The sequence below is a fragment of the Streptomyces sp. NPDC031225 genome (assembly GCF_055570355.1).
In genome coordinates, this window is sequence record NZ_JBVIHJ010000007.1 from 149,188 (window position 1) to 204,884 (window position 55,697).

47 protein-coding genes and 6 pseudogenes (1 of these 53 running past the window's edge) are annotated in these 55,697 nt (G+C 71.0%); 24 read left to right on the forward strand and 29 right to left on the reverse strand.

The window, feature by feature from the left end; genetic code table 11:
* Both ACZ48Z_RS14280 and ACZ48Z_RS14285 read right to left on the reverse strand, forming a co-directional pair.
* A pseudogene (locus ACZ48Z_RS14280) lies at positions 1-595 on the reverse strand (hypothetical protein); the annotation flags it as partial.
* A 169-nt stretch (positions 596-764) separates the two neighbouring features.
* A complete protein-coding gene (locus tag ACZ48Z_RS14285; protein WP_468736126.1) occupies positions 765-2,150 on the reverse strand; it encodes a transcriptional regulator in 1,386 nt (461 codons plus the stop codon).
* Positions 2,151-2,630: 480 nt separating this feature from the next.
* Between ACZ48Z_RS14285 and ACZ48Z_RS14290 the strand changes: the two genes are divergently transcribed.
* From ACZ48Z_RS14290 to ACZ48Z_RS14305, 4 genes are all read left to right on the forward strand, one after another.
* Positions 2,631-3,293 (forward strand): bifunctional DNA primase/polymerase, encoded by a 663-nt coding sequence (locus ACZ48Z_RS14290; protein ID WP_468736127.1) that lies wholly within the window; start codon positions 2,631-2,633, stop codon positions 3,291-3,293.
* Positions 3,294-3,356: 63 nt separating this feature from the next.
* The gene (locus ACZ48Z_RS14295) at positions 3,357-4,127 is read left to right on the forward strand and encodes an ABC transporter ATP-binding protein (protein WP_468736128.1); all 771 of its coding nucleotides are present in this window, start codon (positions 3,357-3,359) and stop codon (positions 4,125-4,127) included.
* The gene (locus ACZ48Z_RS14300) at positions 4,124-5,713 is read left to right on the forward strand and encodes a transporter (protein ID WP_468736129.1); all 1,590 of its coding nucleotides are present in this window, start codon (positions 4,124-4,126) and stop codon (positions 5,711-5,713) included. The genes ACZ48Z_RS14295 and ACZ48Z_RS14300 overlap by 4 nt, the downstream gene beginning before the upstream one ends.
* Before the next feature lie 191 nt (positions 5,714-5,904).
* Positions 5,905-6,309, forward strand: coding sequence for a DUF4440 domain-containing protein (locus ACZ48Z_RS14305; RefSeq protein WP_468736130.1), 405 nt, complete (start codon positions 5,905-5,907; stop codon positions 6,307-6,309).
* Positions 6,310-6,411: 102 nt separating this feature from the next.
* Here the strand turns inward: ACZ48Z_RS14305 and ACZ48Z_RS14310 are convergent, their stop codons facing one another.
* Together ACZ48Z_RS14310 and ACZ48Z_RS14315 are read right to left on the reverse strand one after the other, a co-directional pair.
* Positions 6,412-7,389, reverse strand: a complete 978-nt coding sequence (locus ACZ48Z_RS14310) for an alpha/beta fold hydrolase (protein WP_468736131.1) — start codon at positions 7,387-7,389, stop codon at positions 6,412-6,414.
* Between the two features lie 514 nt (positions 7,390-7,903).
* The gene (locus tag ACZ48Z_RS14315) at positions 7,904-8,596 is read right to left on the reverse strand and encodes a metal-dependent transcriptional regulator (RefSeq protein WP_468736132.1); all 693 of its coding nucleotides are present in this window, start codon (positions 8,594-8,596) and stop codon (positions 7,904-7,906) included.
* Positions 8,597-8,800: 204 nt separating this feature from the next.
* Between ACZ48Z_RS14315 and ACZ48Z_RS14320 the strand changes: the two genes are divergently transcribed.
* The 3 genes from ACZ48Z_RS14320 to ACZ48Z_RS14330 all read left to right on the forward strand — a co-directional run bounded on the left by ACZ48Z_RS14320 (position 8,801) and on the right by ACZ48Z_RS14330 (position 12,049).
* A complete protein-coding gene (locus ACZ48Z_RS14320; protein ID WP_468736133.1) occupies positions 8,801-9,577 on the forward strand; it encodes an SIS domain-containing protein in 777 nt (258 codons plus the stop codon).
* 505 nt (positions 9,578-10,082) lie between these two features.
* Positions 10,083-10,502, forward strand: coding sequence for a GNAT family N-acetyltransferase (locus tag ACZ48Z_RS14325; protein WP_468736338.1), 420 nt, complete (start codon positions 10,083-10,085; stop codon positions 10,500-10,502).
* A gap of 146 nt (positions 10,503-10,648) precedes the next feature.
* The gene (locus tag ACZ48Z_RS14330; protein WP_468736134.1) at positions 10,649-12,049 is read left to right on the forward strand and encodes a PAS domain-containing protein; all 1,401 of its coding nucleotides are present in this window, start codon (positions 10,649-10,651) and stop codon (positions 12,047-12,049) included.
* 20 nt (positions 12,050-12,069) lie between these two features.
* Here the strand turns inward: ACZ48Z_RS14330 and pdxH are convergent, their stop codons facing one another.
* Complete coding sequence (gene pdxH, locus ACZ48Z_RS14335; protein ID WP_468736339.1) at positions 12,070-12,699, reverse strand: pyridoxamine 5'-phosphate oxidase; 630 nt, start codon at positions 12,697-12,699, stop codon at positions 12,070-12,072.
* A 169-nt stretch (positions 12,700-12,868) separates the two neighbouring features.
* On the opposite strand from pdxH, the gene ACZ48Z_RS14340 reads away from it, so the two are divergent.
* Positions 12,869-13,981, forward strand: coding sequence for a citrate synthase 2 (locus ACZ48Z_RS14340; protein WP_468736135.1), 1,113 nt, complete (start codon positions 12,869-12,871; stop codon positions 13,979-13,981).
* A gap of 104 nt (positions 13,982-14,085) precedes the next feature.
* Here the strand turns inward: ACZ48Z_RS14340 and ACZ48Z_RS14345 are convergent, their stop codons facing one another.
* The 9 genes and pseudogenes from ACZ48Z_RS14345 to ACZ48Z_RS14385 all read right to left on the reverse strand — a co-directional run.
* A complete protein-coding gene (locus ACZ48Z_RS14345) occupies positions 14,086-14,700 on the reverse strand; it encodes a TetR/AcrR family transcriptional regulator (RefSeq protein WP_468736136.1) in 615 nt (204 codons plus the stop codon).
* A complete protein-coding gene (locus ACZ48Z_RS14350; RefSeq protein WP_468736137.1) occupies positions 14,688-15,422 on the reverse strand; it encodes an enoyl-CoA hydratase family protein in 735 nt (244 codons plus the stop codon). Before ACZ48Z_RS14350 ends, ACZ48Z_RS14345 begins: the two co-directional genes overlap by 13 nt.
* Positions 15,419-15,616: pseudogene (locus ACZ48Z_RS14355) on the reverse strand (AMP-binding enzyme); the annotation flags it as partial. The pseudogene ACZ48Z_RS14355 and the gene ACZ48Z_RS14350, both read right to left, overlap by 4 nt.
* Positions 15,616-15,819 (reverse strand): annotated as a pseudogene (locus tag ACZ48Z_RS14360) (AMP-binding protein); the annotation flags it as partial. The pseudogenes ACZ48Z_RS14355 and ACZ48Z_RS14360, both read right to left, overlap by 1 nt.
* Positions 15,820-15,852: 33 nt before the next feature.
* Positions 15,853-16,983, reverse strand: a complete 1,131-nt coding sequence (locus ACZ48Z_RS14365) for an acyl-CoA dehydrogenase family protein (protein WP_468736138.1) — start codon at positions 16,981-16,983, stop codon at positions 15,853-15,855.
* 68 nt (positions 16,984-17,051) lie between these two features.
* Positions 17,052-18,893 carry an acetyl/propionyl/methylcrotonyl-CoA carboxylase subunit alpha gene (locus ACZ48Z_RS14370; RefSeq protein WP_468736139.1) on the reverse strand — a complete coding sequence of 614 codons (1,842 nt, stop codon included), beginning with the start codon at positions 18,891-18,893 and terminating at the stop codon, positions 17,052-17,054.
* Positions 18,894-18,904: 11 nt separating this feature from the next.
* Entirely contained in the window at positions 18,905-20,551 is a 1,647-nt protein-coding gene (locus ACZ48Z_RS14375; RefSeq protein ID WP_468736140.1) for an acyl-CoA carboxylase subunit beta, read from the reverse strand.
* Positions 20,506-22,206, reverse strand: a complete 1,701-nt coding sequence (locus tag ACZ48Z_RS14380) for an acyclic terpene utilization AtuA family protein (protein WP_468736141.1) — start codon at positions 22,204-22,206, stop codon at positions 20,506-20,508. Before ACZ48Z_RS14380 ends, ACZ48Z_RS14375 begins: the two co-directional genes overlap by 46 nt.
* A 383-nt stretch (positions 22,207-22,589) precedes the next feature.
* A pseudogene (locus ACZ48Z_RS14385) lies at positions 22,590-23,375 on the reverse strand (TIGR03084 family metal-binding protein); the annotation flags it as partial.
* 256 nt (positions 23,376-23,631) lie between these two features.
* Here ACZ48Z_RS14385 and ACZ48Z_RS14390 point away from each other — a divergent pair.
* The 3 genes from ACZ48Z_RS14390 to ACZ48Z_RS14400 all read left to right on the forward strand — a co-directional run bounded on the left by ACZ48Z_RS14390 (position 23,632) and on the right by ACZ48Z_RS14400 (position 25,654).
* Complete coding sequence (locus tag ACZ48Z_RS14390; RefSeq protein ID WP_468736142.1) at positions 23,632-24,129, forward strand: GtrA domain-containing protein; 498 nt, start codon at positions 23,632-23,634, stop codon at positions 24,127-24,129.
* A 158-nt stretch (positions 24,130-24,287) separates the two neighbouring features.
* Positions 24,288-24,518: a hypothetical protein gene (locus ACZ48Z_RS14395; RefSeq protein WP_468736143.1), complete on the forward strand. Its 231-nt coding sequence runs from the start codon at positions 24,288-24,290 to the stop codon at positions 24,516-24,518.
* Positions 24,519-24,910: 392 nt separating this feature from the next.
* Positions 24,911-25,654 (forward strand): class I SAM-dependent DNA methyltransferase, encoded by a 744-nt coding sequence (locus ACZ48Z_RS14400; protein ID WP_468736144.1) that lies wholly within the window; start codon positions 24,911-24,913, stop codon positions 25,652-25,654.
* A 5-nt stretch (positions 25,655-25,659) separates the two neighbouring features.
* On the opposite strand, the gene ACZ48Z_RS14405 is transcribed toward ACZ48Z_RS14400, so the two are convergent.
* Positions 25,660-26,598 (reverse strand): EamA family transporter, encoded by a 939-nt coding sequence (locus tag ACZ48Z_RS14405; protein ID WP_468736145.1) that lies wholly within the window; start codon positions 26,596-26,598, stop codon positions 25,660-25,662.
* A gap of 505 nt (positions 26,599-27,103) precedes the next feature.
* Here ACZ48Z_RS14405 and ACZ48Z_RS14410 point away from each other — a divergent pair.
* Complete coding sequence (locus ACZ48Z_RS14410) at positions 27,104-28,822, forward strand: serine/threonine protein kinase (RefSeq protein WP_468736146.1); 1,719 nt, start codon at positions 27,104-27,106, stop codon at positions 28,820-28,822.
* A 21-nt stretch (positions 28,823-28,843) separates the two neighbouring features.
* On the opposite strand, the gene ACZ48Z_RS14415 is transcribed toward ACZ48Z_RS14410, so the two are convergent.
* The 3 genes and pseudogenes from ACZ48Z_RS14415 to ACZ48Z_RS14425 all read right to left on the reverse strand — a co-directional run bounded on the left by ACZ48Z_RS14415 (position 28,844) and on the right by ACZ48Z_RS14425 (position 33,227).
* Complete coding sequence (locus ACZ48Z_RS14415; RefSeq protein ID WP_468736147.1) at positions 28,844-29,308, reverse strand: GNAT family N-acetyltransferase; 465 nt, start codon at positions 29,306-29,308, stop codon at positions 28,844-28,846.
* A 47-nt stretch (positions 29,309-29,355) separates the two neighbouring features.
* A pseudogene (locus tag ACZ48Z_RS14420) lies at positions 29,356-30,151 on the reverse strand (metallophosphoesterase family protein).
* A gap of 130 nt (positions 30,152-30,281) precedes the next feature.
* Positions 30,282-33,227: an FAD-binding and (Fe-S)-binding domain-containing protein gene (locus ACZ48Z_RS14425; RefSeq protein WP_468736148.1), complete on the reverse strand. Its 2,946-nt coding sequence runs from the start codon at positions 33,225-33,227 to the stop codon at positions 30,282-30,284.
* Positions 33,228-33,315: 88 nt separating this feature from the next.
* Between ACZ48Z_RS14425 and serC the strand changes: the two genes are divergently transcribed.
* The gene (serC, locus tag ACZ48Z_RS14430) at positions 33,316-34,434 is read left to right on the forward strand and encodes a phosphoserine transaminase (protein ID WP_468736149.1); all 1,119 of its coding nucleotides are present in this window, start codon (positions 33,316-33,318) and stop codon (positions 34,432-34,434) included.
* 75 nt (positions 34,435-34,509) lie between these two features.
* On the opposite strand, the gene ACZ48Z_RS14435 is transcribed toward serC, so the two are convergent.
* The 3 genes from ACZ48Z_RS14435 to ACZ48Z_RS14445 form a co-directional block, all read right to left on the reverse strand.
* Positions 34,510-36,123, reverse strand: a complete 1,614-nt coding sequence (locus tag ACZ48Z_RS14435) for an alpha/beta hydrolase (RefSeq protein ID WP_468736150.1) — start codon at positions 36,121-36,123, stop codon at positions 34,510-34,512.
* Positions 36,124-36,290: 167 nt separating this feature from the next.
* On the reverse strand, positions 36,291-37,811 hold the full coding sequence (locus ACZ48Z_RS14440) for a cellulase family glycosylhydrolase (protein WP_468736151.1): 1,521 nt from the start codon (positions 37,809-37,811) through the stop codon (positions 36,291-36,293).
* A gap of 163 nt (positions 37,812-37,974) precedes the next feature.
* Positions 37,975-38,973, reverse strand: a complete 999-nt coding sequence (locus ACZ48Z_RS14445) for a WD40 repeat domain-containing protein (RefSeq protein WP_468736152.1) — start codon at positions 38,971-38,973, stop codon at positions 37,975-37,977.
* Positions 38,974-39,174: 201 nt separating this feature from the next.
* On the opposite strand from ACZ48Z_RS14445, the gene ACZ48Z_RS14450 reads away from it, so the two are divergent.
* The 5 genes and pseudogenes from ACZ48Z_RS14450 to ACZ48Z_RS14470 form a co-directional block, all read left to right on the forward strand.
* On the forward strand, positions 39,175-39,852 hold the full coding sequence (locus tag ACZ48Z_RS14450; protein ID WP_468736153.1) for an SGNH/GDSL hydrolase family protein: 678 nt from the start codon (positions 39,175-39,177) through the stop codon (positions 39,850-39,852).
* 83 nt (positions 39,853-39,935) lie between these two features.
* Positions 39,936-40,853, forward strand: coding sequence for an NADP-dependent oxidoreductase (locus tag ACZ48Z_RS14455; protein WP_468736154.1), 918 nt, complete (start codon positions 39,936-39,938; stop codon positions 40,851-40,853).
* A 48-nt stretch (positions 40,854-40,901) separates the two neighbouring features.
* The gene (locus ACZ48Z_RS14460; protein WP_468736155.1) at positions 40,902-41,537 is read left to right on the forward strand and encodes a maltokinase N-terminal cap-like domain-containing protein; all 636 of its coding nucleotides are present in this window, start codon (positions 40,902-40,904) and stop codon (positions 41,535-41,537) included.
* Positions 41,538-41,611: 74 nt separating this feature from the next.
* Complete coding sequence (locus ACZ48Z_RS14465) at positions 41,612-41,995, forward strand: DoxX family protein (protein WP_468736156.1); 384 nt, start codon at positions 41,612-41,614, stop codon at positions 41,993-41,995.
* Positions 41,959-42,105 (forward strand): annotated as a pseudogene (locus tag ACZ48Z_RS14470) (sigma factor); the annotation flags it as partial. The gene ACZ48Z_RS14465 and the pseudogene ACZ48Z_RS14470, both read left to right, overlap by 37 nt.
* 45 nt (positions 42,106-42,150) lie before the next feature.
* Here the strand turns inward: ACZ48Z_RS14470 and ACZ48Z_RS14475 are convergent.
* Positions 42,151-43,746 carry an amidase gene (locus ACZ48Z_RS14475; RefSeq protein ID WP_468736157.1) on the reverse strand — a complete coding sequence of 532 codons (1,596 nt, stop codon included), beginning with the start codon at positions 43,744-43,746 and terminating at the stop codon, positions 42,151-42,153.
* An 82-nt stretch (positions 43,747-43,828) separates the two neighbouring features.
* Positions 43,829-44,755 carry a nuclear transport factor 2 family protein gene (locus ACZ48Z_RS14480; RefSeq protein ID WP_468736158.1) on the reverse strand — a complete coding sequence of 309 codons (927 nt, stop codon included), beginning with the start codon at positions 44,753-44,755 and terminating at the stop codon, positions 43,829-43,831.
* Positions 44,756-44,876: 121 nt separating this feature from the next.
* Between ACZ48Z_RS14480 and ACZ48Z_RS14485 the strand changes: the two genes are divergently transcribed.
* Complete coding sequence (locus ACZ48Z_RS14485) at positions 44,877-45,869, forward strand: aldo/keto reductase (protein WP_468736159.1); 993 nt, start codon at positions 44,877-44,879, stop codon at positions 45,867-45,869.
* A gap of 210 nt (positions 45,870-46,079) precedes the next feature.
* Here ACZ48Z_RS14485 and thpR read toward each other — a convergent pair whose 3' ends face one another.
* Positions 46,080-46,652 carry an RNA 2',3'-cyclic phosphodiesterase gene (gene thpR, locus ACZ48Z_RS14490; protein WP_468736160.1) on the reverse strand — a complete coding sequence of 191 codons (573 nt, stop codon included), beginning with the start codon at positions 46,650-46,652 and terminating at the stop codon, positions 46,080-46,082.
* Positions 46,653-46,678: 26 nt separating this feature from the next.
* On the opposite strand from thpR, the gene ACZ48Z_RS14495 reads away from it, so the two are divergent.
* Entirely contained in the window at positions 46,679-47,209 is a 531-nt protein-coding gene (locus ACZ48Z_RS14495) for a GNAT family N-acetyltransferase (RefSeq protein ID WP_468736161.1), read from the forward strand.
* A gap of 3 nt (positions 47,210-47,212) precedes the next feature.
* On the opposite strand, the gene ACZ48Z_RS14500 is transcribed toward ACZ48Z_RS14495, so the two are convergent.
* Positions 47,213-48,487: an MFS transporter gene (locus ACZ48Z_RS14500; protein ID WP_468736162.1), complete on the reverse strand. Its 1,275-nt coding sequence runs from the start codon at positions 48,485-48,487 to the stop codon at positions 47,213-47,215.
* A gap of 96 nt (positions 48,488-48,583) precedes the next feature.
* Positions 48,584-49,021, reverse strand: a complete 438-nt coding sequence (locus tag ACZ48Z_RS14505) for a MarR family winged helix-turn-helix transcriptional regulator (RefSeq protein ID WP_328748299.1) — start codon at positions 49,019-49,021, stop codon at positions 48,584-48,586.
* A gap of 145 nt (positions 49,022-49,166) precedes the next feature.
* On the opposite strand from ACZ48Z_RS14505, the gene ACZ48Z_RS14510 reads away from it, so the two are divergent.
* Complete coding sequence (locus ACZ48Z_RS14510; RefSeq protein ID WP_468736340.1) at positions 49,167-49,355, forward strand: ribbon-helix-helix protein, CopG family; 189 nt, start codon at positions 49,167-49,169, stop codon at positions 49,353-49,355.
* 7 nt (positions 49,356-49,362) lie between these two features.
* Here the strand turns inward: ACZ48Z_RS14510 and ACZ48Z_RS14515 are convergent, their stop codons facing one another.
* Positions 49,363-50,757, reverse strand: coding sequence for an NCS2 family permease (locus ACZ48Z_RS14515; RefSeq protein ID WP_468736163.1), 1,395 nt, complete (start codon positions 50,755-50,757; stop codon positions 49,363-49,365).
* A 112-nt stretch (positions 50,758-50,869) separates the two neighbouring features.
* Between ACZ48Z_RS14515 and ACZ48Z_RS14520 the strand changes: the two genes are divergently transcribed.
* Both ACZ48Z_RS14520 and ACZ48Z_RS14525 read left to right on the forward strand, forming a co-directional pair.
* Complete coding sequence (locus tag ACZ48Z_RS14520) at positions 50,870-51,151, forward strand: DUF2530 domain-containing protein (RefSeq protein ID WP_468736164.1); 282 nt, start codon at positions 50,870-50,872, stop codon at positions 51,149-51,151.
* 113 nt (positions 51,152-51,264) lie between these two features.
* Positions 51,265-53,658, forward strand: a complete 2,394-nt coding sequence (locus ACZ48Z_RS14525; protein ID WP_468736165.1) for a cation-translocating P-type ATPase — start codon at positions 51,265-51,267, stop codon at positions 53,656-53,658.
* A 94-nt stretch (positions 53,659-53,752) separates the two neighbouring features.
* Here ACZ48Z_RS14525 and ACZ48Z_RS14530 read toward each other — a convergent pair whose 3' ends face one another.
* Together ACZ48Z_RS14530 and ACZ48Z_RS14535 are read right to left on the reverse strand one after the other, a co-directional pair.
* Positions 53,753-54,553, reverse strand: coding sequence for a hypothetical protein (locus ACZ48Z_RS14530; protein WP_468736166.1), 801 nt, complete (start codon positions 54,551-54,553; stop codon positions 53,753-53,755).
* Positions 54,554-54,719: 166 nt separating this feature from the next.
* Positions 54,720-55,577, reverse strand: a complete 858-nt coding sequence (locus ACZ48Z_RS14535; RefSeq protein WP_468736167.1) for a DUF5707 domain-containing protein — start codon at positions 55,575-55,577, stop codon at positions 54,720-54,722.
* A gap of 91 nt (positions 55,578-55,668) precedes the next feature.
* Between ACZ48Z_RS14535 and ACZ48Z_RS14540 the strand changes: the two genes are divergently transcribed.
* Positions 55,669-55,697: the 5' end (the start) of a DUF7683 domain-containing protein gene (locus ACZ48Z_RS14540; RefSeq protein ID WP_468736168.1), read on the forward strand. The gene runs 208 nt beyond the window's last position; 29 of the gene's 237 nt are visible here — the first part of the coding sequence; its start codon is at positions 55,669-55,671; its stop codon lies beyond the right edge, outside the window.

A 55,697-nucleotide genomic window follows, 5' to 3' on the forward strand; every position in this document is an offset into this window, starting at 1 on the left:
TGTTGTACGCCGGACCCGTGGGCTGCTGCGGAACACCGCCACCCGGAGCCCCGTAGGCCGCCACCTGGCCCTCCTGCGCGGGCAGCGGCTGGGACTGCGGGGCCGGGGCCGACGGGAGCGGCTGACCCACCGGCGGCAGGTAGTACGACGTCGGCTCATCGGTGTTGTACGCCGGACCCGTGGGCTGCTGCGGAACACCGCCACCCGGAGCCCCGTAGGCCGCCACCTGGCCCTCCTGCGCGGGCAGCGGCTGGGACTGGGGCTGCTGCGGAGTGCCCCAGGTCTGGGTGGCCGGCTGCGACCAGTCCTGGGCGGGGGTCTGCTCGGGGCCCCACGCGGTGCCCCACGCCTGTCCGCCGGGCGGCTGGCCGTACCCCTGGTCACCGGAGGGCCGGCCGTACGCCCCGTCGGGCGGGCCACCCTGCGCAGGGTCCTCGTAGCCGCCCCGCGGGGGATCGCCGTAACCGCCCTGCGGGGGATCGCCGTACCCACCCGTCCGTCCCGGCAGCAGGGGTTCCCCGCCGTCGGAGGGCAGCACGATGCCTTCGCGCGCTTCGCGCGCCGAGGGCTGCTCGCCCTGTCCACTCTGCGTCACCGGGACTCCTACTTATGGGGGAACTTCGGAATCGTCGGCTCACGCTACCGGGTCCTCCGAGCCCGGTGCACGTAGCACAGGTCGTGACCTGCGCCCCTGTGACCGCAGTAACAGTTCTCTGGTGATCATGTGACGGTTCCGGGCCCGGATCCGCTGTGTAAGACCCCCTCTACGCCGCCGCCTGGAGGTCCAGCCGGGCCCCGAACTCCCGTACCACCGCCTCGTCCCGGAACGGCTCAAGGCGTTGCTGGAAGTCGTCGAGGTACTCCGCGCCCCGGTTGGAGCGGACGCTCTCCAGCAACTCCACCGCCTTCAGGCCGGTGTTGCAGGCCTGTTCGATCTCGCGCTGCTGCACCTGCGCAGTGGCGAGCAGGACGTACCCGATGGCCCGGCGGCGGGCCTTGTTCTCGGGGAGTCCGTCCAGGGACTCCTGCGCGCACCGCGCCGCGGCGTCGGCCTGGCCGAGGTCGCGGTGGCAGTGGGCCAACTCGTCGGCCAGATACGCCTCGTCGAAGTGCGCGATCCACGCCGGGTCGTCGCCGGTGGACGGGTCCGCCGCCTCCAGCGCGTGCACGGCCCGCCCGGACGCCGCCTGGGTGGCCCGCGCGTCGCCCATGAGCGCGTGCCCGCGGGCCTCCGCCGCGTGGAACATGGCCTCCGCGCGCGGTGTCACGCGACCCCGCGCCCCTTCCTGCGCCGCACGCGCCAACTGGGCGATCTCGCGCGGGTTCCCGAGCTGCGCGGCGAGGTGGCTCATGGACGCGGCGAGCACATAGCCGCCGTATCCGCGGTCGCCGGCCGCCTGCGCGAGCCGCAGCGCCTGGATGTAGTACCGCTGGGCCAGGCCCGGTTGACCGGTGTCGATCGCCATGTACCCGGCGAGTTCCGTCAGCCGCGCGACGGCGGCGAACAGGTCCCGCCCGACCGCCTCCCGGTACGACCCGGCGAGCAGTCCGGAGACCACACTGTTGAGGTAGTGCACGACGACCGGGCGCACATGCCCGCTGCCGTACTGGTGATCGAGGTCTACGAGGGCCTGGGTCATCGCCCGTACGGCCGCCACGTCGGACTGCCCCACCCGGGGGCCCGCCGCGCGCGCGACCTGCGAGTCGGGCGAGGAGATCAGCCAGTCGCGGCTCGGCTCGACCAGCGCGGACGCGGCGACGGAGGAACCGGACAGGAAGTCCCGGCGGCCCACGTCACTGCGCCACAGCTCACACACCTGCTCGATGGCGCCCAGTACCGTCGGCGAGAACTGGAGCCCGACACCGGAGGCGAGGTTCTTGCCGTTGGCCATGCCGATCTCGTCGATCGTGACCGTACGGCCGAGCTTGCGCCCGAGGGCCTCCGCGATGATCGCGGGCGCCCTGCCCCGCGGCTGCTGTCCGCGCAGCCAACGGGCCACGGACGTCTTGTCGTAGCGCAGGTCGAGGCCGTGTTCGGCACCGCACATGTTGACGCGGCGGGCGAGCCCGGCGTTCGAGCACCCCGCCTCCTGGATGAGCGCCTGCAGCCGTTCGTTCGGCTGCCGCGCGACGAGAGGCCTTGCGGCCATGGCGTACCCCCTGTGGCTGCGGTGCCTGCCCACGCACCGAGTTGACGTGTCTTCCACTTTCCGGACCAGGTCGGTGTGAACGAAAAGTTCCGGCCGTGAAGATCAATGCCCCGTGGAGACAGCTAAAATGCGAGGCATGCGAGGATTGCCGGGGTAAAGGCAGAAGCCTGCCCCTCTCGTGGCTACCCAGCTCACGCCCCGGTTCCTCTCGCGCGCCCCCACACGTGCATCCATGCGCCCCAGATGCCGAACCCATGCTCCTCCCCCGCGCGCGCAGGTCGTGGCGTCGGACCCGCTTCGTCCGCCCTGAGGGCGGGCCTCGCGGCGTCCGGCGCATGCGACCGCAAGGCGGCGAAAGGTCCTCGTGGCACAGCTGCTCGGACCTTTCGGCAACACGGTGAGCATGCGTGGCGGGCGCCGCGAGTCAGAAGTCGGTCCGGCGCCGGAGCCTGGCCGTAACCCGAGGTGGGCGCGGGAGTTGTGTTGAGCGTGGAAGAGACGATCGCGGGCCCCGAGGCCGCTCAGATTCCGAAGCAGCGCGGGGAATCGCTGCTGGAGACAGCCGTACGCTACGCCGAGGAGCGCCACTGGGACGTCTTCCCCGGTACCTGGCTGGAACCCGTCGACGGAGTGCAGCGCTGCTCCTGCGGGGACGGCGCGTGCGCCGCACCCGGGGCGCATCCCGCGCGGGAGGACTGGGCGACGCAGGCCACCGGCAGTGCGACGGTCGCGCGCCGGATGTGGTCCAAGCAGCCGGCCGCTTCCATCCTGTTGCCGACGGGACGGACCTTCGACGCGATCTCCGTCCGGGACACTGCCGGTTTTCTCGCGCTGGCTCGCATGGAGCGCATGGAGTCGACGCTCGGTCCCGTGACGCTGACGCCCGATCGTCGGATGCACTTCTTCGTGTTGCCGGGCGCGTCGGCCAAGGTGCCGGATCTCGTGCGCAAGCTGGGGTGGGCTCCCACGTCGCTCGACCTCGTGGTGCTGGGCGAGGGGTCGTTCGTCGCGGCACCTCCGACCCGGTACGGGTCTTCCGGGGCCGTGCAGTGGGCCTGCCGTCCGACGCCCGCCAACCGTTGGCTGCCGGACGCCGAGGAGTTGATCTCGCCGCTTGCCTACGCGTGCGGCAGAGACCGCTGACACGGGCCCGCGCGGCGGAGCCGCCTCATCGATCACGGCCGCGCACGCCTAAGGTTGACCTTCATGACGTCGGCCGTAAGTGTGCGTGGGCTCTGGAAGCGGTTCGGGCAGCAGATCGCCGTTGCCGGGATTGATCTCGAACTGCCTGCCGGGAAGTTCATCGGTCTCGTCGGGCCCAACGGGGCCGGGAAGACCACCACTCTCTCCATGGTGACCGGGCTGCTGCGGCCCGATGAGGGCTCCGTCTCCGTCGTCGGGCACGACGTGTGGCGGGATCCCGTAGAGGTGAAGGCACGGATCGGGGTCCTGCCCGAGGGGCTGCGGCTGTTCGAGCGGTTGTCGGGGCGTGAACTGCTCGCGTACAGCGGGCGGTTGCGGGGGCTGCCCGGTGCCGAGGTGGACAAGCGGGCGGGCCAGCTGCTCGACGTACTGGATCTCGCGGGATCCCAGCACAAGCTGGTCGTCGACTACTCGACCGGGATGCGGAAGAAGATCGGGCTGGCGGCCGCGCTGCTGCACAATCCCGAAGTGCTGTTCCTCGACGAGCCGTTCGAGGGCGTCGACCCGGTCTCCGCGCAGACCATCCGGGGGGTCCTGGAGCGGTACACCGCATCCGGCGCCACCGTCGTCTTCTCCTCGCATGTGATGGAGCTCGTGGAGTCGCTGTGCGACTGGGTGGCCGTGATGGCCGCCGGCCGCATCCGCGCCCACGGGCCGCTCGACGAGGTGCGCGGCACCGCGCCCTCGCTGCAACGCGCCTTCCTCGAACTCGTGGGCGCCCACGGGCAGAACACCGGTGCCGACCTCGACTGGCTGGGCGGCGGGGCGCGATGACCGAGGACATCACCCCGGTCGTCGTACGGCTGAAGCTGTCCCTGCTCAGGAACGGGCTGCGGCAGTCCGGCGGGCGGCGGGCCGCCTACATCGCCTCGGCGGTCGCCGTGCTCCTCTTCTCCGTCCTCCAGCTGCTCGGGCTCATCGCCCTGCGCGGCGACGAGCACGCCGTGTCCGTCGTCGTCCCGCTGGTCGCCGTGCTGGCGGGCGGCTGGGCCGTGATGCCGCTGTTCTTCCCCGGCGGCGACGAGACCCTCGACCCCACCCGCCTGGTGATGCTGCCGCTGCGGCCCCGACCCCTCGTACGGGCCCTCCTCGCGGCCTCACTCGTCGGCATCGGGCCGGTGTTCACGCTCTGCCTGCTCGTCGGCTCCGTCGTCTCGGTCGCGCACGGCGGTGCGGCCTACGTCGTCGGCGTCCTCGGGACCGGGCTCGCACTGCTGGTCTGCGTGGCCCTGGCGCGCACGGTCGCCGTGGCCAACGTCCGGCTGCTGACCAGCCGCAAGGGCCGTGATCTCGCGGTGCTGAGCGGGCTGATCATCGCCGTCGGCGCCCAGGTCGTGAACTTCGGGGCGCAGCGCCTGGGTTCGGGCGGTCTGGGGCAGCTGGACGGGCCGACGGCGGTGCTGAAGTGGATCCCGCCCGCGTCGGCGATCGGCGCCGTCGACTCGGTGAGCGAGGGGTCGTACGGCATCGCCGTCCTGCAACTCGCCCTGTCCGCCGCCGCTCTGGCGGGCCTGCTCGCCCTGTGGGCCCGTCATCTGACCCGGCTGATGACCTCGCCCGACGGCTCCACGCTCCCCTCCGCTGCGGGGGCGGCCCGGCAGCGGAGTTCGACCGGGCTCGCCCGTCTGCTGCCCGCCGGGCGCACCGGCACCGTCATGGAACGCAGCCTGCGCTATGTGTGGCGCGACCCCAAGACGAAGGCCGCGTGGGTGACGTCGCTGGCCATCGGGCTGATCGTGCCGGTGTTCAACGCGGTGCAGGGCACCGGCTCGATCTACTTCGCCTGCTTCGCCGCGGGCATGCTCGGTGTGCAGATGTACAACCAGTTCGGGCAGGACACGTCCGCGTTCTGGATGGTCGCCATGACGATCTCCTCGACCCGGGACGCCTACGTCGAACTCCGCGCGCGTGCCCTGGCGCTGCTGCTGATCACCCTGCCGTACGCCACCCTCGTCACCGTCCTGACGACCGCGCTGATCGGCGACTGGCCGAAGCTGCCCGAGGTGCTCGGCCTGTCCTTCGCGCTGCTCGGGGCGATGCTGGCGACCGGGGCGTGGTCGTCGGCGCGCTTCCCGTACTCCATTCCGCAGGAGGGCTACAAGAACGTGGCCCCCGGGCAGTCCGGTCTCGCCGCTGCCGCCGTCGTCGGCGGCATGGTCTCGGCCGCCCTGCTGAGCGCGCCGGTGATCGCCCTGACCATCTGGGCGAACGTCAGCGCGGACGGCGACGAGTGGAGCTGGCTGCTGCTGCCGGTCGGCGCGGTCTACGGCGCGGTGATCACCTACGGCGGACTGCGGCTCGCGGCGCCGCGGACGGCCCGGCTGCTGCCGGAGATCCTGATGGCGGTCAGCAAGGGCTGACGCGGGCGCCTGACGTAGGGGCCTGCGGGCGCCGGCGTGCGCACGTCGGTGTGCGCGGACGTCACCCGACCGGGCCCCGGTGAAGTTGATCGACACTGTTGGCGAAATCGGTTCAGTGCCGTGATGGTGGCCGACATGCCGGCAGTAGGCGACGATCAGGCGCGAGGCGTTCGCCCTTTGGAGGAGTACCCGTGTCCGACGTCAAGGCCGAGCTCGACAAGCTGATGCGTGCTTTCCTCGGCGCCTTCACCAACACCGGTGGCAGCCGGCCGAACGTCGAAGCTGTCCGAGAGGTGTTCATTCCACAAGGAATGATCATCAAAAACGTCGGGGGCGTGCCTGTGATCTACGACCTCGACGGGTTCGTCGAGCCCCGGGAGAAAATCCTCACCGACGGGACGCTGACGGAGTTCTCCGAGTGGGAAGTCGCCGATCGGACCGAAGTCTTCGGGTCGATCGCGCACCGGTTCAGCGAATACCGCAAGTCCGGTTTCCTCAACGGCGAGTGGTTCGAGGGCTCCGGTTGCAAGACCACCCAGTTCGTCCTGACACCTGCCGGCTGGAGGATGAGCTCGATGGCCTGGGACGACGCGTAGGGGCCCAACGCCCGCGGTCCGTTCCGAGGCACCGGCCAGACCCACGTTCAGTCCCAGGATTCGCCGACAGTGTCGAGTTGATCCGCCGGGGGTCGTCCGTTGTCAGGGTTCCCGGCCGGTGTCCTTGGTGTCGGTGGCGGCGTCCGGGGTGTCAGTGGCGTCCTTGCCGTCCTCGGCGTCCAGGCTGTCCAGGAAGGGCTCTATGGCTGCCCGCCACGCCTCCGGCTGGTCGTAGTGGACGAGGTGGCCGGCGTCGGCGACCTCCGCGTACTCGCCGCGGGGCAGGACGCGGACCATCTCCTGGGCCTCGGCCCGGCCCAGCTCGCCGTCGAGGCCGCGGACGACCAGGGCGGGGCACCTGACCTGGGTGAGTTCCTCCCAGTGGGCGTCGTAGACCCAGGTCTCGCGGGACTGAAGCATCTGCTCGGGCTCGAAGACGGGGCGCCAGCCGTCGGGGGACTCGGTCATCACCTCGGCGTAGAACTCGCCGCGCGCCGGGTTGGGGCGTTCCACCCAGGGGTCGTCCTCGCCGAACCACTTGCGGACGTCGGCGAGTGTGGCGAAGGGGGCGGGCCAGGCCTTGAACCACTCGCCCCACTCCCGCTGCGAGGCGCCGCCGAGGGCGGAGGCCCGCATGTCGCAGATGATCACCCCGCGGACCAGGTCGGGTCGCCGGGCGGCGAGCTGCCAGGCGGTCAGGGCACCCATCGCGTGGCCGATGAGAACGGTCGGGGCGAGTCCCAGTTGTTCGAGGGCGGCCTCGGCGTCCTCGACATAGGCGTCACGGGTGAAGGAGGCCCGAGGGGGCTTGTCGCTCTGGCCGTGGCCGCGCTGGTCGAGCGCGATCGCCCGGTAGCGCTCGGACAGCCAGCGGGCGGTGGACGCCCAGTGCGAGGCACGGCCCATCAGGCCGTGGAGTAACAGCACCCCGGGTGATCGTTTCTCCGCGGCTCCCCTCGCCGGGTCAGCCGAGTCGGCCGGAGCCGCCCGGTCGGCCGGGTCGGTCTTGGGAGGATCACCGAACTCCCAGGCCGCGAGACGTACGCCGCCCGCCCCGGTCACGTCGATGCGCCGCGCCATTGGCACCCCCCTAGCTCCCCGGACCGCTGTGCCTGCCTGCCGTGTCTGCCCCGTCTGCCGCTTCTCTGCCTCACATCTCTGTAGCGCACATCCTGCGCGCCCCGTCACCCCAGATTATCGAATGCGTATTCGAAAATGGGGTTTCGCCCGGCAACACCCCTCGTTCGAGTGACCTCGCGCAAGGAATGATCGCCGCCGCCGAGGGGAGATCTTCAGCGGGAGGCGGACCGCTCGGGGACATCGGTCCGAAGGGGATGACCCTGGGAGCTCGGGGCTCCGGGTCAACACTGGGGAGGACAGGCCCCGGCGCCGAAAGGTGCCGGGGCCATCCATACGTCTACGGCACATCTGCCCGCCCCCTCAGGTCATATGCCTCACGCGACAGCCTCGCACGGGAAGCGTCGAAGCGCTGCGATTCCGCGCACTGAATCTTGGGTTCGACGAGCCCCGGAAAGGCCACAACCGCCTCACGGACACCGGCAATTGAGAACCGGTTCCGCCACCGCGCGACCGGTCAGCGCTTGGCGACGAACACATGCGAGGCGACGTCCGACTCCAGCTCGGCCGCCTCACCGCCGCTGCCCACCAGCACCCCGCCGGGCGACTCCGTCACGCTCACCACGGAACCGGGCTGCACACCCGCCCGGCGCAGCGTGTACATCAGCTGCGCGTCCGTCTGGATCGGCTCGCCGATACGGCGTACGACGACCGTCTTCCCGTCGAGACCCGGGTCCAGTTCGGCCAGCGACACCATGCCCTCGTCCAGGAACGGATCGGCGCCGTCCTTCTCGCCCAGCTCCTCCAGACCCGGGATCGGGTTGCCGTACGGCGACTCGGTGGGGTGGCGCAGCAGCTCCAGCACCCGGCGCTCCACCGCCTCGCTCATCACGTGCTCCCAGCGACACGCCTCCGCGTGGACCTGCTCCCACTCCAGGCCGATCACGTCGACGAGCAGGCACTCCGCGAGCCGGTGCTTGCGCATCACGCGCGTGGCCAGCCGCCGGCCCTCGTCCGTCAGCTCCAGATGCCGGTCACTGGCGACCGACACCAGTCCGTCGCGCTCCATCCGCGCCACGGTCTGGCTGACCGTCGGCCCGCTCTGGTCCAGCCGCTCGGCGATCCGGGCGCGCATGGGGACCACACCTTCCTCCTCCAGCTCGAGGATGGTGCGGAGATACATCTCCGTGGTGTCGATCAGTCCGGACATACGTGCCCCTTGATGAGATCTGCCGGAAGCACGACAGCTTCCGGCGTGTGCGCTGGCCCTGGCGTCAATTCTGCCGGATACCACTGACAAGCGTGCCGCGCCGGTGCAACCAAGCGGTTACGAGCAGGCTCGCGGCCGTATTGACATCCCACTGGTCCAGACCGCACGGTGATCCGCGACACGGCGACGAAGGGTTGATGACGCATGGGCGAGACGGGCTCCGCACACGGCGACGGCAAGCTGGCCGGGCAGTTCTTCGACGCCGCGATCGGACTGCTGCAGCGGGTCCGCGACGAGGAGGGCGAGGCCGTCGCCGCGGCCGGGGCGCTCCTCGCCGACACCGTCGCCGCCGGGGGCCGCCTGTTCGCCTTCGGCGCCGGGCACTCCTCGCTCGCCGCGCAGGACCTGGTCTACCGGGCCGGCGGACTCGCCCTCATGAACCTGCTGACCGTGCCGGGCGCCGTGGGCGTCGACGTCATTCCGGCAACCCTGGGCTCCGCCCTGGAACGCGTGGACGGCCTCGCGAGCGCGGTCCTGAACTGCTCGCCCCTGCGCACGGGAGACGCCCTCGTGATCATCTCCCTCTCCGGCCGCAACGCGCTCCCCGTGGAGATGGCGTCGACCGCGCGCTCGCTGGGCGTGAAGGTCATCGGCGTCACGTCGGTCGCGTACACGAGGGAGACGAAGCCCCGCCACAGCTCGGGCACCTTCCTCAAGGACCACTGCGACATCGTCCTCGACTCGAAGATCGCCCCCGGCGACGCGGAGCTGTCCCTGGACACGGTCCCGGCCCCCTTCGCCCCGGCCTCCACGGTCGTGACCTCGGCGCTGCTCCAGGCGGTGATGGCCACGGCGGCGGGCGCGCTGGCGGAGCGGGGCATCGAGCCGCCGCTGCTGCGGTCGGGGAACGTCGACGGCGGGCTGGCGTGGAACGAGCGGGTCTTCGAGGAGTACGGGGACCGGATCTTCTACCGGCGGTAGCTGAACGCAGACGACCCGCGAGCTCTGGTCCCTCCGCCTCGCGGCGGGGGAGCCGGCCGGACGTTACCGGCGAGCTCGCGGGTCGGGTGACTGCGTTGAATTGGCCGGCTGCGTGCATCTCGTACACGCGGGTCCGGCACCGCACTGTGTGTGGTGGCAGGCCGTTAGCCCGCAGCCACCTCGCGCGTCCGGGTTTCAGTCATTTACCCGATCACCTCCCTTCGGCGTGCGTCACACACTAGGAACTGTTCCGGCGCCGATCAACCGGTTTTCCGGGATGTCGGCTCTCAGGGCTCCGGCCGAGTGCTGTAGTTGCCCGAACGGGATGACGTCGAGTCCTGCCGGTCTGTCCCGCGCCGCTGTTTCGGGGAGGCCGGGCCGGCTGCCTCGATGCTCATGTGTGGCCTCGCCGATCCCAGGACGAGGACAGGAACAGAGGCGTACGCGCGGAGGGGGAGTGGTGATCGTGGCTGACCTGCGGATCGAACCCGTCGTAGGGGACGAGATGGCGGAGGAGTGGCGGTACGTGCACAACGTGATCGTTCCGCCCGCCGCCATGGGGCTCGACGACGTGCGGGAGCGCGCTCTGCGGTACCGGCTGGAGAACGCGTACCTCGGGGAGACCCTCGTGGGGTGCTCGACCGTCCGGCCGCCCGAGGGCGACGACGCGGTGGCGACCGTCATCGCGCGCGTGCTGCCCGATTACCGCGGGAGGGGTTTCGGGACCGCCCTGTACGAGAAGGGTCTTGATCATGCGCGCGTGCTCGGCGCCAGGGTGATCGAGACATGTGTGCTGGCCGTCAATGGGGACGGGACGCGGTTCGCACAGGCGCGAGGGTTCGTCGAGGTCGACCGGTATGTACTGGACGGCGAGAGCGACGAGTGGATCGACCTGCGGCTGGAGCCGGACCGTAGGGTCGTTTGAGCGGATTCGGAGCGTTTCCGGCGTACAACGATTCCCTCAATCTTGCGGGAACCCGGTGTGTGCTGCGTCACGTTCGAGTTGAATGATTGTTAGTGAGCGAACCGACGTGCGGTACGTACGGACGCGGCAGCTGGCAGGGGGTCCAGGTGAGTGCTTCACGGCGTAGTGGGACCACCGACGAGCTGGGCCCGGACGGGCCCGGTCCGGACGGCCCGGGCGGTTCGGACCTGCTCGCCGCGCTGCTGGACGGGATGGACGCGGCCCTGTGCGCCTTCGACGCCGAGGGTGTCGTCACGCACTGGAACCGTGAGGCGGAGCGGATCCTCGGATGGACCGCGGCCGAGGCCGTGGGACGGCACGGGTTCGCGGGCTGGGCCGTACGTCCGGCGGACGCCGAGGAGGTCGAGGGGCGGCTGATGTCCGCCATGCAGGCGCCCGGACGGCAGGTCCACGAGTTCGCGCTGCTGACCAAGGACGGCGGACGGGTGCTCGTACGGACCCAGTCCGCGGCCGTGCGCGGCCCTGACGGGAAGCCCGCCGGGGTGTACTGCGCCTTCAGCGAGGTGCACACGCAGATCGACCTGGAGCGGTCCATCGCGCTGAGCGAGGCGCTGTTCGAGGACGCCTCGTGGGGTGTCGTGCTGGTCGACGCCGATCTGCGGCCCGCCGCGGTGAACGCGCACGCGGCCCGGTCGCTGGGCGTCGGGCGTACGTCCGTGCTGGGGCGGCCCCTCGGGGAGCTGCTCGCGCAGGGCGTGGAGGAGCTGGAGAGCGCGCTCACCCATGTGCTGGCCGAGGGCGCGCCGCCGGCGCCGGCCGAGATCTGGGTCGCGGTGCGGACGCCCGACGGGGAGAAGCGGCGCTGCTGGCGCTGCGGCTTCGTACGGCTGGCCTCGCCGCTCGCTGAGGAGCCCGTGCCGTTGGGGGTCGGCTGGCTGTTCCAGGACGTGACCGAGGCCAAGCAGAGCGAGCAGGAGGCCTCGCTGCTGCGCTTTAGGACGAACCAGCTGCACCGGGCGGCCCGGGCGGCCGCCGAGTGCGAGGATCCGTCCGAGGCCGCCGTCGTCCATCTGGACTTCGCGCTCGCCGGGTTCGCCGACCACGCGTTGATAGACCGGGTGAGCGGGGGCGCGGTGGCCGACGGCGAGGGTTCCGGTCCTGTCCGGCTGGTACGGGTCGCGGCGACGCCCTCCGGGGCACCCGGGCCGAGCATGCAGGCGTCGGGCGCGGCCGGGCTGCCCGTGCGGTACGGCGAGGGGCATCCGGCGCTGCAGTGCGTGGACCGCGCGGGGTCGGTGCGGGCGAGTGTGGGGACGGTGTCGGCGGACCGGGCCCGGGAGTGGGCCTCGGCCCGGCAGTGGCCCGGGGACGTGGTGCACGCCCTGTGCGCGGTGTTGCGGAGCCGGGGCCGGACGCTCGGGGTCGTGACGTTCCTGCGCGGCGCTGGGAGGGGCCAGTTCGAGCGCGGTGACGCGGTGTACGCGGAGGATGTGGCGGTGCGGATCGCCGCGGCGCTGGATCTCGGCGGGGTGGTGGGGCGGGCGTAGGGCCGCGTCGAGCCGCTTCTTCACGGACTCAACCGCTCCACCCGCCAGCTTCCGTCCGGCTCCGCCGCGTATCGCAGCCTGTCGTGGAGGCGGTTCTCGCGGCCCTGCCAGAACTCCACCGTCTGCGGGGCCACCCGGAAGCCGCCCCAGTGCGGGGGGACCGGGACCTGTTCGCCCTCGGGGTAGCGGGCGGCCAGGCCGGCGTAGGCGGTGTCCACCTGCTCGCGTGTCTCGATCACCGAGGACTGCGCGCTGGCCCAGGCGCCGAGCTGGGAGCCGTGCGGGCGGGTGCGGAAGTAGGCGGCGGTCTCGTCGCGGCCGGTGCGGCGGGCGAGGCCGGTGACGATGACCTGGCGTGCCATGGGGTGCCAGGGGAAGAGCAGGGAGATGTACGGGTTGCGCGCGAGGTCGCTCGCCTTGCGGGAGTCGTAGTTCGTGTAGAAGACGAAGCCCCGCTCGTCGAACTGCTTGAGCAGGACCGTGCGGGAGCTGGGGCGGCCCTCGGCGTCCGCGGTGGAGACGACCATGGCGTTCGGCTCGAACAGGTGGGCCTCGGTGGCCGCCTGCTGGAACCAGCGCGCGAACTGTCCGACGGGCGTGGCGGCCAGGTCGGTCTCGGCGAGGCCCTGTGCGCGGTACTGCTCGCGCATGGACGCGGGGTCCGGGGAGACGGCGTTTGCTGCGTCGGTCACGCGGTCATCCTGCCGTACGGACGGCCCGGCCACAGTTGGTGGCACTGAGTGCCGCACGGGCTCCCCAAAGGTGGCACTCGGGGATATCGTGACGTCATCCGTCGAACACATCACGAGGAGCCGCCTGATGTCCGACTTCGACCCCGGATTCGTACCCGGTCTTGAAGGAGTCGTCGCGTTCGAGACGGAGATCGCCGAACCGGACAAGGAGGGCGGCGCTCTGCGGTACCGGGGCGTCGACATCGAGGATCTGGTCGGCCATGTCTCGTTCGGCAACGTGTGGGGGCTGCTGGTCGACGGCGCCTTCGATCCCGGTCTGCCGCCCGCCGAGCCGTTCCCGATCCCGGTGCACTCCGGTGACATCCGGGTGGACGTCCAGTCGGCGCTTGCCATGCTCGCCCCGGTGTGGGGTCTGAAGCCGCTGCTCGACATCGACGCCGAGCAGGCGCGTGCGGACCTGGCCCGGGCCGCCGTGATGGCCCTCTCCTACGTCGCCCAGTCCGCGCGCGGGCAGGGCAACGCGATGGTGCCGCAGCGGGAGATCGACAAGGCGCAGTCCGTCGTCGAGCGGTTCATGATCCGCTGGCGGGGCGAGCCGGACCCGAAGCACGTGGCCGCCGTGGACGCCTACTGGACGTCGGCCGCGGAGCACGGGATGAACGCGTCGACGTTCACCGCGCGCGTGATCGCCTCCACCGGCGCGGACGTCGCCGCCGCGCTCTCCGGGGCGGTGGGCGCGATGTCCGGGCCGCTGCACGGGGGTGCGCCCTCCCGGGTGCTCGGGATGATCGAGGAGATCGAGCGGACCGGGGACGCGGAGGCGTACGTCAGGCAGGCCCTGGACCGCGGTGAGCGGCTGATGGGGTTCGGGCACCGGGTGTACCGGGCCGAGGATCCCCGCGCGCGCGTGCTGCGTCGTACGGCCCGTGAGCTGGGGGCGCCGCGGTTCGAGATCGCCGAGGCGCTGGAGAAGGCGGCGCTGGCGGAGCTCCACACGCGCCGGCCCGACCGGGTGCTCGCCACGAACGTGGAGTTCTGGGCGGCGATCGTCCTCGACTTCGCCGAGGTCCCGGCGCACATGTTCACGTCGATGTTCACGTGCGCGCGGACGGCCGGGTGGTCGGCGCACATCCTTGAGCAGAAGCGGACGGGGCGGCTGGTGCGGCCGTCCGCGCGGTATGTGGGGCCCTCGGCTCGTGATCCTCGGGACATCGAGGGGTATGGGGGCATCGCCCACTGAGAGGGGTGGCTGGGGGTGCGTGGGCGGCTGCGGGTGCGTTGTGGCTTGACGCGCCCGCGCGGCGGAGCCGCAGATCGATACAGCCCCGCGCCCCTAAAAGGCAGCTACCGCAGAGCCTCGTTCAGTAGTGCTGTCCACTGGGTCACCACCCTGTCCCGTCGGGCCTTGTCGTCCGTCAGCAGGTTCGCGAGGCCCAGGCCTCTTGCCATGTCCAGGAGGCCCTGGACCGTTTCTCGGACGCCCGCTTTCGACTCGTCCGCGCCGAGCAGGTCGACCGCGACCCTGTGGGTCTCGCGGCCGACCCTCGCCTCCAGCTCCGTGACCTGGGGGCGCAGTTGCTCCTCGTTGGAGGCGGCCACCCAGAGGTGGAGGGCGGCGCGGAAGAGGGGCCCGGTGTAGAGGTCGACGAGGGCGGAGACGACCGCGCGCCGGTCGCCCTGCGCGCCCAGCGGGAACAGGGCGCGCAGGGCCGTGGAGCGTTCCTCCGCCACGTATGCGACGGCTGCCGTGAAGAGGTCCTCCCTCGTCGGGAAGTGGTGCTGGGCGGCGCCGCGGGAGACTCCGGCGCGTTCGGCGACGACGGTCACCGTGGAGCCGGCCCAGCCGTGTTCGGCGAGTGCGGCCACGGCGGCTTCGAGGAGGCGCTGCCGGGTGGCCCGGCTGCGGTCCTGCTTGGGTCTGCGTTCGGCCCGGTCGCCGATCGTGGTCACACCACCCATGAAGGATCCCGTCGTTCCAGGAAGGCTGTCATGCCCTCGCGCGCCTGCGGCGAGGCGAACAGCTGTGCCGAGAGCGCGGTCAGGCCGGCCGCGTCCCGGTCGAAGGTCTCCAGCACCCTAGCCGTGAGCAGCCGTTTCGTTGCGGCCAGGGCCTCGGGGGCGGCCCGCCGCAGACCGTCGAGGACGGGTTCGAGTACGGCGTCCACGTCGTCGCCCGCCGCCGTGACCAGGCCGATGCGGGCCGCCTCGGCGGCGTCGAAGCGCTCGCCGGTGAGGTAGTGGCGGGCGAGGGCGCGGGGGTCGGTGCGGGGCAGGAGCGGCAGGGAGATGACCGCGGGGGCGAGACCGATCCGCACCTCGGTGAAGGCGAAGGTGGACTCGGTGGAGGCTGCCGAGATGTCGCAGGCGGCGAGGAGGCCGAGGCCGCCCGCGCGGACATGGCCGGTGACGCGGGCGACGACCGGTTTCCCGAGCTCCACGATCTGCCGCAGGAGACCGACCAGGGCGGCCGGGTCCGGGGGGTCCTTCAGGTCGGCGCCGGCGCTGAAGGTGTTGCCGGTGTGGGTGAGGACGATCGCGCGGACGTCCGGGTCCTTGGCACAGTCCGTGAGCGCGGCGGCCAGCTCCCCCACCAGGGCCGCCGACAGGGCGTTGCGGTTGTGCGGGGAGTCCAGGGTCAGGGTCCGCACGCCACGCGCGTGTGTACGGCCGATCAGTGTCATGCGCGCTCCCTCAGCTGTCGTCGGAGGATCTTGCCGGAGGCGGCGCGGGGCACCGCGTCGATGAAGGTGACCTGGCGGACCCGTTTGTAGGGGGCGACGCGTTCGGCGACGTACATCATGACCTCGCCCTCGGAGAGTTCGGCGGCGGCCGGCTGGCGGACCACGTAGGCGCGCGGGACCTCGTTGTCCTCGTCACGTCCCCCTTGGCGACGCCGGCTTCCGCGAGGCCGGCGGCGACCCGGCGGTGGAACGCGTCGAGTTGGCTGTAGGTGAGGGTGGTGCCGTCGGTGCCGTCGATCAGGGCGGGCGCGTCACCGAACTCGGCGGCGCGTGCCAGCACCGCCTCGTGGATGGGCAGTTCCACGGGCTGGACGTCTGCGTACTCGCTGCGGAACACGGTTCCTCCAAGACGGCCTGCTTCCAAGGCGGCCTAGTACGACTTGGGCAGGCCCAGGGTCTGGTGGGAGACGTAGTTGAGAATCATTTCCCTGCTCACCGGTGCGATACGAGCCACGCGCGCGGCCGTTATCAGCGAGGCGATCCCGAACTCCCGGGTGAGGCCGTTGCCGCCGAGGGTGTGGACCGACTGGTCGACCGCCTTCACACAGGCCTCCCCCGCGGCGTACTTCGCCATGTTGGCGGCCTCCCCCGCGGCCGCGTCGTCGCCCGCGTCGTAGAGGTGCGCGGCCTTCTGCATCATCAGACGGGCGAGTTCGAGGTCGATGTGGGCCTGGGCGAGGGGGTGGGCGATGGCCTGGTGGGCGCCGATGGGGGTGTCCCACACCGTGCGCTCGCGGGCGTACGCGATGGCCCGGGAGAGGGCGTAGCGGCCCATACCGATCGCGAAGGCGGCCGTCATGATGCGCTCGGGGTTGAGACCGGCGAAGAGTTGCAGGAGGCCCGCGTCCTCGTCTCCCACCAGCGCCTCGGCGGGGAGCCGCACGTCGTCGAGGGTGAGCTCGAACTGCTTCTCCGGGGCCTCCAGTTCCATCTCGATACGGCGCCTGCCGAAGCCCGGGGCGTCTCGCGGAACGATGAACAGGCAGGGCTTGAGGCGGCCGGTGCGGGAGTCCTCCGTGCGGCCGACTATGAGGGTGGCGTCGGCTATGTCGACGCCGGAGACGAAGACTTTGCGGCCGGTCAGCAGCCAGTCGGCGCCGTCGCGGCGGGCCGTGGTGCTGATGCGGTGGCTGTTGGAGCCGGCGTCGGGTTCCGTGATGCCGAAGGCCATGGTGCGGGTGCCGTCGGCGAGGGCGGGGAGCCAGTCCCGCTTCTGGGACTCCGTGCCGAAGCGGGCGATCACCGTGCCGCAGATGGCGGGCGACACGATCATCATCAGGAGGGGGGCGCCGGCCGCGCCGAGTTCTTCGAGGACGATGGAGAGTTCGGCTATCCCGCCGCCTCCGCCTCCGTATTCCTCGGGGAGGTTGACTCCCAGGTAGCCGAGTTTGGCTGCTTCGGCCCAGAGTTGCTCTCGGTCGTAACTACGGCCGTGGCGTTTGCCCAGGGCGGATACGGCTTCGCGGAGGGACTTGTGCTCGTCGGTTTCGATCGTGGGCATGTGGCTCCTTCGTTGTGGCTGGTCGCGCCCGCGCGGCGGTAGCCGCAAATTGATGCAGCCCCGCGCCCCTACGCAGTTCGGACCACCGCCAGTAGAGAACCGACCGTTACCTGTTGGCCGACAACCGCATTCAGCTCGGTGAGCGTTCCCGTGTGCGGGGCCGTGATCTTGTGTTCCATCTTCATCGCCTCCAGCCACAGGAGGGATTGGCCCGCTTCCACCGCGGATCCCTCCCTCAGGCCGTCCGCGACCCTCACCACCGTTCCCGGCATGGGGGCCAGCAGGGAGCCCGGGGCGTGCTGGGACGTCGGGTCCGGGAAGCGGGGCAGGGCCCTCAGGGCCGTGCTGCCCACGTACAGCTGGTCGCCGTACCTGGCCACCTCGAACCGTCGCCGCACGCCCTCCACTTCGAGGACGACCCCGCCCGCGTCCGCCTGGATCACCCGGACCCCGTCCGCCTCCAGGCCCTCCCGGGTGTGGCGGTAGCGGACCTCGTGTTCCTCGCCCGCCATCTCGTAGCGCTTGGTCTGCGGGGCCGAGTGCAGGTTGCGGAAGCCTCCGAAGCGGGAGCGGCCGTGGGCGTCCGCGAGGGCCGCCGCCAGGGGGGCCAGCAAGTCCGGGGCCGATTCGGTGAGTTCGGGCAGGTGGCGGTCGTAGAAGCCGGTGTCCATGCGGGCCGTCGTGAACTCCTGGTGGCGAAGGGAGTTCACCAGGAGATCCCTGTTCGTGGCGGGGCCGTGGATCGTCGCCGTCTCCAGCGCGCCCGCGAGTTTGCGGAGCGCCTCCGCGCGGGTGGGGGCGTGGGCGACGACCTTGGCGAGCATCGGGTCGTAGTGGACGCCGATGTCGTCGCCGTCCTCGTAACCCGTGTCCAGGCGGACGGACGCGGGGAGGGCGAGGTGGTGCAGGGTGCCGGTCTGCGGGGTCCAGCCGGTCGCCGGGTCCTCGGCGTAGAGGCGGGCCTCCACGGCGTGGCCATGCGCGCGTGGCGGGTCCTCCGGCAGGGGGTGGCCTTCGGCGACCCGGATCTGCTGCGCCACCAGGTCCAGCCCGAACACCGCTTCCGTCACCGGGTGTTCGACCTGGAGGCGGGTGTTCATCTCCAGGAAGTGGGCCTCGGTGCCGGAGACCAGGAACTCGACCGTGCCCGCGCCCACGTAGTCCACCGCGCGTGCCGCTTTCACTGCCAACCGGCTGAGTTCCTGGGTGAGTTGGTCTGGCAGGCCGGGGGCCGGGGCCTCCTCGATCACCTTCTGGTGGCGGCGCTGGAGGGAGCAGTCGCGGGTGCCGAGTGCCCAGACCGTGCCGTGGGTGTCGGCGAGGATCTGGACCTCGACGTGGCGGCCGTTCTCGACGTACGGCTCGACGAAGACCTCCCCGTCACCGAAGGCGCTCGCGGCCTCGGCGCGGGCGCTCTCCAGAGCGGAGTCCAGCTCCTCCAGCCGGCGCACGACGCGCATTCCGCGGCCGCCGCCGCCCGCGGCCGCCTTCACCAGCACGGGCAGGTCGGCCTCGCCGACCTCGCCCAGGGGCGCCAGCCCCATCAGCTCCTTGGCGCGTGTCTTGGACGCCATCGCCTCGATCGCGGACGGTGGCGGCCCGATCCAGACCAGGCCCGCGTCGAGGACCGCGCGCGCGAAGTCGGCGTTCTCGGAGAGGAAGCCGTAGCCGGGGTGCACGGCGTCGGTGCCGGACGCCACGGCCGCCTTCACGATCAGATCGGCGCGCAGATACGTGTCGGCGGGGGCCGCGCCCGGCAGTCGTACGGCCGTGTCCGCCACACGTGTGTGGAGGGCGTTCGCGTCCGGGTCCGCGTGCACGGCGACCGTCCGGATTCCCAACTCACCGCAGGTGCGGAAGATCCGGCAGGCTATCTCGCCCCGGTTGGCGACGAGCACAGAAGTGATCACTGATGGGTCCCTCACATCCGGAAGACGCCGAAGCCGCCGCGGGCGCCCTCGTAGGGGGCGGTGTGGATCGCGGACAGGCACAGTCCCAGTACCGTCCGGGTGTCGCGGGGGTCGATGACGCCGTCGTCGTAGAGCCGCCCGGACAGGAACATGGGCAGCGACTCGGACTCGATCTGCTGCTCCACCATGGCGCGCAGGGCGGCGTCGCCCTCCTCGTCGTACGGCAGTCCCCTGGCCGTGGCCGACTGGCGGGCGACGATGGAGAGCACGCCGGCGAGCTGCTGGGGGCCCATGACGGCCGACTTGGCGCTGGGCCAGGCGAAGAGGAAGCGGGGGTCGTAGGCGCGGCCGCACATGCCGTAGTGCCCGGCGCCGTACGAGGCTCCCATGAGGACGGAGAGGTGCGGGACCCTGGAGTTCGAGACGGCGTTGATCATCATCGCGCCGTGTTTGATGATGCCGCCCTGCTCGTACTCCTTGCCGACCATGTAGCCGGTGGTGTTGTGCAGGAAGAGCAGCGGGATGTCGCGCTGGTTGGCCAGCTGGATGAACTGGGCCGCCTTCTGGGACTCCTCGGAGAACAGGACTCCCTGGGCGTTGGCCAGGACGCCGATCGGATAGCCGTGCAGTTCGGCCCAGCCGGTCACCAGGCTCGTGCCGTACAGCGGCTTGAACTCGTCGAAGTCGGAGGCGTCGACGATCCGGGCGATCACCTCGCGCGGGTCGAAGGGGGTGCGGAGGTCGCCGGGGACGATGCCGAGGAGTTCGTCCTCGTCGTACTTGGGCGGCTCGGCCGGGCCCGGATCGCCGTACGCCTTGCGGTGGTTGAGGCGGGCGACGACCCGGCGGGCCTGGCGCAGCGCGTCCTGCTCGTCCACGGCGAAGTGGTCCGCGAGGCCCGACACGCGCGCGTGCATCTCGGCGCCGCCGAGGGACTCGTCGTCGCTCTCCTCGCCGGTGGCCATCTTCACCAGGGGCGGACCGCCGAGGAAGACCTTGGCCCGCTCCTTGACCATGATCACGTGATCGGACATGCCGGGTATGTAGGCACCGCCGGCGGTGGAGTTGCCGAAGACGACCGCGATGGTCGGGATGCCGGCCGCGGACAGCCGGGTCAGGTCACGGAAGACGGCGCCGCCCGGGATGAAGATCTCCTTCTGGGACGGCAGATCGGCGCCGCCGGACTCCACCAGGCTGATGCAGGGCAGCCGGTTGGTGAGGGCGATGTCGTTGGCCCGCAGTGCCTTCTTCAGCGACCACGGGTTGCTCGCGCCCCCGCGTACGGTCGGGTCGTTGGCGGTGATCAGGCACTCCACGCCTTCCACCACCCCGATCCCGGTGACGAGGGAGGCGCCGACCGTGTACTCGGGGTCGCTGCCCCAGGCTGCCAGCGGGGACAGTTCGAGGAAGGGCGTGTCGGGATCGAGGAGCAGCTCGATGCGTTCCCTGGCGAGCAACTTGCCGCGCTTGCGGTGCCGTTGGACGTACTTCTCGCCCCCGCCGGCCAGGGCCTTGGCGTGTTCGGCGGTCAGCTGGTCCAGCTTCGTGAGCATGGCGTCACGGTGGGCCCGGTAGTCGGAACCAGCCGTGTCCAGGCCGGAGTTGATGATCGTCACAGCAAGGCCTCCGGGATCTCCAGGTGGCGGGAGCGCAGCCATTCGCCGAGGGCCTTGGCCTGCGGGTCGAAGCGGTGCTGGGCGGCGACGCCCTCGCCGAGGATTCCCTCGACGACGAAGTTCAGGGCGCGGAGGCGGGGGAGGTCGTGGCGGGTGACCGGCAACTGCGCTGTTTCCGGGAGGAGTTCACGCAGGAGGTCGACGGTGAGCGTGTGCGCGAGCCATCGCCAGGCTTCGTCGGTCCGCGCCCACACCCCGATGTTCGCGTTGCCGCCCTTGTCGCCGCTGCGGGCCCCGGCGACGAGGCCGAGGGGGGCGCGGCGGGTGGGTCCGGGCGGCAAGGGGGCGGGAAGGGGCGACAGGGGGGCGGGGAGGGGCGGTGCCGGTGGACGGTCGAGTACGACGGTCTCCGGGGCCGGTTCCACATGGATCCGTCGTCCGTCGTGGAGGACGGCCACATGGTCCACGGCCCCATGGGGGACGTAGACATCCTCGAAGACCCCATAGGGCGAGCCCTTCCCTGGTGGCGCCAGCACATGGAACCCGGGGTAGCTCGCGAGCGCCAGTTCCACGGCCGCCCCGCTGAGCGCACGGCCCACGCGCTCCTGGTCCGCGTCACGGACGACCAGCCGCAGCAGCGCGCTCGCCGTCTCCTCCGTCCCGGCGTCCGGACGGTCGGTGCGGACCAGGTCCCAGCCGACGTGGGTGACCTTGGCGAGTGCGGGGGCCATCTGCTCCCGCACCAGTGCGGCCTTGGCCTCGATGTCGAGGCCGGTCAGGACGAAGACGACCTCGTTGCGGAAGCCGCCGAGCCGGTTGAGGCCGACCTTGAGGGCGGGGGGCGGGGCCTCACCGCGTACGCCGGAGATCCGGACCCGGTCGGGGCCGTCCTGGGTGAGCTCGACCGTGTCGAGGCGGGTGGTGACGTCGGGGCCCGCGTACCGGGCGCCCTGCGTCTCGTACAGGAGTTGGGCGGTCACCGTGCCGACGTCCACGAAGCCGCCGGTGCCGGGGTGTTTGGTGATGACGGCGGTGCCGTCCTCGTGGAGTTCGGCGAGGGGGAAGCCGGGGCGGCGAAGGTCGCGTGCTTGTCCGGCTTCGGCGAAGAAGGCGTAGTTGCCGCCGGTCGCCTGTGTCCCGCACTCCAGGACGTGCCCGGCGACGACGGCCCCCGCGAGCCGGTCGTACTCCCCCGGCCCCCAGCCGAAGTGGGCGGCGGCGGGTCCGGTGACCAGGGCCGCGTCCGTCACCCGTCCCGTGACCACGACGTCCGCGCCCTCCCGCAGACAGGCCGCGATGCCGAAGCCGCCGAGGTAGGCGTGGGCGGCGAGGCTGCCGGGGTGGCGTGCGGTGAGGTCGTCGCCCTCGACGTGGGCGACCTTCGTCCCCAGAGCGAGCCGGTCCGCCAACTCCCTTATACGGGAGGCCAGTCCGGCCGGGTTGAGGCCGCCCGCGTTGGCGACGATCCGGACGCCACGCTCGTGCGCGAGGCCGAGGCAGTCCTCGAGTTGGCGCAGGAAGGTGCGGGCGTATCCGCCCCCGGGGTCCTTCAGCCGGTCGCGGCCCAGGATGAGCATGGTCAGCTCGGCGAGGTAGTCGCCGGTGAGGACGTCGAGTTCACCGCCGGTGAGCATCTCGCGCACGGCGTCGAAGCGGTCGCCGTAGAAGCCGGAGGCGTTGCCGACACGGAGGGTCATCCGGCGGCCTCTTCAGTGGGGGGTCCGGGGGCGGGTGCTTCGGCCGGGTCTCCGGGGGCCGTGTCCTTTGCCGGGTGCCCGGGGGCGGGTACTTCCGCCGGGTTTCCGGGAGCCGTGACCTTCGCCGCGTCTCCGGGGGCCGTGTCCTTCGCCGGGTGCCCGGGGGCGGGTACTTCCGCCGGGTTTCCGGGGGCCGTGACCTTCGCCGCGTCTCCGGGGGCCGTGTCCTTCGCCGGGTGCCCGGGGGCAGGTGCATCCGAGGCGCCTCCGGGAGCCGCCCCTTCCGCTGGGCGACCGGGGGCAGGTACTTCCGCCGCGCCTCCAGAAGCCGCCCGCTCCGCCGGGCGACCGGGGGCAGGTACATCCGCCGCGCCTCCGGTGACCGTCCCCTTCGCCGGGCGGCCGGTGCCCGGTGGGCCTGCGAAGGCCTGGGCGATGTCGAGCCAACGGTCGGCGTCCTCGCCCTCCGCGCGCAGGGCGAGGTCGCTGCGGTGGGCCCGCTGCGTGACCAGGAGGCAGAGGTCGAGGGCGGGCCCGGTGACGCGGTCGTCGGCGTCCTCGGGGCCGTAGGTCCACAACTCACCGCTCGGGCTGGTGAGTTCGATCCGGAACTCCTCGAACGGCGGGGTCAGTCCGTGCGTGCCGAAGGCGAAGTCACGCGTGCGGACGCCGAGGCGGACGATGTGCCTGAGCCGGTCGGTGGGGGTACGGGTCACGCCCAGCGCGTCCGCCACGTCCAGACCGTGGGCCCAGGTCTCCATCAGGCGGGCGGTGGCCATGGAGGCGGTGGACATGGGTGGGCCGTACCAGGGGAAACGGGCCCCCTCCGGCGCCGCACGCAGAGCCTCCGCCAGGTCCTCGCGGCCCGCACGCCAGTACGCGAGCAGCCGCGCCGGAGGCTTTCCGGCGACTTCTCGCGCGCCGTTGTCCACGAAGTCCCCGGGTGCGGCGAGCGCCTTCTCGACCTCGCGGGAGAAGGCCTTGCGGTCGGTGACGGCGAGCAGGGAGGAGTGGTCGGTCCAGGCGAGGTGGGCGATCTGGTGGGCGACGGTCCAGCCTGCGGCGGGCGTCGCGAGCGCCCACTGCTCGGGACTCAACTCGGCCACGAGCAGGTCGAGTTCGTCGCTCTCCGCGCAGAGGTCGTCGATGACGGGGGTCGGGTCGGCCATGGGGTGAGGATGGCAGGGGGTCAGAAAACAAGCAAGCGTGCTTGCATTGATTTCCGCCTGCCCGTGTGGCATTCACCCCCTTCTCATTGCAACGATCACATGGAATCCGTTGCGTTACCTCCACGTCCGTTGCAATGAAATTCCAGGCTTGAGCTGTGCTAATGCCTGCACTCTGCCGTAAATCAGTTGCCGCAACCATGAACGCAACGTAGCCTTTCCATCAACAGAAACGACGATATGCAAAGGGGGGGCCGCCATGAAGTCGTCGCTCGCGCCGCAGCCCGGGACGGCACCTTCGGTCGCCCCCGGCCCCGTGGTCGCCTTCCTGCGGTTCGTGGTCTTCGGAGGCGGAGTCGGAGTCCTCTCCGGCCTGGCGGTACCGCTGCTTGCCAGGACCATGCCGTGGGCGGTCGCGAACGCGGCCATCACCCTCGTCTCGACCCTGCTGTGCACCGAACTCCACGCCCGTTTCACCTTCGGCACGGGACGCGGTGCCGGGTGGCGCGAGCACTGGCAGTCGGCGGGCTCGGCCACCGCCGCGTACGCGGTGACCAGCATCGCCGTATGCATCCTGCACCTGGCGCAGTCGTCCCCCGGCCTGCTGACGGAACAGATCGTCTACCTCGGCGCGTCCGGCCTCACGGGCGTGGGCCGCTTCGCGGTCCTGCGCGTGTACGTCTTCGCCGTGCGCCGGGACAGGGGCGTACGGCGAGGGCGGAGCGCGAGCGCCGCGCCGGTGGGGCTGGCGGCGTAGGGCACGGGACCGCGCGGTGCGGGGACAAGTGGTCCGGTACGTGGTTTCCCCGATGTGCCGGTCCCGGCGGAACCGTACGGTCGTCGGCGGCGGGCCCGGACAGAACGCACTGTGCGCGGGTCAGCCGGACACACCGGTCCCGCACCGACGGAGCGAGCATGGAGTCGAGGTCCCGGAGCCTGCTGTACGGGCTGCGCGCGAAGGGATGGCTGGAGCTGGTCGCGGCGGGGTTCTCAGGTGCGGGGTGCGTGGTGCTGCTGATCGCGGGCGCCTTCGATGCCGTCTCCCCGTGGTGGTGCGCGGTCGCGGTGCCCTTGGGGGCGTTCAACGCCGTGGAGGTCGCCGGCTTCGTCCTGGCACGGCAGGGTTATACGGAGAGCGGGCCGTGACGCTGGCGCCGCGACCGCGACCGCGACAGGGAAGTTGATCCGATCGAGTGGCCGTCCGACCGCGGCCGAACCTGCCTGACACGGGCTGATACGGGCTGAACCGACACCGTTCTCGGCGTCGAGCCCTCCCTGGGACTCGGGCGTCGGTGGAAAGGCCGTCGGCTGGTCGTCAGCCGGTCGCCGACCAGTCGTCAGCTGGTCGTCGGCCGTCGGTGAACTCCGTCGCGGCCGGGCAGGGGCGCCCCCACCACCTGCTGCAACCACCCGCGTCGGCGGCGACCGGGGCTTTCGCCACGCGCGCGCGTATCCGCCCTGAAGGCCTCCTCCCAACCGACCTGCCCCACCCGGGAATTCACGCGCACTCACCCCCGCCCCCGCAGTACCGTCCCCCGATGACCGATGAGGACGGCTACTTCGGAGAACCCGTCGCCACGACCTACGACGAGTCGGCCGCGGCGATGTTCACGCAGGAAGCGGTGGAACCCGCCGTGGACGTGCTGGCGGAGCTCGCCGGCGGCGGGCGGGCACTGGAACTCGGCATCGGCACCGGACGGATCGCGCTGCCGCTGGCGGGACGCGGAGTCGAGGTGCACGGGATCGAGCTGTCGCGGGCGATGGCGGACCGGCTGCGGGGCAAGCCCGGCGGAGACGCGATCGGGGTGACCATCGGGGACTTCGCCACGGCCCGCGTGCCCGGTGAGTTCTCGGTCGCCTACCTGGTCTTCAACACGATCATGAACCTGACGACCCAGGACGCCCAGGTGGACTGCTTCCGCAACGTCGCCCGGCACCTGGCGCCCGGCGGGACCTTCGTCGTCGAGGTCATGGTCCCCGAGCTGCGGAAACTCCCGCCGGGACAGAACGCCGTGCCGTTCCACGTCGGCGCGAACCGCGTCGGCTTCGACACCTACGACGTCGCCACCCAGGCGATGGCCTCGCACCACGTCACGGTCACGGAGGACGGCCGGGGCTCCTTCCGCTCGATCCCCTTCAGGTACGTCTGGCCGGCGGAGCTCGACCTGATGGCCCGGCTGGCCGGGATGCGGCTGCGGGAGCGGTGGGAGGACTGGGGACGACGGCCCTTCACCAGCGACAGCGGCACCCACGTCTCGGTGTGGGAGAGAACGGCGGGCTGATCAGCTCACGGCGTGGTGGCCTTGCCCCGTCCCACCTGCGTCCGGACCGCCCCCATGCTCGCCGCGATCACGAACGCGATGGCGAGTGCCTGGAGCGCGGACAGGGTCTGGTCGAGGATCAGGAAGCCCGCGAGGGCGGCCAGGGCCGGCTCCAGGCTCATGAGGATGGCGAAGGTGGAGGCGGGCAGGCGGCGCAGGGCGAGGAGTTCGAGGGTGTAGGGCAGGACGGAGGACATCAGGGCCACCGCCGCGCCCAGGCCCACGGTCACCGGGTCGAGGAGCCTGGTGCCCGACTCCACGATGCCGAACGGCAGGAACGCCACCGCGCCGACCGCCATCGCCAGCGCGAGGCCGTCGGCCTGCGGGAAGCGACGGCCGGTCCGCGCGCTGAAGACGATGTAGGACGCCCACATGGTGCCCGCGCCCAGGGCGAAGGCGACACCTGTGGGGTCGAGGTCGCCGAAGCCCCCGCCGCCTCCGCCGCCGAGCAGGAAGACACCCACGAGCGCGAGTCCGGCCCACACGGCGTTGACCGCGCGCCGGGAGGCCAGGACGGAGAGCGCGAGGGGGCCGAGGACCTCCAGGGTGACCGCGGGGCCGAGGGGGATGCGGTCGACGGCCTGGTAGAAGAGGCCGTTCATGGCTGCCATGGTGAGACCGAAGGCGAGGACCGTGCCCCAGTCGGTGCGCGAGTGGCCGCGCAGCCGGGGGCGGCAGACGACGAGCAGGACCACCGCGGCGGCCATCAGTCGCAGGGTCACGACTCCGAGCGCACCGGCCCTGGGCATCAGGGTCACGGCCACAGCGGCGCCGAACTGCACGGAGATACCACCGGCGAGGACCAGACCGACGGGACCGAGCGCGCCGCGGCGGCGCGGGGCGCCTGCCAACGGGTCGGCGACCTGGGTCGGGGACGAGGGGGCGGCTGCGTTGGAGGTGGTCACGGGGCGTCCAGGGATCAGCTCGGGGTTTGTCCATCACGATGCACTGCGAAGTCCACGGTAATGGACTTCGACAGGTGTGTGAACCGGTTATACAGCTGTCCCGAATGCCGGACGGTTGCCCGGGAGATCTGAGAGTCACCCGGGTTCGCGGAAGCCGTAGGCGGCGGCGCCCTGTCGTGTTCGTCGCGGGAGACGGGCTTGATGCGCAGGGGCATGCGGACGGCTCCTTCGGGTGGCTGATGTTGTGGCCGGTCCAGGCAGGGACGCGTTCCGGGCGGCGGAAGGTTCTGATCATCGGCCGTCCGGCGGGGACGTCAGCAACGGTGGCTGCGTCGGCATGTCGGGCTCGGACATGCGCTCTCGCTTGAAAGTATGATTACTTGCTCGACACAGCGCGCCCCTCAACGGGCCGGAGATCAGGTGCCGTTGGGGGAGAACCTTGGTCCGAAGCGCCCCGTGGCCCCTCTGACCGACGCAGCCCCGCAGCAGCGAAAAGGAAACCACGGTGTCTGACGAAGAACGGCTGATCGCTGGCCGGTACCGCATCCTCGACCGCGTGGGCCGAGGCGGTATGGGCACCGTCTGGCGCGCCCACGACACCGTCCTCGGCCGCGATGTCGCCGTCAAGAGGCTCCACCCCCAGCCCCACCTCTCCGAGGCCGATCTCGCCACCCTCTTCGAGCGGACCCGCCGGGAGGCCCGCAGCGCCGCCCGGATCAGCCACCCCAATGTCGTCGTCGTCCACGACGTGGTGGACGACGAGGGGCTGCCCACCATCGTCATGGAGTACGTCCCCTCCACCACCCTCTTGGACGTGATCCGGGCGCACGGCCCGGTTGCGCCCGAAGAGGCCGCCAGGATCGGTCTCGGCGTGCTCGCCGGACTGCGGGCGGCGCACCGGGCCGGGGTCCTGCACCGGGACGTGAAGCCCGCCAACGTGCTGCTCACCGAGGACGACCGGGTCGTCCTGACCGACTTCGGTATCGCCCAGGCCTCCGACACCTCGACGCTCACCGTCACCGGCCAGCTCGTGGGGTCGGTCGACTTCATCGCCCCCGAGCGCCTCGCCGGCGGAAGACCGGGCCCGGAGGCCGACCTGTGGGCGTTGGGCGCCACACTTTTCCAGGCGGTCGACGGCCACTCACCGTTCCTCCGGGACTCGGTGACGGAGACCATGTACGCCATCGCGCTGGGCCCGGTGCCCGAGGTCAGGCAGGCCGGACCGCTCACCCCGCTGATCAACGGCCTGATCGCCGGCAAGCCCAGCGAGCGGCTCTCGGCGGAGGAGGCCGAGCGTCTCCTGCGAGCGGCGGCCACCGCACCCACAGCGGGCGCCCAAAGCCATGCCTCCGTGCCCGCCCCGGTCGCCGACCCCCGCGCCCTTCCGGAGCGCGCGCCGAAGCCCGAACCCACTCCCGAACCGGAAACGCGGAGGTCTGACGGGAAGCGTGTGGCATCCGCTGCCGGAGCCGCCCCGGACGGTCCGCCGCCGCGCTCACCGCGATCGGCACGATGGCGGAAACCGGTCGTGCTCGGCACGGCCGTCACCGCGGCGGTACTGATCGCGGTCTCGCTGCTGGTCACACAGACCCTGGAGAAGGGCGGCACCAGCGCCCCGGCACCGGCCGTCACGACCGCGGCGAAGGACAAGACCGCGCCGCGAACGCCAGCTGCGTCACCGTCGCCGTCCGGGACACCCTCCCCGTCCGACTCCCGCGGTTCCGACGCCTCGTCGCCGCCGACCGACGCCCCCTCGCCGTCGCAGCCTGCGGCCGACTCCCCCGGGGCAGACACCGGGGCGGATCCCGGCACCGACGACACTTCCACGAAGAGCGGGTCCGGCTCCACGGCCGCTCCGACCGGCCGCGCCCTGAAGGTCGCCGCCTCGGGGAAGTGCCTGAGCCGCGGCAACGGGGCCGAGGGCACACAGCTGTTCCAGGACACGTGCGACGGCTCGGCGCAGCAGCGCTGGCTGATCGGGTCCGGGATCATCCGGTCGGCCGGGAAGTGCATGACCGTGGCCGGCGGAGCGACCGACGACCGCACCGCGATCCAACTGGCCGACTGCGACGGAAGCGGCAGCCAGCAGTTCCGCCTCGACGGCACGGAGTTGCTGGCCGGGCAGTCGCAGAAGTGCGTGGACATCTTCGGAGGCGCGTCCGGAACGAACGCGGTCCTCTGGGAGTGCAACGGCAGGGACAACCAGATCTGGACGCTCGTTTGACCGCTCTGTCATCCGCTCCGCTCAGCCCGTGCGCGGCTCCCGCACCATGAAGACGTCCACCGGGTCCTCCGTCTCCCGAGTGAACCCGTGCCGCTCGTACAGCCGTCGGGCCGCGCTGCCCTGGAGGACGTTCAGGCGGACGGTCGCGCCGTCGGCGTCGGTCCGGGCGAGCAGGGTGCGCAGGACGGCCGAGCCGAGACCGCGGCCCTGGAGTTCCGGGTCAAGGAAGAAATGCTCCAGCCACAGCCCGTCGTCGGCGGGCCGCAGCGCGACGCAGCCCGCGAAACGGCCCTCGGCCACGATGACCGACATGTGCGGCGCGACGAAGGCGTCCCGGAACCGCTGCCGCACCCGGTGCTCGTCGAACCGCCCCAGCCGCTCCAGGTCCGGGCGCATCACCACGGCCCTCAGCTCGACGATGACCTCGACATCGGCCTGTCGCGCGGGCCGCAGGGTCCATTCCGTGAGAGGCGTACTGGTTTCCACGGCCGGAGTATCGCAACGCCCCCCGGACCACGCCCCACCGTCTCGCCCTACGAACCAGTCCGGCCCGCCCGACGGCCCGCACGGCCCCTGCCGTCCCGTGGCCCGAACACCCCCAGCGCCTCCGCGTCCGTCACCCGAGCGTTGAGGTAGTGGTCGGCCCACTCGGCGATCTCCGGATACCCGCACTCCGCGACCAGCCTCCCGACGGCCGCCGGGATGTCGTACGGCGTCACCCGCAGGTCGGCTCCGGGCCCCAGCAGGCACCAGTGGGCGCCGGGGCGGCCGTACGGCATGCCGACGCTGCCGGGGTTGACGACCAGGCGGCCGTGCGCGAGCCGGACATAGGGCATGTGGGTGTGCCCGCAGACAATCGTGCGGACGGTCTCGGGGACGTCCTCGAAGACCTCCGCCCAGCGGTCGGGGCGGGTGTCGACCAGGACGACTTCCTCGTCGTCACGGGGCGTGGCGTGGCAGAAGAGAACCTCACCGAGGCCGCGCACCGTGAGAGTGGCCGTGATGGGGAGGGAGGCGAGGAACTCGACGTGTTCGTCGGTGAGTTGAGCGGCGGCGAAGGGGCCGATCGGGTCGGGGATCTCGTCCCGCTGCCCCCTGCGGTACTCCACGAGTTCCCGGTCCGCGTTGCGCGATCCACAGCACCCGTCCGCCCTGTTTCCTCAACAGGTCGAGGACTTGGGCCGGTTGGGGTCCCGCGGTGATGTCCCCGGTCAGCACGATCCGGTCGGCGGCGGCCACCTCCGGCTCGGCGAGGACGGCCTCCAGTGCGGGCAGGACTCCGTGGATGTCGGAGAGGACGGCGACGCGGTGCAGAGTGGGGTCGGTCATGGCCCCACCCTGCCCGCGCTCGCGGGCGCTCAGCCCTGGCGGGCCGGTGCGAAGTGGCCCCGGGACGTACTGGTCGTGCAGGCGTCCGGAGGTCGCGGGGAGGTCGGCGAGGGTGACGGTCGCGCACCGTTCACTCCCGCCCCAGCCCCTCCGCCAGCACCTCCGCCAGATGCCTCCCCCGTACCCCGGCCAGCTGTTCCAGCTGCGTGCGGCAGGAGAAGCCGTCGGCCAACACCACGGTGTCCGGCGGGGCCTGACGGACCGTCGGGAGCAGTTGCTCCTCCGCGCAGGCCTCCGACACCTCGAAGTGGCCTTTCTCGAAGCCGAAGTTGCCCGCCAGGCCGCAGCAGCCGCCGGTCAGGTCGCCGGTGAGTCCGGCTGCCTCGCGCAGGCGCCGGTCGGCCGTGTCGCCCAGGACCGCGTGCTGATGGCAGTGGGTCTGGCCGACGACCGGACGGTTCAGGGCCGGTGGCCTCCAGTCGGGGGCGAGTCGCTCCAGCGCCTCCGCGAAGGTGAGGACCCGGGCGGCGAGACGGGCGGCACGCGGGTCGTCGTGCAGCAGTTCCGGGAGGTCGGTGCGGAGGGCCGCCGCACAGCTCGGTTCCAGGACGACGAACACCGGCCCCTCCGCCACGTCGTCCGGCTCCGGCAGCAGGAACGGCTCCACCAGGTCCAGCGTGCGGCGCAACACCGCCCGGGCGCGGTCGAGTTGGCCTGTGGAGAGATACGTGAGGCCGCAGCAGGCCTGGACCCGGGGGCGGCCCCAGGACGCGGGCGAGGATACGCCGACGCCCTCGACCCCGCCGTCCGCCGACCGGTGCACGTTCCACGGTCGCCTCGGCAGCTCGACGGCCTCGATCCCGGCCGCCTCCAGCACCCGCGCCGCCGCCCGGCCGACGTCCGGCGAGAGGTGCTCGGTGAAGGTGTCCGGCCACAGGAAGACCGTCTTCCGGGGCACCTCGGGTCTCCCTCCCGCCCGCGCCTCGGCCATCCACCCCCGCATCCGCTCCCTGTTCCGCCGCCGCAGCCACCGGCTGAACGTCTCCGCCGCCACCCGCGGAATCTCCCGCTCACCCGCGATCCCGCCGAGCCGTTTCGCGACGGCCGCCAACGGCCGTACCGCGGCGAGGGCGTTGACCAGCCGAGCCAGCCGCAGCCGGTCCACCCAGCGGAGCCACTGCGGCAGCCGACCCATGCTGTAGTGGGCGGCGGGCCGCCGTCGCCCGGCGTAGTGGTGGTGCAGGAACTCCGCCTTGTACGTGGCCATGTCCACCCCGACCGGGCAGTCGGACCGGCAGCCCTTGCAGGACAGGCACAGGTCGAGTGCGTCGCGCACCTCCGTCGACCGCCACCCGCCGGTCACCAGGCCGCCCGTCTCGCCCGCGAGCATCTCGTGCAGCAGCCGGGCACGCCCGCGCGTGGAGTGCTCCTCCTCGCCGGTGACCCGGAACGACGGGCACATCACGGCGGGCCCGGTCGCCGACGTCGTACGGCATTTCGCGACCCCGACACAGCGTCGTACGGCGGCGGAGAAGTCACCGCCGTCGGCCGGGTACCCGAAGGCGACGTCGACGGGTTCGCGGGGCAGGACGGAGAAGCGGAGGTTGGAGTCCAGGGGCGCCGGGCGGACCAGCATACCCGGGTTGAGCAGGTCGTCCGGGTCCCACACCGCCTTCGCCCGCTCGAACAACCCGACCATCTCGTCGCCGTACATCCTCGGCAGCAGTTCGGCCCGCGCCTGCCCGTCCCCGTGCTCCCCTGACAGCGATCCGCCGTGCGCCACGACCAGTTCGGCGAGTTCCTCGGAGAAGCGGCGGAACCTCCCGATCCCCGTCTCCGTCAGCAGGTCGAAGTCGATGCGGACATGGATGCAGCCGTCGCCGAAGTGGCCGTACGGCGTCCCGCGGAACCGGTGCGCGACCATCAGCGCCCTGAAGTCCCGCAGATACGCGCCCAGCCGCTCCGGCGGCACCGCGCAGTCCTCCCAGCCGGGCCACGCCTCCGAGCCGTCCGGCATCCGGGTCGCCGTACCGCTGGCGTCCTCGCGGATGCGCCACAGGGCCCGCTGCCCGGCCGGGTCGGTCACCACCAGTGCGTCCAGGACGTCGGCCGCGCGCACGATCTCCTCCGCACGCGCGCGTGCCTCGGCCGGCGACTCCCCGCCCGTCTCCACGAACAGCCAGGCGCCGCCCCGCGGGAGCGTGGCCGCCGAGGGCACCAGGTCGGCCGCCATGCCCTCCACCGTCAGGGGGCGGTGCACCAGCAGCCCTGCCGCCGCCTCGGCGGCCGCGCCTTCGTCCGCGTACCCGAGCACCGCGAGCGCACGCGCGCGTGGCGCCCGCACCAGTCGTACGACGGCCTCGGTGAGGACGCCCAGGGTGCCCTCGCTGCCGCAGAAGGACCGGGCGACGTCGGCTCGGTGCTCCGGGAGCAGGGCGTCCAGCGCGTACCCGGAGATGCGGCGGGGCAGGGCGGGGAAACCGGTCCGCAGCCGCGCCCGCTCCCCCTCCACCATTTCCCGCAGCCCTTGCGGCGCCCCGGCCCACTCCTGTCCGAGCCGCAGCCGCTCACCGCGCGCGGTGACGACGTGCAGCTCCGCCACGCTGTCCGCGGTGGTGCCCCAGGCCACCGAGTGCGCGCCGCACGAGTTGTTGCCGATCATGCCGCCGAGCGTGCACCGGCTGTGGGTGGAGGGGTCGGGCCCGAAGCGGAGTCCGTGCGGGGCGGCGGCGTCCTGGAGGCGGTCGAGGACGAGGCCGGGCTGGACGACGGCGGTACGCGCCTCGGGGTCGAGCGCCAGGACCCGGTTCATGTGCCGGGTGAAGTCCAGGACGACTCCGGTACCGGTGGCCTGTCCGGCGATGGAGGTGCCGCCACCGCGGGGCACGACGGGCACGCCGTGCGTGCGGCAGACCTCCAGTGCGGCGGCCACGTCGTCCGCGTCCGCGGGCGCCACGACCCCGAGCGGGACCCGCCGGTAGTTGGACGCGTCCATGGTGACCAGGGCCCGGGAGGTGACGTCGAAACCGACGTCGCCCCGGACGGCCTTGCGCAGGTCGGCCTCGAGATCCGTCATGGCTCCAGCAAACCAGCCGGGTCAACATCGCCGTCTCACCCGACGGACCACGTTTCGACCAGGTTTCCCCAACGGCTACGCTCCCCCCGTGGCTGAGATCCGGATTCCCGCTGACATCAAGCCCGCCGACGGTCGTTTCGGCGCTGGCCCCTCCAAGGTGCGGGTGGAGGCGCTCGACGCCCTCGCCGCGACCGGTACGTCCCTCCTCGGCACCTCCCACCGCCAGGCTCCCGTGAAGAACCTGGTCGGCAAGGTGCGCGAGGGCGTCTCCGAGCTGTTCTCCCTCCCCGAGGGCTACGAGGTCGTCCTCGGCAACGGCGGCTCGACCGCGTTCTGGGACGTCGCGACGCACGGCCTGATCGAGAACAGGTCGCAGCACCTGACCTTCGGCGAGTTCTCGTCGAAGTTCGCGAAGGCCGCCAAGCTGGCCCCCTGGCTGGGCGAGCCGACGGTGATCTCCTCCGAGCCCGGCACCCACCCGGAGCCGCAGGCCGAGGCCGGCGTCGACGTGTACGCCTTCACGCACAACGAGACGTCCACCGGTGTCGCCGCCCCGCTGAAGCGGGTCGCAGGTGCCGACTCCGGATCGCTGGTCCTGGTCGACGCCACCTCCGGCGCAGGCGGCCTCCCGGTCGACATCGCCGAGACCGACGTCTACTACTTCGCCCCGCAGAAGTCCTTCGCCTCCGACGGCGGCCTGTGGATCGGCGTGTTCTCCCCGGCCGCCATCGAGCGCGCCGAGCGGATCCACGCGTCCGGCCGCCACGTCCCGGAGTTCTTCTCGCTGCCCACGGCGATCGACAACTCCCGCAAGAACCAGACGTACAACACCCCGGCCCTCGCGACGCTGTTCCTCCTCAACGAGCAGCTGGAGTGGATCAACGGCCAGGGCGGTCTCGCCTGGTCCACGGCCCGCACGAAGGACTCCTCGACCCGCCTGTACACCTGGGCGGAGGAGAGCAAGCACGCGTCCCCGTTCGTCACGGACCCGGCCAAGCGCTCCCAGGTCATCGGCACGATCGACTTCTCGGACGAGATCGACGCCGCGGCCGTCGCCAAGGTCCTGCGCGCCAACGGCGTCGTCGACACCGAGCCCTACCGCAAGCTCGGCCGCAACCAGCTCCGCGTCGCGATGTTCCCGGCGATCGACCCGGCGGACGTCGAGGCCCTGACGGTGTGCGTGGACTACGTGATCGAGAAGCTGTAGTCGTCTCGGACATACGACAAGGAGGGCGCCCGGCGACATGCCGGGCGCCCTCTCGTTCGTCTGCGCGGGTGGGTGTCAGCCCCGGAAGCCGAGGATCCCGTGCAGGGCGGTGCCGCCGGAGAGCGCGGGGGCCGGGGCGGAGGTGCCGCTGAGGGCCGCCTTCGCCGACTGGGGCGCCGACGGCGTCGGGTCGGGCAGCTTCTTGCAGACCGCGTCGGCCGTGCCGTGGCCGCGCGGCACGGTGCCGTCGGTCAGGTACTTCACCAGGTACTTGTCCAGGCAGGCGTTGCCGCTCAGCGAGATGCCGTGGTTGCCGCCGCCCTGCTCGACCACCAGGCTGGAGTGCTTGAGCAGCCGGTGGACGGTGACGCCGCCCTGGTACGGGGTGGCCGCGTCGTTCGTCGCCTGGAACAGCAGTACCGGCGGGAGCTTGGAGTTGGCGACGCTGACCGGCTTCAGCTGCTTGGTGGGCCAGTACGCGCAGGGCGCGTTGTACCAGGCGTTGTTCCAGGCCATGAACGGGGCCTTGTTGTACACGGCCCAGTTGTCCTTGCGCCACTGGTTCCAGTCGCGCGGCCAGGCGGCGTCACGGCACTGCACGGCGGTGTAGACGCTGTAGCCGTTGTCACCGGAGGCGTCGATGGCCGCCATGCCCTCGTACGCCTTGACGAGCGGGGTGGCGTTCTTGTCGTTGACGTAGGCGGCGAACGCCTGGGCGAGGGAGGGCCAGTAGCCGTTGTAGTAGCCGCCGGGGATGAAGGTGTCCTCCAGCTCGGAGGCGCCCACCTTGCCGCCGGCCGGGGTCTTGGCGAGGGCCGCCCGCATGGCGTACCACTTGGCGCCGACCTTGGCCGGGTCGGTGCCGAGCTTGTACGTGGAGTCGTACTTGGCGATCCACGCCATGAACGCCTTCTGCCGGGCGTCGAAGGCGTAGTCCTGCGAGATGTTGGCGTCGTACCAGACCCCGTCGGGGTCGACGATCGAGTCCAGCACCAGGCGGCGCACGTGGGTCGGGAAGAGCTTGGCGTAGACCTGGCCGAGGTAGGTGCCGTACGAGTAGCCGAAGTAGTTGATCTTCTTGGCGCCGAGGGACTTACGGATCGAGTCCATGTCCTTCACGGCGTTGATCGTGTTGATGTACGGCAGCACGTCCGCGTACTTGCGGCCGCAGGCGGCGGCGAAGGACTTGGCGCGCTCCAGGTTGGCCTTCTCGATGGCGGGCGTGCTCGGCACGGAGTCCGGGCGCACCGGGTTGAAGTAGCCCGGCTTGCAGTCGAGGGCGGGCTTGCTTTCGCCCACGCCGCGCGGGTCGAAGCCGATGACGTCGTACTGGGACGCGACCGCCTTGGGCAGCGCGCCCGCGACGAATTCGGCCAGGCCGAGACCGCTGCCGCCGGGGCCGCCGGGGTTGACCAGCAGCGGGCCCTGGTACTTCTTCGCGGTGTGCGGGACCCGGGACAGGGCCAGGGTTATCTGCCGCCCCTTCGGCTTGGCGTAGTCGAGCGGCACCTTCACCGACCCGCACTGCAGGGTCGGGGAGTCCTCCGTGCCGCACTTCTTCCAGCTGACCTTGGCCGCCGCCTGGGCGGTGGCCGCGGAGAGCGACGTACCGGCCTCGGCGGGGACGGCGGTGAGCGTCCCGGCCAGGACGACGGTCGCGCCGCACAGTACGACTGCGCTTCTTCTCATGAAGTTCTCTCAGCTCATGGGGGGTTGGGAAGGGACCGGCAACTTCACGGACCTGACCGGATCCTGCCGCAAAAAACCCACAGATGAGAATCATCTGAGCGAAAGATTTGAAACTCCTTTGATCTGAGGGCGCTCGGCACCCACCGAGCGCCCCCGTCACACGGGCCTCACGTCGCCGTGCAGCTCACACTCGGCACACCTCCGCCCCCGGGCGCGCCCCCGAACCCGAAGCTCGCCGAACCGCCGACCGGGACGGCCCCGTTGTGCGAGGCGTTCACCGCGGTCACCGTCGAGCCGGTCTGGGTGTACGACGCGTTCCACATGGAGGTGACCTTCTGCGAGCCCGGCCAGGTCCAGGTGACCTTCCAGGCGGAGAGCGCAGTCGGTCCCGAATTGGTCACCTTCACCTCGGCGTTGAAGCCCCCGCCCCAGTCGCTGCTGACGGAGTAGGAGGCCATGCAGGCCGCCGTGCCGCCGCCCGGGTCACCGGGGTCGCTTCCGCCGCCCGAGCTGGGGAAGCCCGGCGCCTTGACGCTCGCCAGGTACCCGTCCTTCACGGTGTCCACGGTCTGCCAGTCGTCCTTGAGGATCCCGCCCGTGTCACCGGAGTTGGGGTTCCACGACCAGAAGGTCCAGTGGAAGGAGTCGGCGCCGTACGTCGACGTCGGCCGCAGATAGGAGACCAGTGCCGCCAGCCACTTCTGGTCCACGGTCGACTGGAGGGTGGTGCCGAACTCGCCCACCCACACCGGGGCGATGTTCTGCTTGAAGATGTAGCCCCAGTACTTGTCCCAGATCCCCGGCATGTTGGCGGGGAACGACGGATCGCTGAACCAGCTCTGCTGGGCCACGCTCGTCGCGTAGTCGTGGGCGGAGTAGACGACCCGGTTGGCGACACTCAGCTGCACCGGGTACTGGGCGACCCCCATCAGGTTGCCGCCCCACCAGCCGGAGACGCCGTTGAAGGTCTGCACTCCCTCGACGAAGATCAGCAGGTCGGGATTGACCCCCAGCACCGCGTTGCCGGCCCGCTGCGCCGCCAGCCGCCAGTCCGTGGCCGTGTCACCGCAGCCCCAACAGGCCGGATCGTGGGGCTCGTTGTGCAGGTCGATGCCCACGACCGTGTCCTGGCCCTTGTAACGGGTCGCCAGCGCCTTGAGGTTGGCGATCCACGTCGTCTCCGGAACCGCGGACGTGTACCAGAGCGCCGACTGGCCGCCGGAGTCGGGACGGTGCCGGTCGAGGATGACCTTGAGGCCGTCCCGGCCGGCGTACGACACGAGTTTGTCCAGCACGCCGAGGGAGCCCAGCCCCTGGAGGTCGGCGTTCTTGCCGCTGGAGAAGTCGATGCTGTTGGGGACGGTCCCCGACTTGAAGATGTCGTCGCTGTAGGGGATGCGGATCGTGTTGTAGCCCAGCGACTTCATCTGGTCGATCATGGACTTGTAGTCGCGGGACCAGAGGCCGTGGACGACGTGGTTGCCGGTCTCGAAGCCGAACCAGTTGATCCCGGCGATCCGGACCGGCTGCCCGGACGCGTCCAGGATCTGACGGCCGCTGGTGTGCCAGTAACCGGCTCCGGCGTCGGCCACCTGGGCGGCCTGGGCCGTCTGCAGTCCTCCGGCTCCCAGCGGCAACAGGAGCGCCGCCGCCACCGCACACAGCGCTCTTCGCAAGCTGCGGAACATGTCGCTGCTTCCTCCTCGGGAGGCGCGGGTCCGGAACGTGATGGGAGCGCTCCCATCACCCGCACCTCCCATGGAAGACAGGTCCCATGAACACGTCAAGATGCTCGACGTCACTTAGGCGTCCGGACCGGCGGTATGGAAGGTGTTCGTCGGCGAACCCGCGTCAGGAAGAACGCCGGAACAGCCGCCGCAGCCCGAAGAAACCGGCGGCGACGACCGCCACGGCCAGGGCGCCGAACTTGAGGTTGCCGCCGGAGGCTCCGCCCCCGTCGCTTCCGGAGGCCGAGGAACTCCCGCTGCCCGAAGGGGACTCGGAGCCGCCGTCGCCGGGCGCGTCCTGCGCCTCCACCTCGCTGTCCGTGCCCTCCATGCCGAGCAGGATCTTGGTCCCGTCGACGGAGTACGACACGGACTCCCCCTGCCCGAGCGGCACGCTGAACCGGCCCTTGCGCTTGATGTCGCCGCCGTTCCAGTCGTACCAGAGACCGCCGAAGTACCCGCGTACGACGAGCTGTCGGCCGTCGGGCGAGAACGCGGCGTCGGTGGCCCACAGGTCGACGGCCTTGACGGGCTTGAAGAGGTTCGTGCCGGAGGAGGAGAGTTTCGCGGGCCCCTCGTACAGATGCCCGCCGTCCTCGTGCTTGTCGATGATGTAGAGGCGCCCGGTCTTGGGGTGGACGACCATGGACTCGGCGTCGCGGGAGCCGTCGGAGTACTTCACGACGTACTGCGTGGCCTTGACGGACTGGTCCTTGAGGACCTTCGGCTCGGGCAGCTTGTAGACCCACACGTACGGCCAGGTGACCCCGTCGTTGTCGCCGATGTCGCCGACCCAGATCTGGTTGTCGGGCCCGATGGAGATGGCCTCGACGTCACGCGGGGTGCCCACACCGGTCATGGTGATCCTGGCGACGGTCTTGCCGGTGGCGCTGTCGACGGCATAGAGGTAGGCGCCGGTGTCCTGGTCGTTGTGGGTCCAGTAGATGCCGGGGTGCTGACGGGAGGCGGCGAGTCCGCTGGATTCGGTGATCCGGGGGTCGCTGATGGTGAACCCCTCGTCCCCCTTCCCGTCGCCGTCGTCGGCGGAGGCGGGCACGGCGGCGGGCAGGACGCAGGCGCCCGCGAGGAAGATCCCGGCGAGGAGAGCGAAGGGTCGACGCATGCCCCAAGCCTGCCATCCGGCTCCGCCGGGAGGGGAGGACGGGCTGGACTGACCGGCACGGGTCGGGCTGTCGCGAATCGAACCGCCGCGGACCCGCCCGCCGCGGATCCGCCCCTCACCGCTGTCGCGCGTGGTCATCTTCACAGCGCGGAGATCCGCGAGAACCGCTACCCGCCGGTAAGTATCACCGATGATGAGCGCATGCTGCGATTCATGCCCGTCGGCGACTCCATGACCATCGGCAGCGCGGGCGAGCACACCTGGCGGTACCGGATGTGGCAGCACCTGCGCGACACGTATGGCGGCCCGTTCGCCCTCGTGGGCCCGCGGGAGACGCTGTACGACAAGGCGGCCGACGCCCCCACGTCGTACGAGTACGCCGACCGGGACTTTCCCCGGACCCATCTGGCCGGCTGGGGCGAGGGCTGGCTGCACATGGCTCCGCTGATCGGCGAGGCGGTGCGGGCGCACAAGGCGGACGTCCTGCTCGTCTCCCTCGGCCTGATCGACCTGGGCTTCTACACGAACCCGGAACAAACCGCGGAGAACGTACGGGCCTTCGTCGCGGAGGCCCGTCTGGCGAACCCCCATATCCGCATGGTCGTCCTCCCGGTGATCCCGAACATCCGGGCGGAAGCGGACCCCGCCTTCGCCGCCGAGCTCACCCGTTTCAACGAACTCCTGGCCAAGGCGATCGCGGACCTCGACGAGCCCCGCTCCCCCCTGCTGCCGGCCTCGCTCCCACCGTCGTGGGACATCGCCCACGACACCTACGACGGCACCCACCCGAACGCGAGCGGCGAACACAGGATCGCGGCGGCCTTCGCGGAGGCCATGTACCAGGCGTGGGACCTGGGCGAGCCGTACAAGGCCGGATGAGCGCTCCCGCGGGGAATACGGGCCCGCCGCACAGCCGTTGAACGGCCCGGCCTGTCCCCGTGAGGAAGCGCGGTGATCACGCGATGAAGGCGGTCCGGTTCCACGAGTACGGCGGGATCGACGTACTGCGGGTGGAGGAGGCGGCGCGGCCGTCGCCCGGGCCCGGGCAGGTGCTGGTCGAGGTCCGTGCGGCCGGGATCCAGCCGGGCGAGGTGATGATCCGCGAGGGCGCCCGGCACGACCGCTGGCCGGCGACGTTCCCCTCCGGGCAGGGCAGTGATCTGGCCGGTGTGGTGGTGGAGACGGGCCCGCAGGTGCGCGGGTTCGCGGTGGGCGACGAGGTGCTGGGCTTCACCCATTCCAGGGCGAGCCACGCGGAGTTCGTCGTGGTCGACGACGTCAACGTGGTCCACCGTCCGGACGGGCTGTCCTGGGAGGCGGCCGGTTCCCTGTATGTGGCCGGTACGACCGCGTACGCGACCGTGTTCGCCGTGGACCCCGTGCCGGGAGACACGGTCGTGGTGTCCGGCGCGGCGGGTGGCGTCGGATCGCTGGCCGTGCAGCTCGTGCGGCGGCGCGGCGCCACGGTGATCGGGCTGGCGAGCGAGCGCAACCACGCCTGGCTGAAGGAGCACGGTGTCGTCCCGGTCGCGTACGGGGAGGGCGTGGCCGAGCGGATCCGGGAGGCCGCCGGCGGGGGCGTCGACGCGTTCATCGACACGTTCGGCGACGGATACGTGGACCTGGCGGTCGAGTTGGGCGTGTGGCCCGGGCGGATCAACACGATCCGCGACTGGCGGACCGCGGCCAGGGTCGGCGCCCGCACCTACGGAGAGGGCTCGGCGGCGTGCGCGGTCGTACTCGGCGAACTCGCCCGGCTCGCCGCGCGCGGGGACCTCACGGTGCCGATCGCCCGCGTCTACCCGCTGGAGCAGGTACGGGACGCGTTCCGCGAACTGGAGCGCGGACACACCCACGGCAAGATCGTGCTCCGGCCGTAGGCAGATTGCACATGTGTTCCCCCGCGACCGACTGACAGAATCCGTCGCATGGCGATCATCCACAACACCACCCTGAAGCCCACGAAGCTGGAACTGCTCACCGCCTGGCTGCCCACCCGCCCCTGGTATGTCGGCACCGGCACACCGGAGTTGACCCGGGCCGGCGGGTTCCGGCTGGACGATCCGGCGGGCGAGGTCGGGATCGAGTTCATGGTGGCCGTCGACGCCTCCGGCCCCGAATCGGTCTCCTATCTGGTCCCCCTCACCTACCGTGCCGCCCCGCTCCCCGGCGCGGACCACGCCCTGGTCGGCACCATGGAGCACGGCGTGCTGGGCCCCCGCTGGGCCTACGACGGCGTCCACGACCCGGTCCTGCGCACCGGACTCCTCGCCCTGTTCGAGGGCCGCGTCCACGCCCAGGCGCAGAGCCTCAGCGACACCCTCGACCACGAGGTCACCCACTCCTACGACGGCGACGGCCTCCTCGCCCCGGACGGCCCCGTAGAGGTCACCGAGGACCAGGACGGCACCGAGCTCCCCTTCCCGGACGGGACGGTCCTCCGCTTCCACCGGGTCCTGCGGCCCACGGCACCCGAGGGCACGGTCGGCCATGTCTCCGGGGCCTGGGCGGCACCGGACGGCACCCGTGCGCGTGCCGTGTTCGCGAGTCTGCGCGCTTTCTGAGACCGGCGATGTCACAGCGCGGCCGGCTGTCTCGTCCCGTGAGGTGCAGGCACATCTCGATCAAGGAGTGGACGATGAACCTCGCGCTGTGGATCGCTGCCGGACTGCTGGCCGCGGTGGCCCTGACCGGCGGTGTCGCCAAGACCTTCGTGCCCGTGGAGAAGCTGGCCGCGGCCCACGGCGGAGGCTGGACCGCGGAGGTCGGCACGGTCTTCGTGAAGACTCTCGGCGTTCTCGAACTCCTCGCCGCGGCGGGCCTGGTCCTGACCGCCGCGCTCGACATCGCACCGGTGCTGGTGCCGGTGACCGCCGTCTGCTGGATCCTCCTGATGATCGGCGCGATGATCACCCACGGCCGTCGGGGCGAGTCCGCGTTCGTGGTGCTGAACCTGGCCTACCTCGCCCTCGCGGTGTTCGTCGCGTGGGGCCGTTTCGGCCCCGAGTCCTTCACCGGCTGACCGGCGTGAGCAGGACGGAGGAGTTCCAGGAGCTGCGGCCACTGCTGTTCTCGATCGCCTACCGGATCCTCGGCAGCGTCGGCGAGGCCGAGGACGCCGTCCAGGAGACCTGATGACCGACGCCCACGTCCCCCGGAGCGGATTTGGACCGGGCGTCAGAATCCCACGTCCGGCTGCCGATAGGTCGGCGGCCTCCGGACCCGGCTCGCCCGCTCGTACGCGTACGCGAGGCGCAGCAGCACCGGCTCGCTCCATGCCGTCCCCATGAACGTCAGCCCGACCGGCAGCCCGAACGCGAACCCCGCCGGCACGCTCACCGCGGGGTACCCGGCGAGGGCCGCGGGCGTGGAGGCGCCGCCGCCGTACATGTCCCCCCGGATCAGGTCGATCTTGGCCGGAGGGCCGGTCGTGGGCATCACGAGGGCGTCGAGGCGGTGTTCGCGCAGCACCGCGTCGATGCCCTCCTCGCGGGAGAGCCGGTGGTTGATCGCCAGCGCGTCCCGGTACTCCCGTTCCGAGAAGTCCAGCTTCTCGACCGCCTCCAGCCCGTCCTGCCGTACGTACCGCAGTTCACGGTCGGCGTGCGCGCGGTTGAAGGCGATCAACTCGGCCAGGTCGCGCGGGTGTTCACCGCCGGCCGCGGCCAGGTACGAGTTCAGGGCGCGCTTGATCTCGTAGGCCTGGACGATCATCGAGCCGGGCAGGTCCTCCAGTTGCCCGGCCGTGGGGATGTCGGCGGGGTCGACGATCACCGCTCCGGCCGCGCGGAGCACACCGATCGCCCGTTCAGCGATCTCGTCGGCGTGGTGGTCGTACCCGAAGTACACGGTCCGCGGGACGCCGATACGGGCCCCGCGCAGCCCTTCCGCGTCCAGGAAGCGGGTGTAGTCGCGGTGGAAGTGTCCCCGGCTCGCCGTCGTCGCCGGGTCCCTCCCGTCGACCCCGACCAGCGTGCCGAGCATGATCGCCGCGTCCCGGACCGTGCGTGCCATCGGGCCGACGCTGTCCTGGCTCGGCACACCGGGGATCACCCCGCCCCGGCCGACCAGTCCGACGGTCGGTTTGACGCCGACGACACAGTTGGCCGACGACGGGTCGATGATCGAGCCGTTGGTCTCGGTGCCGATGCCGGCGACGCACAGGTTGGCGGCGACGGCGACGCCCGTACCCGAGCTGGACTCGTTCGGTGAACGGTCCAGCTTGTACGGGTTGCGGGTCTGGCCGCCCCGCGCGCTCCACCCGGCGTGATGCGTGAGCGAGAGCCCGCCCGCCCACTCGCTGAGATTGGTCTTGCCGAGGATCACCGCCCCGGCGCCTCGCAGCCGCGCGGCGACCGTGGCGTCCCGCGAAGGCCGTACCCCTTCAAGGGCCAGTGACCCGGCCGTGGTGTGCATGCGGTCCCCGGTCTCCACCAGGTCCTTCAACAGCACCGGCATACCGTGCAGGGGCCCCCGCCGCCCCTGCGTCCGGTCCAGCCGCCGGGCCTCCCGCAGCGCGTCCGGATTGACCTCGATCACCGCGCGCACCAGCGGATCGATCCGCTCGATCCGCTTGAGGTAGTACCGCGTCAGCCCCTCCGCGTCGAGCCGCCCGCCCTCCATCAGCCGACGCAGCTCGGTGATCCCGAGCTCGTCGAACTCCCCCTGCCCCACGTCCGCCCGCGCCGGGGCCGCCGTCCCCGCCCATGACGAGGCCGCGACCCCCGCACCGAGGGCCAGTACTCCCCTGCGTGTACTCCGAATCCGTTCCATGACAGGAAACGCTAGGGACTTGACCGGCCCGAATCCCTACGGCTGCCCCCCGATTCCACCGGGGGGCAGCCCGCAGGGGCCGTCAGAACATCGTGTTGTCGTTGGCCGAGGTGGCCGGTACGTCCTGGATCACGTCCCAGTGCTCCACGATCCTGCCGCCCTGTACCCGGAACAGGTCCACGATCGCCTGCCCCCGCTCCCCCGGCGCCGGGATGTAGTTGCTGTGGACTGCCACGAGGTCGCCCTCGGCGATGACCCGCTTCGGCTCCACCTTCAGCTGCGGCACCGCCTCGAAGTACGCCCCGAGCCCGGCCTTCGCCCCGGACACCCCGTTCGCGATGGCCGGGTTGTGCTGCTCGTACCGGGGGCCCCAGTACCGGTCGAGGGCGGACAGGTCCTTCTTCACGATCAGCTGGTCGAAGGCGGTGACCACCAGCTTCTTGTTGTACGCGGTGAGGAAGCCGGGGCCGGGCTGCGAGGTCCGCGGCCAGCTCACCGTGGAGAACATGTCGTTGCCGTTGGCGGTGGTGTCCGGCACGTTCTGTCCGACGTCCCAGTGCTCGGCGATCTTCCCGCCCTGGAAGCGGAAGATGTCGAAGACGGCGGACCCCCGGGTCCCCGGCGTCGTCACCACGTTGGAGTGCACCAGTACGAGATCTCCCTCGGAGATGACCCGCTGGACGCGGTACTCGGCGTCCGGGAACTGCTGGTGCACGGCCGTGGCGAGGTTCTTCAGGGTCTCGGCGCCGTCGGGCGCGAACGGGTTGTGCTGGATGTAGTCGGGCCGTACGAAGCGGTCCACGACCTCGGTGTCACCGCGCTCGAACACCCCCTTGAGCACCCGGACGGCGACGGCCTTCTGGTGGGCGAGGCGTGCGGAGTCGCCGTATCCGGCCTGCGAGGGGGGAGCGGTGTGCGGCGCCGCCACGGCCGGCACGGCGGCACCGAGGAGCGCGGCGGAGGCGACGAGGGCGACGAGGGTCCTGCGGGCGGGCGTGGTGGGGGGCACGGGATCTCCTGAGGTCGATATTGAAACTTCAAGCTCACGCTTCCCACAGGAAAGCACTAACCATTAGTTAGCGTCAAGGTCGCTTGCCTAGAGCGCACTCCACGCCGTTGGCTGTGTGGTCATGGAGTACACGCAGCTCGGACGCACCGGACTCAAGGTCAGCCGACTCGTCCTCGGCACCATGAACTTCGGCCCGCAGACCGACGAGACCGACTCACACGCGATCATGGACTCGGCGCTCGACGCGGGCATCAACTACTTCGACACCGCCAACGTGTACGGCTGGGGCGAGAACAAGGGCCGTACCGAGGAGATCATCGGCAACTGGTTCGCGAAGAGCGCCGCGAACCGCGACAGGACCGTCCTCGCCACCAAGGTCTACGGCAACATGGCCGCGGACGGCGACGCCTGGCCCAACCACGACAAGCTCTCCGCGCTCAACATCCGCCGTGCCGTGGACGCGTCGCTGAAGCGGCTCCGGACCGACTACATCGACGTCTACCAGTTCCACCACGTCGACCGCGCCACGCCCTTCGAGGAGATCTGGCAGGCGATCGACACCCTTATCCAGCAGGGCAAGATCCTGTACGTCGGGTCCTCCAACTTCCCCGGCTACAAGATCGCCCAGGCCAACGAGATCGCCGCGAGGCGGGGCGGCACCATCGGCCTCGTCAGCGAGCAGTGCCTGTACAACCTCGCCGAGCGGCGCGCCGAGATGGAGGTCATCCCGGCCGCCCAGGAGTACGGCCTCGGCGTGATCCCCTGGTCCCCGCTGCACGGCGGTCTCCTCGGCGGGGTCATCAAGAAGGAGGCCAAGGGCGGCCGACGCGCCTCCGGCCGTGCCGCCGACACCCTCGCCGACCCGGCCAAGCGCGCCCAGATCCAGTCGTACGAGGACCTGTTGGAGAAGCACGGCCTGGAGCCCGGCGAGGCGGCCCTGGCCTGGCTGCTGACCCGCCCCGGCGTCACGGGCCCGATCGTCGGCCCGCGCACGGCGGCACAGCTGGAGTCGGCGATCAGGGCGGTGGAACTGGACCTGTCCGAGGAGGTCCTGGCGGGCCTGGACGAGATCTTCCCGGGCCCGGGTCCGTCGCCGGAGGCCTTCGCCTGGTAGGAGCGCCCGAAGGGGCGCGGGGCGGAGTCGATTTGGGGCTCCGCCCCGCGGGCGCGACCAGCCACGACGCCGCAGCAGCCGACAACCGGCCGCAGTTCCCCGAACCCGGCCCTACCTGCCAAGCACCGCGGCCAACGCCACAACGACGAACATCATCACAAGCACACCGGCCATGATCCGGTTCCGCGTCTTCGGGTCCACGCATCGAGCCTAACCGGCCCCGCCCAGCGCCCAACGCCCGACCACCTCATATCGCGGCTGCTCCCCCGGCACCCCGGACAGCGGCAGATTGCTCCGGACCAGCGCCAGCTCCTCGACCGCCCAGGTCCGGCTGGTGAACCCGTCGAGCACCTCCAGGTACGGCCCCACCTCCACGGCCTCCCGGCTGCGGGCCACCGTCAGGTGGGCCTTGTACCGCCGGTGCTCCCCCATCTCGACCCCGGCCTTCCGCGCCGCCGCCTCCGCCCGCTCGGCCAGCAGCCGCAGCGTGGGCAGCTCGCCCGAGGCCCCCGCCCACAGCGCCCGCCCGTGCCCGAACTGCCCGCCACCGCGCACGGCCAGCGGGAAGGAGGGCGTACGCCGGGCCGCCCGCTCCAGCCGCGCCGACAGTTCCGGTACGAGGTCCTCGTCGACCTCGCCGTAGAAGGCGAGGGTGAAGTGCCAGCCCGGGACGCCGGTCCAGCGCAGCTCGGACGCTCCGGGAAGCCGCCTCAACTCGGCCACCCTCAGCGCGAGTTCGTCGGACACGTCCTGCGGGGGCAGCACCGCGGCGAAGAGTCTCATGCGGGTCAGCCTGCCACCATGGGGGCATGAAGATCACCATCAGGGACGGCGGTCCCGACGACATACCCGTGATCCTCGGCATGCTCGACAGCTGTGTGGAGTGGCTGGTCGCGCAGGGGCGTCCCGGCCAGTGGGGCACCGAGCCGCTGTCCGCGAGCCCGAGGACGGTGGAGTCCGTCGCCCGGTACATCGACGAGGGCAGCGTGTTCGTCGCCGAGGCCGACGGCGTACCGGCCGCGACCCTCACGATCACCGACTCGCCCGGCGCGTACCTGGCCGCTCTCGCACCGCCCGGTGAGCCCGAGCGGTACATCCACTGGCTCGCCTCCGACCGCCGCTTCAAGGGCCTCGGCGCGGGCAGCGCCCTGCTCGCGCACGCCGCCGAGGAGACCCGGCGCGCGGGCGTGGGCCTGCTGCGGGTGGACTGCTACGCGGGCGACGACGGCAAGCTGGTCGCCTACTACGAGGCCAACGGCTTCACCCCGACGGTGAGTTACACCGCCGGGGTGAACAACGACTGGCCGGGCCAGGTGCTGGCCATGCGCGTACTGCCGTAGGGCCTACGCGGCCGCGGCCAGCTGCTCCTGGGTCTCGCGTGGTTCGAAGCGGACGTGCGGGTGGCCGTGGTTCCAGCCCATCGACAGGCGCAGGTTGCCGATCCTGGCCAGGACCAGGCCGATCGTCACGGCCACCGCCGCGGAGATCGCACCGCCCGACGCGAGCCCTGCGCGGACGCCGTACGCGTCGGTGACCCAGCCGGCGATCGGCGCGCCGACGGGTGCTCCGCCCATGAACACCATCATGTACAGGGCCATCACGCGGCCCCGCATGGCCGGGTCGGTGCTCAGCTGGACGCTGCTGTTGGCGGTGACGTTGACCGTCATGCCGAACATGCCGATCGGGACCATGAGCAGGGCGAACAGCCACAGCGAGGGGGCGGTCGCGGCCACGATCTCCAGCGCGCCGAAGGCCACCGCGCCCACGACGAGCACCCGCATCCGCGCGGTGCCGCGCCGGGCCGCGAGCAGGGCGCCGGCCAGGGAGCCGACGGCCATCAGGGTGTTGAAGAGGCTGTAGGAGCCCGCGCCCGAGTGGAAGACGTCGTCGGCGAAGGCCGAGAGGAAGACGGGGAAGTTGAAGCCGAAGGTGGAGACGAAACCGACCAGGACGATGGTCCAGATCAGGTCGGGCCGCCCGGCCACGTAGTGCAGGCCCTCCCGCAGCTGCCCCTTGCCGCGCGGTGCGCGCTCGACGACGTGCAGTTCACGGCCTCGCATCATCATCAGGCCGACGAGCGGGGCGACGAAGGACAGGCCGTTGAAGAGGAACGCCCAGCCGGTGCCGACGCCGGTGATCATGACACCCGCGACGGCGGGGCCGATCAGGCGGGCCGACTGGAAGTTCGCGGAGTTCAGGCTGACCGCGTTCTGGAGCTGGTCGGGGCCGACCATCTCGGAGACGAAGGACTGTCGGGCCGGGTTGTCGACGACGGTCGCGAGACCTGCGGCGAAGGCGGCGAGGTAGACGTGCCAGACCTGGACGTGGCCGGTCAGGGTGAGGGCGGCGAGCGCGAGACCGGTGGCCCCCATCGCGGACTGCGTGAACAGCAGCGCGCGGCGCTTGGACAGCCGGTCGACGAGGACACCGCCGTAGAGGCCGAAGAGCAGCATCGGCAGGAACTGCAGGGCCGTCGTGACGCCGACGGCGGTGGCGGAGCCGGTGATGCTGAGGACCAGCCAGTCCTGGGCGATGCGCTGCATCCAGGTGCCGATGTTGGAGACGACCTGGCCGACGAAGAACAGGCGGTAGTTCCTGACCTTCAGCGAGCTGAACATGGAGGACTTGGGAGGGTCCGGGGTAGTAGGGGTCGGTGCGGGGGCGGAGTGTGCTCCGGATCCCGTACTCAACGGCGTTCGCCTCCTTGGCGCGGCTTACAGGTGTGCGAGCTTCTCCAGCACGGGGGCGGCGGCGCGCAGTTTCGCCCACTCGTCCTCGTCCAGGTTGTCGACCAGGGCGGCCAGGAAGACGTTCCGCTTGGTGCGGCTCTCCGCGAGCATGGCCTCGGCCTGCTCGGTCTTGGTGACGACCTTCTGGCGCCGGTCCTCGGGGTGCGGCTCCAGCCGGACGAGTCCCTTGGCCTCAAGGAGCGCCACGATGCGGGTCATCGACGGCGGCTGGACGTGCTCCTTGCGGGCGAGTTCGCCCGGGGTGGCCTTGCCGCAGATGGAGAGGGTGCCCAGCACCGACATCTCGGTGGGGCTCAGCGACTCGTCGACGCGCTGGTGCTTGAGCCGACGGGAGAGTCGCATCACGGCTGATCGCAGGGAGTTCACGGCGGCAGCGTCGTCGCCATGGGTGAGGTCCGGCATCTCTTTAGCATAACTCATTACTCTCGCTAAACAAGCTGGAGTGCGCGAGGATTCCCGTGACCCTGGCCACCGAAACCCGATCTTCACCCGTACGAGTGAGTCGGCAGCGGAAAGTGAACGGCGCTCCCCGTCGGCGGCGACCCTCGTGTTCATGGGGACCAGCGTGCTCAGCCTGCGGATAGACGGGGAGCTGCTCGACCGGCTCCGGGACCATGCGGCGAAGAGGGGGATGAGCGTCCAGGACTACGTGGTTCGGACGCTCGTTCGAGACGACTTCGACGAGCGGTTCCAGACCGCCGTCGACGAGACGGAGAAGTTCTACGGGGTGACGTGAGCGCGGCTCACGTGAGACCCAGCGCCGGCATCAGGTAGTAGAAGCCGAACACCGCGGCCACGACATACATCGGAACCGGGACCTCCCGGCCCCGTCCGGCCGCCAGGCGCAGGATCACGAAGGTGATGAAGCCCATGCCGATGCCGTTGGTGATCGAGTAGGTGAACGGCATCATCACCATGGTGATGAAGGCCGGGATCGCGATCGTGTGGTCCGCCCAGTCGATCTCCTTGACCGAACCGGCCAGGATCAGGAAGCCCACCGCGAGCAGGGCCGGGGTCGCCGCCTGGGACGGGACCATCGTGGCGACCGGCGTGAGGAACAGCGCGATCGCGAAGAGGCCGCCGGTGACGACGTTGGCGAAGCCGGTCCGGGCGCCCTCGCCGACGCCGGCCGTGGACTCCACGAAGGCCGTGGTGGCGGACGAGGAGCTCGCGCCGCCCGCGGCGACCGCGAGGCCGTCCACGAAGAGGACCTTGTTGATGCCGGGCATCTGACCCTGGGCGTCGGTGAGTCCGGCCTCGTCGGAGACGCCCATGATCGTGCCCATCGCGTCGAAGAAGCACGACAGCAGGACCGTGAAGACGAAGAGGATGCCGGTCAGCACGCCGACCTTGTCGAAGCCGCCGAAGAGGCTGACCTTGCCGATCAGGCCGAAGTCGGGGGTGGCGACCGGGTTGCCGGGCCACTTCGGGGTCGTGAGCCCCCAGGACGGGACCGTGGCGACGGCGTTGATGACGACCGCCAGCACCGTCATCGTGACGATCGAGATCAGGATCGCGCCGGAGACCTTGCGGACGATCAGCGCGAGGGTGAGCAGGGCGCCGAGGACGAAGACCAGGACGGGCCAGCCGTCCAGGTGACCGTCGCCGCCGAGCTGGAGCGGGACGGTGGTCTGGGCGACGTCCGGGATGCGGGAGACGAAGCCGGAGTCCACGAGCCCGATCAGCATGATGAACAGGCCGATACCGATGGAGATCGCCTTGCGCAGGCCGAAGGGCACCGCGTTCATGACGCGCTCGCGCAGGCCGGTGGCGACCAGCAGCATCACGATGAGACCCGCGAGGACCACCATGCCCATCGCGTCCGGCCAGGCCATCCGGGGTGCGAGCTGGAGCGCGACGACCGAGTTCACGCCGAGCCCCGCGGCCAGCGCGATCGGGACGTTGCCGACGACCCCCATGAGGAGCGTCGTGAAGGCCGCCGTCACGGCGGTCGCGGTGACCAGCTGGCCGTTGTCCAGGTGATGGCCGTACATGTCCTTGGCACTGCCGAGGATGATCGGATTCAGCACGATGATGTAGGCCATCGCGAAGAACGTGGCGAAGCCGCCCCGGATCTCGCGCGGCAGGGTGCTGCCCCGCTCGGAGATCTTGAAGTAGCGGTCGAGGGCGGTTGGCATAGGAGGTTCCTACGAGCAGATGTGGACACGTGTAGACCGTTTCAGTATGAACGTATGTGTCCGACCATGGCGATCTCCGCGCGTAGATGTGATCGCCTCGTAAGCTGTCCCCATGGCCGCGTTCTTTTCGGGACCCATCAAGCACGAGGCGCCTGAGCCCCTGGAGGGCCCGGTCGTCGCGACGATCACCGGTGGCACGATCCTGTGGTTCGTCCTCTTCCTCGTGCAGCTCCCCTTCTACGGCTGGTTCGAGGACCACGACCGCACCTGGTGGGTGTGGACCTGCCTGGCCGGGGGCGTCCTCGGGCTGTACGGCACCTGGTTCGTGCGGAAGCGGGACGCGGCGATCAAGAGGGCGGCGGCGGAGACGCCGGCCGACCCTGATGCCGAGTGACGAGCGGCCCCCTAGTACCACGGCATCACACACCCGCGTCCGTCTCCTCCCCAGGTCGGAACTTCCCCTCACTCGGCGGGTGAAGCCGTAGAACCGCACGTACCGTCGAGTGCATGACGCACACCGACGCGGGCACCGAACTCGACCCTGTGCACCCCACCGTCATCCCGAGGCCGGTGACCGGGCTCACCGCGGCCGAGGTCGCGGACCGGGTGGCGCGGGGCCAGGTCAACGACGTGCCGGTGCGCAGCAGCCGGTCCATGGCGGAGATCGTCCGGGCGAACGTGTTCACCCGGTTCAACGCGATCATCGGTGTCCTCTGGCTGATCATGCTGTTCGTCGCGCCCTTCCAGGACAGCCTGTTCGGGTACGTCATCCTCGCCAACACCGGGATCGGCATCATCCAGGAGTGGCGGGCGAAGAAGACCCTCGACTCGCTCGCGGTCATCGGGGAGGCCAGGCCGACGGTACGGCGGGACGGGACCGCGACAGAGGTCGGCACCTCGGAGATCGTCCTCGACGACCTCATCGAGATCGGACCCGGCGACAAGGTCGTGGTCGACGGGGTGGTCGCCGAGGCCGACGGCCTGGAGATCGACGAGTCGCTGCTCACCGGTGAGGCCGACCCGGTGGTGAAGCGGCCCGGCGACCATGTGATGTCCGGGAGTTTCGTGGTCGCGGGCGGCGGCGCCTTCAAGGCGACCAAGGTGGGCCGCGAGGCCTACGCCGTCCAACTCGCCGAGGAGGCCTCGCGGTTCACTCTGGTCCACTCCGAGCTGCGCTCCGGCATCTCCACGATCCTCAAGTACGTGACCTGGATGATGGTCCCGACCGCGGTCGGCCTGGTCGTCAGCCAGCTGTTCGTCAAGGACAACGACCTCAAGGACTCCATCGCGCGCACGGTCGGCGGGATCGTGCCGATGGTCCCGGAGGGGCTGGTCCTGCTGACCTCCGTCGCCTTCGCCATAGGTGTCATCCGGCTTGGCCGGAAACAGGTCCTCGTCCAGGAACTCCCGGCGATCGAGGGCCTCGCCCGCGTCGACACGGTCTGCCTCGACAAGACCGGCACCCTCACCGAGGGCGGCATGGACGTCACCGAGGTCAGGCCGCTCCAGGGGGCCGACGCGTCGTACGTGCACAAGGTGCTGGGCGCCCTCGGCGAGTCCGACCCGCGGCCGAACGCCTCGCTGAAGGCGATCATCGACGCCTACCCGGACGCCGAGGAGTGGCGCTGCACCGAGTCGCTGCCCTTCTCCTCCGCCCGCAAGTACAGCGGCGCCTCCTTCAGCGAGGGCGACGGCGAGGTCGGCACCTGGCTGCTGGGGGCGCCGGACGTGCTGCTCGACGAGGACGATCCCGCTCTCGCCGAGACCGGGCGGCTCAACGAGCAGGGCCTCAGGGTGCTGTTGCTGGCCCGGGCCGGCCGGGACCTCGACGATCCCGAGGTGGCCCGGGGGGCACGGCCGACCGCCCTGGTCGTACTGGAACAGCGGCTGCGCCCCGACGCGGCCGACACCCTGCGGTACTTCGCCGAACAGAACGTCCGCGCCAAGGTCGTCTCCGGGGACAACGCGGTGTCGGTCGGTGCGGTGGCCGCCAAGCTCGGGCTCACGGGTACGGTCGTCGACGCACGCCGACTGCCCGCCGATCAGGAGGAGATGGCCAAGTCCCTCGACGAGGGCACGGTGTTCGGGCGGGTCACCCCGCAGCAGAAGCGGGACATGGTGGGGGCGCTGCAGTCACAGGGGCACACGGTCGCGATGACCGGCGACGGGGTGAACGACGTGCTCGCCCTGAAGGACGCCGACATCGGGGTGTCCATGGGCTCCGGCTCGGAGGCCACCCGGGCGGTCGCGCAGATCGTGCTGCTGGACAACAGTTTCGCGACCCTGCCGTCGGTGGTCGCGGAGGGGCGGCGGGTGATCGGGAACATCACGCGGGTCGCCACGCTGTTCCTGGTGAAGACCGTGTACTCGGTGCTGCTGGCCGTCCTCGTGGTGTGCTGGCAGGTCGAATACCCCTTCCTGCCCCGGCACTTGACCCTGCTGTCGACGCTCACGATCGGCATCCCGGCCTTCTTCCTGGCCCTCGCGCCCAACGGGGAACGCGCGCAACCGCACTTCGTGCGGCGGGTGATGCGGTACTCGATCCCCGGTGGGGTGGTGGCGGCGGTCGCGACCTTCGTGACCTATCTGATCGCCCGTCACCACTACACCGGGGCGGGCGCGTTGGACGCGGAGACGAGCGCGGCGACCCTGACCCTGTTCCTGATCTCGATGTGGGTCCTGGCGATCATCGCCCGCCCGTACACCTGGTGGCGGATCGCCCTGGTCGCGGCGATGGGCCTGTCCTTCGTGGTGGTCCTGGCCGTGCCGTGGCTGCAGGACTTCTTCGCGCTGAAGCTGGTCGGGGCCACGATGCCGTGGATCGCGGTGGGGATCTCGGTGGTGGCGGCGGCCGCCCTCGAACTCCTGTGGAGGTGGGTCGACCGCCGCGGTTCCGCTTAGCGCCGGGCTTCAGCCGAGACCGTTCCGTCGAGTGTTGTCTGCGGATGCGTCGTGGCTGGTCGCGCAGTTCCCCGCGCCCCTGACGGGGCGCGTTCTACTTGACGTCGACGTAGTCGGCGGCCGAGTTGACCGGCGACGTCGTCGTCGTGCCCGCGAAGACGTAACGGAAGTAGCCGTCCGCGGTGGCCTTCACCGTCGTCTTCAGGGCGCCCGTGGTGCTGGTCTTGATGGTCTTCAGGGTGCTGTAGGTGGTCGCACCCTTCTTCTTGAACTGGAGCTTCACCGGCTGGGTCGAGTAGCCCGCGTTCTTGTTGGTGTCCCAGTTGGCGCGCGACAGCTTGCCCGTGACGGTGATCGTCTTGCCCTTCGTCACCGGCTCCGGGGAGGCGTCGGTGGTGAGGGTGGCCTTGCGCTGCAGCTTGGCGGTGCCGAGGTTGCCCTGCCAGGTCATCCCGTCGTCCTCGTTGACGGCGAGCGCGCCCAGCTTCCAGCTGCCCGCCTCGCTGCTGAGCAGGTCGCCGTCCTCCTCGGAGCCCTTCGGGCGGAACTGGATCTTCGCCGAGCACTTCAGGACCGTCGACGAGGACGCCGTGCAGGTGCCGGCGTCGTCACCGCTGAGCAGGTCGTCGGAGTCCATGCCGAGGGTGGCGCCGCGGTAGAGGACCGGCCCGGTCGCGAAGGAGTTCGCGTTCAGGCCCGCGGGCTTGGTCACGGTGTACGTCGCCGAGACCGTGACGGTCGCCGTCGGACCGACCACGATGCTCTTGCCGGCGTTCACCTTGAGCTGCGAGAAGGTGACGGCGGGCCCGGCCGTGGCGGCCTGGGCGGACGGCACGGCGAGGGCGGAGAGGGCCACGGCGCCGGAGGCGGCGAGGACGAGGGCGCGTATGCGCATGTGCGTTCCCCATGAGGAGAGAAGTTCTCGGAGTCTGATGACTCACCGAGAAGACTCGTGACTCATGGGACTGGTTGTACGCGTGGGACGCGATTTTGACCGCACATGCGCAACGCTTTACTTCCCGTCGACCTGCTGAGGCCTGCTTGAGGCCCTGCTTGAGGTCCTACTTGACGTCGACGAAGTCACCCGCGGCGTTGACCGCCGGGGTGGTGGAGGTGCCCGCGTAGCTCCAGCGGAAGTAGCCGTCGACCGTGGCCTTGAGCGTGGTCTTCAGGTCGCCCTTGGTGTTGGTCTTGACGGTCTTCACGGTGGTGTAGGTGCTGGAGTCCTTCTTGCGGAACTGCAGCTTCACCGGCTGGGTCGAGTAACCGGCGTACGTGCGGCTCTCCCAGTTGGCGCGCGTCAGCTTGCCGGTGACCGTGATGGTCTTGCCCTTCTTCACCGGCTCGGGGGCGGCGTTGACGACGAGCTTCGACAGACGCTGGACCCGGTGGGTGCCGTAGTAGTCGTTCCAGTAGACGCTGCCGGTCTCGTCGTTCGCGAGGACACCCGCCGTCACGTGCCAGGTGCCGGCCAGCGCGTTCATGTACAGGTCGCTGCCCGGGGTGGCCGTGATGGTCAGCTTGCAGTTCGAGGTCGTGGCGTTGACCGCGGTGCAGGAGGCGGCCTCCTCGTTCGGCGCGAGCCAGCCGTCGACGTTGTCGAGGTCCTTGCCGTGCCACAGGTCGATGTACGCGTCCTCGATACCGGCCGAGTGACTGGCCGTCAGGGAGACGGTGAACTTCTTGGCGGCCGTCGTGCCGAGGACGAGGTCCTTGCCGCCGTTGATGGTCACCTTGGAGACGACCGGCAGCTCCTCGTCGGCGGCGGCAGCCGTGCTCATCGCCGACCGGGAGACTCCGAAGCGCTCCGCGGCGGTGGTCTTGCCGATGCCTGCGTCGGTGGCCTGGGCGGCCGGAACGACGAGGGCGGAAAGGGCCAGGGCGCCGGAGACGGCGGCCACGGTGGCTCGTATACGCATGTATTCCCCACGTGAGATCAGTGAGTCAGGTGACTCAAGTGATGAGATTCACGAGGAGGGAGAAAGGTTGCACGAGCGGTAAAAGTTTCGTGTGAAGCTTTTCGTCGAAGTCTGCCGTTA

What these genes read in the sequence shown, in the direction of transcription:
- ACZ48Z_RS14300 (WP_468736129.1), top strand. Translation starts at nt 4,124, where the DNA reads ATGACCGAGGACATCACCCCGGTCGTCGTACGGCTGAAGCTGTCCCTG.
- ACZ48Z_RS14475 (WP_468736157.1), bottom strand. Translation starts at nt 43,746, where the DNA reads ATGGAACGGATTCGGAGTACACGCAGGGGAGTACTGGCCCTCGGTGCG.
- ACZ48Z_RS14445 (WP_468736152.1), bottom strand. Translation starts at nt 38,973, where the DNA reads ATGCGTCGACCCTTCGCTCTCCTCGCCGGGATCTTCCTCGCGGGCGCC.
- ACZ48Z_RS14525 (WP_468736165.1), top strand. Translation starts at nt 51,265, where the DNA reads ATGACGCACACCGACGCGGGCACCGAACTCGACCCTGTGCACCCCACC.
- ACZ48Z_RS14505 (WP_328748299.1), bottom strand. Translation starts at nt 49,021, where the DNA reads ATGCCGGACCTCACCCATGGCGACGACGCTGCCGCCGTGAACTCCCTG.
- pdxH (WP_468736339.1), bottom strand. Translation starts at nt 12,699, where the DNA reads ATGCGCGAGCAGTACCGCGCACAGGGCCTCGCCGAGACCGACCTGGCC.
- ACZ48Z_RS14320 (WP_468736133.1), top strand. Translation starts at nt 8,801, where the DNA reads ATGGGCGAGACGGGCTCCGCACACGGCGACGGCAAGCTGGCCGGGCAG.
- ACZ48Z_RS14530 (WP_468736166.1), bottom strand. Translation starts at nt 54,553, where the DNA reads ATGCGCATACGCGCCCTCGTCCTCGCCGCCTCCGGCGCCGTGGCCCTC.
- thpR (WP_468736160.1), bottom strand. Translation starts at nt 46,652, where the DNA reads ATGAGACTCTTCGCCGCGGTGCTGCCCCCGCAGGACGTGTCCGACGAA.
- ACZ48Z_RS14535 (WP_468736167.1), bottom strand. Translation starts at nt 55,577, where the DNA reads ATGCGTATACGAGCCACCGTGGCCGCCGTCTCCGGCGCCCTGGCCCTT.
- ACZ48Z_RS14460 (WP_468736155.1), top strand. Translation starts at nt 40,902, where the DNA reads ATGGCGATCATCCACAACACCACCCTGAAGCCCACGAAGCTGGAACTG.
- ACZ48Z_RS14450 (WP_468736153.1), top strand. Translation starts at nt 39,175, where the DNA reads ATGCTGCGATTCATGCCCGTCGGCGACTCCATGACCATCGGCAGCGCG.
- ACZ48Z_RS14465 (WP_468736156.1), top strand. Translation starts at nt 41,612, where the DNA reads ATGAACCTCGCGCTGTGGATCGCTGCCGGACTGCTGGCCGCGGTGGCC.
- ACZ48Z_RS14310 (WP_468736131.1), bottom strand. Translation starts at nt 7,389, where the DNA reads ATGGCGCGGCGCATCGACGTGACCGGGGCGGGCGGCGTACGTCTCGCG.
- ACZ48Z_RS14520 (WP_468736164.1), top strand. Translation starts at nt 50,870, where the DNA reads ATGGCCGCGTTCTTTTCGGGACCCATCAAGCACGAGGCGCCTGAGCCC.
- ACZ48Z_RS14485 (WP_468736159.1), top strand. Translation starts at nt 44,877, where the DNA reads ATGGAGTACACGCAGCTCGGACGCACCGGACTCAAGGTCAGCCGACTC.
- ACZ48Z_RS14365 (WP_468736138.1), bottom strand. Translation starts at nt 16,983, where the DNA reads ATGCCCACGATCGAAACCGACGAGCACAAGTCCCTCCGCGAAGCCGTA.
- ACZ48Z_RS14285 (WP_468736126.1), bottom strand. Translation starts at nt 2,150, where the DNA reads ATGGCCGCAAGGCCTCTCGTCGCGCGGCAGCCGAACGAACGGCTGCAG.
- ACZ48Z_RS14500 (WP_468736162.1), bottom strand. Translation starts at nt 48,487, where the DNA reads ATGTTCAGCTCGCTGAAGGTCAGGAACTACCGCCTGTTCTTCGTCGGC.
- ACZ48Z_RS14325 (WP_468736338.1), top strand. Translation starts at nt 10,083, where the DNA reads ATGGCGGAGGAGTGGCGGTACGTGCACAACGTGATCGTTCCGCCCGCC.
- ACZ48Z_RS14400 (WP_468736144.1), top strand. Translation starts at nt 24,911, where the DNA reads ATGACCGATGAGGACGGCTACTTCGGAGAACCCGTCGCCACGACCTAC.
- ACZ48Z_RS14350 (WP_468736137.1), bottom strand. Translation starts at nt 15,422, where the DNA reads ATGACACTGATCGGCCGTACACACGCGCGTGGCGTGCGGACCCTGACC.
- ACZ48Z_RS14395 (WP_468736143.1), top strand. Translation starts at nt 24,288, where the DNA reads ATGGAGTCGAGGTCCCGGAGCCTGCTGTACGGGCTGCGCGCGAAGGGA.
- ACZ48Z_RS14375 (WP_468736140.1), bottom strand. Translation starts at nt 20,551, where the DNA reads ATGGCTGCGCTCCCGCCACCTGGAGATCCCGGAGGCCTTGCTGTGACG.
- ACZ48Z_RS14315 (WP_468736132.1), bottom strand. Translation starts at nt 8,596, where the DNA reads ATGTCCGGACTGATCGACACCACGGAGATGTATCTCCGCACCATCCTC.
- ACZ48Z_RS14390 (WP_468736142.1), top strand. Translation starts at nt 23,632, where the DNA reads ATGAAGTCGTCGCTCGCGCCGCAGCCCGGGACGGCACCTTCGGTCGCC.
- ACZ48Z_RS14440 (WP_468736151.1), bottom strand. Translation starts at nt 37,811, where the DNA reads ATGTTCCGCAGCTTGCGAAGAGCGCTGTGTGCGGTGGCGGCGGCGCTC.
- ACZ48Z_RS14495 (WP_468736161.1), top strand. Translation starts at nt 46,679, where the DNA reads ATGAAGATCACCATCAGGGACGGCGGTCCCGACGACATACCCGTGATC.
- ACZ48Z_RS14515 (WP_468736163.1), bottom strand. Translation starts at nt 50,757, where the DNA reads ATGCCAACCGCCCTCGACCGCTACTTCAAGATCTCCGAGCGGGGCAGC.
- ACZ48Z_RS14345 (WP_468736136.1), bottom strand. Translation starts at nt 14,700, where the DNA reads ATGGGTGGTGTGACCACGATCGGCGACCGGGCCGAACGCAGACCCAAG.
- ACZ48Z_RS14295 (WP_468736128.1), top strand. Translation starts at nt 3,357, where the DNA reads ATGACGTCGGCCGTAAGTGTGCGTGGGCTCTGGAAGCGGTTCGGGCAG.
- ACZ48Z_RS14455 (WP_468736154.1), top strand. Translation starts at nt 39,936, where the DNA reads ATGAAGGCGGTCCGGTTCCACGAGTACGGCGGGATCGACGTACTGCGG.
- ACZ48Z_RS14380 (WP_468736141.1), bottom strand. Translation starts at nt 22,206, where the DNA reads ATGACCCTCCGTGTCGGCAACGCCTCCGGCTTCTACGGCGACCGCTTC.
- ACZ48Z_RS14425 (WP_468736148.1), bottom strand. Translation starts at nt 33,227, where the DNA reads ATGACGGATCTCGAGGCCGACCTGCGCAAGGCCGTCCGGGGCGACGTC.
- ACZ48Z_RS14340 (WP_468736135.1), top strand. Translation starts at nt 12,869, where the DNA reads ATGTCCGACTTCGACCCCGGATTCGTACCCGGTCTTGAAGGAGTCGTC.
- ACZ48Z_RS14435 (WP_468736150.1), bottom strand. Translation starts at nt 36,123, where the DNA reads ATGAGAAGAAGCGCAGTCGTACTGTGCGGCGCGACCGTCGTCCTGGCC.